Below are 57,671 nucleotides of genomic sequence, written 5' to 3'. Positions count from 1 at the left end.
CTCATCGATAACTTCCATCGCGCGGATTTTCGGTGCCCCAGTTATTGACCCCCCAGGAAATGCTGATGCCAGAAGCGATAAAGGCGAAGAAGACTCATTCAATTCACCAGTTACCGTACTTACTAAATGGTGCACAGCCTGATAACTTTCAAGAGCAAAGAGTGCGGGTACGTTCACCGAGTGAGGTTTGCAGTGCTTTGAAATATCGTTGCGCAGCAGATCTACAATCATAAGATTTTCTGCACGGTCTTTTTCTGCTGAGAGCAAGCTCTGAGCACTGGCGGCATCTTCTGCTTTGTCTTCAAATCGCGGGCGTGTACCCTTTATCGGTTTTGTCTCTACAACCCCATCTTTAACGCGTAGAAAGCGTTCTGGTGAAATGGAAGCAATACAGCCTTGGGGCAGGTTATAAAAAGCTGAAAATGGCGCTTGATTTTGATTGCGTAGCTCACAATATGCTTGCCACATATTTCCTTCAAACGCTGCGCTAAAACGTTGCGCCATATTTACTTGGTAGCAGTCACCGGCACGCAAATAGGCGTGTATTTTATCCAAACAAGCTTCATATTCCGTTTTAGACAAATTTGATTCGAACCGCGACGTTAACTTGAATTTTGGCTCAGGTGTTTCGTCGTTGAACGAAGAAAAAAACTGAGTCAGTGGTTGACTGTCAACGGAGCAATAATAGATGTAACCTGTTTTTGTATCTTCAATAAGTGAACGAAGATAAAGGCCAACCGCGAAATCAGGGGTTTCGTAGTCATTTTTGGCGATGCTTGGCATCGTTTCGTAAAAGCGCCCAGTGTCATAGCCTGCCATACCAGCCACACCGATAATAAAAGGGAGGTGCGCTGTATTTACACTGGCATGTATGTTCACATTTGAAACGCGCGCATGTAAGTGTGCTTGCACCGCTTCAAAGGGGGTCAATGTCAATTGCTGACGCTTTGAAGTGTTTAGTTCGATGAGTTGAACCTTATCACCTTTTGCTTCGATAACTGCGGAAGGTGAAAATGCCATAATATTGAAGCGTCCTTCACTTTTCGACGAACCAGAAGTATCGAGTAAAAGAGAATATGGGCGTGTAGAGACTCGCTTAAAAAGTGCATTGAAAACGGCTGTGTTCTCGTCACAATTTAGCGCTAATTTATCGGCTAATTCCTCTGCAGTGAAACGGGAAACATGAACGTGAATAGTATCTGCGTGTGACATAGGTGTTTTCTGTACTTCTTTTTATCGTGGGCGTTTGGTGCTTGAATTAAGCACAAACTTCCTTCTATTTTTAACTGGCGTTAACAAATAAGGGCTAATAACCGATCACATTAGGCTGCTTTTTCAGATATCCCTTCAGCATAGTTTTTAAAAATGACTGGAATTAGCCACAAGCACATGGTTTTACATGGTGCGTTGTCTTTAGATGCGCTAGTATACGCTTTTTTAGCTAGCTAAGACCACGAAAGCCAAATAAAAAGAGGATGTCATGACCGTTATCCGTCAACAAGACTTCATTGACAGCATTGAAGATGCCCTGCAATTTATTTCTTATTATCACCCGCTCGATTACGTTAAAGCCGTAGAAGAAGCCTATAAAAAGGAAAAGAGCCAAGCCGCGAAAGACGCGATGGCGCAAATTCTTATCAACTCACGCATGTCTGCAGAGGGTAAACGCCCTTTGTGTCAAGACACGGGGATCGTAACCTGTTTTGTTAAAGTTGGTATGGGTGTGACATGGGATAAAACTGACATGACCGTTCAAGAAATGGTTGATGAAGGTACACGTCGTGCATACCTTAATCCAGACAATCCACTTCGCGCCTCTATCGTTGCTGACCCTGCCGGTGCGCGCAAAAACACCAAAGACAATACGCCATCTGTTGTGCATATCGACATGGTAGCGGGTGAAAAGATCGAAGTGATGATCGCGGCTAAAGGCGGCGGTTCTGAAAACAAGTCTAAAATGGTAATGCTTAACCCAAGCGATGATATTGCTGACTGGGTAGTAAAAACTTTGCCGACGATGGGGGCAGGCTGGTGCCCTCCAGGTATGCTGGGAATAGGCATTGGCGGTACGGCTGAAAAAGCAGCGGTACTTGCAAAAGAAAGCCTTATGGACCCAGTAGACATCCAAGAGCTTATAGAGCGCGGCCCGCAAACTACCGACGAAAAACTTCGCTTAGAAATTTTTGACCGCGTAAACAAGTTGGGTATCGGTGCGCAAGGCCTAGGTGGTTTAACGACCGTTGTTGACGTTAAGATTAAGTCGCTACCTACTCACGCTGCGTCAAAACCTGTAGCAATGATCCCTAACTGTGCGGCGACTCGTCACGCACACTTTTATCTAGATGGTTCGGGTCCAGCGGAGCTTACGCCACCTAAATTAGAAGATTGGCCAGAAGTAACTTGGGAAGTGAGCGAAAACACTCGCCGCGTTAACCTTGATGAAGTAACAAAAGAAGATATCCAAGAGTGGAAAGTAGGCGAAACGGTACTGCTGTCTGGTAAGATGCTTACCGGTCGTGATGCTGCTCACAAGCGCATTCAAACCATGATGGAAAATGGTGAAGGTTTACCAGAGGGCGTTGATCTAACAAACCGCTTTATCTATTACGTTGGTCCTGTTGACGCTGTAGGTGACGAAGTGGTTGGTCCGGCTGGCCCAACAACGGCTACGCGTATGGATAAGTTCACTGACATGATGCTAGAGAAAACAGGCCTTATTGGCATGATTGGAAAAGCAGAGCGTGGTCCAGCAACCGTTGATTCAATTGCTAAACACAAAGCGGTTTATCTAATGGCAGTTGGAGGTGCAGCGTACCTTGTATCTAAAGCCATTAAGAAATCTCGTGTCGTAGCATTCGAGGACTTAGGTATGGAAGCAATTTACGAGTTCGACGTAGAAGACATGCCAGTAACCGTTGCAGTAGACAGCACGGGTGCCAATGCTCACAAAAATGGTCCGGCCATTTGGAAAGCAAAAATTGAAGAGCTTGATGCCTCGCTATCTAAATAGTGAGGAAGGCAAAACTTAAGATGAGCCGTTCTGCTTAAGAAAACTAATTTGGTTTTTCATCACAGTATAAAAAACGGGTGCAATAGCACCCGTTTTCATTTGTGTAGTTTCATTTTTTCAAAGGTTTACGTGCTAGACGTTTTTGCCCCAATTTCATTTTAAATTTATACCAGTTGGTATATTTATCTGATTTTGTTTATAGTGCTGTACAAAATAACAGTATGAACGTGCACTATGTTAATTAACCTTATTTCTAGCGAACCCATTTCCTTTCTAATAGCCTTCGTAAGTGTGTGTGCTTTTTCACTTTATTCATTTATTCGAGGCCAGGCGAATGCCACCAAGATAGCGCAGCTTTCGCAAATCAATGAGCAGCTACAAAATGATTTGAATAGCGAGCGTATTGCTATTGCCAAGCTTCAAGCACAAAACGAAGCGCACCAAGCAAGAATTCAGGCGCTTCATGCTGCGCATGAAGATAAGCTTGCGTCTATGAATGCATCTGAACAACGTCTGCATACGCAATTCGAAAATCTAGCAAATCGGATATTTGAAGAAAAGCAACAGCGTTACACGCAACAAACAAAACACAATATAGAAGCTGTTTTGGCGCCATTCAAAAACGAGTTAGATGGTTTTAAACGTCAAATCTCAGAACAACATATACGTGAGGGGCAGGAGCGAGCCTCACTTAAAACAGAGATTCTAAGTTTAAAGGCTCTCAACCAGAAAATTACGGAAGAAGCTGCAGCGCTGACCAATGCACTAAAAGGTGACAATAAAAAGCAAGGAAACTGGGGCGAAGTAGTGCTTGAGCGGATACTCAAAGAATCTGGTTTACGCGAGGGTCATGAATTTGAAACACAAATGTCAGCAACATCAGAGCACGGCAAGCGATTTCAACCAGATGTCGTGGTGCATTTGCCAAATGATAAAGATGTGATCATAGATTCAAAAGTAAGTTTGGCGGCCTATGAAAGGTATTACAACTGTGATGATGAAGCTGAGAAAGCGCAATTTTTAAGTCAACATGTGGCGTCTATAAAAGGGCACATCAAAGGCTTAGGCGCGAAGGACTACCAAACGCTTAAAGGCATAAAGACACTGGATTATGTGTTACTTTTCATTCCCATTGAGCCTGCATTTCTGATTGCTGTCGAAGAAGAACCAGATTTAGTCACAATGGCACTTAATCACAATATCATGTTGGTTAGCCCAACTAATTTACTGGTTGCACTGCGTACTATTAATAACATTTGGCAGTATGAGTACCAAAATCAAAACGCACAGCTTATTGCGGAACAAGCAGCAAAGCTTTATGACAAGTTCGTTGGGTTTGTGACGGATATGGAAAAAGTAGGTAAGTCGATGGATATCGCTCACGCAAACTACGAACAAGCAATGAATAAGTTAACCAGTGGAAGAGGGAACTTGGTAAGGCAAATAGAAAAGTTTAGAGAACTTGGCGTACAACCCAGTAAGCGAATGTCTCAGCACTTACAGCAACTTTCTCAAGACGATTAAAAAAGGCCGCAATTGCGGCCTTTTTTCTCTTATCAAAAAACGTTATGAACGTTTCATGCGTCTACGTAGGTAAACTGCTGGAGCAAGAAGCAATGCAATCCAGCCCATTGAACCACCAGACTTATCGTTAACGCGAATAGTCACGCTTTCTGTAGTAGTTTCAATACCATCTGAAGCCGTTACTTGAACCGTTACACGGTTAGACTGTTCGTTACTAGGCGCTGTATCAGTGAACGAAGTGCGCTCTACACCGTTAATGGTGATAGTCACATCGTCTCCGTCTGCGTCAGTTGCAGAAGCAGTTACAGTGTAAGACTGACCTTCATCAACGCTAGTTGGAGCAGATATTGAAATAACTGGAGCATCTTGCACACCTGCAACCGCTACTGAAACAGTACCTTCACCGATAGCTTCACCAAGTACTTCTTCACCTTCTTCCGTGGTAGTACCCATTACACGCACAGTGTAAGTAAACGAATCTTCACCGAAGAAGTCTGCATTAGGTGTATAAGTTATCGTACCGTCATCATTAATTGCTACAGTACCGTTTTGCGCTTCAGCAACCACTTCTAGCGTTGATGGGTCTAGCTCTTCTCTATCAACTTCAATAGGCGTATAAGTTCTGAAGTCACCTGACAGTGATTCCATCTCAAACGTATTGAAAATGGTATCTTCCATCTCGTTAGCCAAGATGTTCGCTGTGATAGAGGCGTCTTCATCAACAGAAAGCACATCATCCATTAGTTCGCCTGATGGCTTAACTGAACCGCTGTAGCTAACGGTAACCTGATCGCCAGGGATGGTAACGATACCGAACTCATCACCCTCAACTGGAAGAGAACCTACAATACCAGTAGATAACTGTGCAGCGTGGGTATAACCAACTGTACCTGACGCATTTTCGAAGCCTACAACAGTAGGTGTGCCATTAGGGCTCATTGGGCCATAAGCAAATGAAAATGAGGCAGCGTTGCGGTCGTACCATATCTGGAAGTTTACACTAGAACCAGTGTCGCCCCACAGCATCGCGTTTTCCCACTCAACAACAAAGAACTGGTTAGTACTGGTGTTAAGCGTCGCCGCATACATTGTACCTGTGCCAGTATCGTCATCAGCAGTACCATCTAGATCGAGATCTGTCCAGTAAGGTGCTATAACATTGTTTGGCTCAGATGCACCTGGAAGTGATTGTGGACGATACTCAGTCACTTGACCAGATGATGTACCTAGCGAGATAAAACCGTTAGAAGATACTTGGACGTTTGTGTAGGTCTGTCCCATGTACTCTATGTCAATGAATGACTCTACCGTTATTGCTGCATCGTCACAGGTTTCACTACATACGATAGGGTCTACCACAAAAGGTAGATTTCTCATTGGCAAGTACCCAAATGGCGCAGCCGTTTCAACTAGCTCAAGCGTCGCTGTGTTAAGAGCACCTTCCCAGCGCACTTCACGTTTTTCTGCATCGTAGGTCACAGGCTCTTGGTTGCCATTCTTGACCGCTGAAATACTAGAAACGTCGATATCGTACTTTTCATCAACTGTCGAAGTTACACCAATTAGGCCTGTTACACCTGAGTTTGTAACCGATGCCGACGTAACTACTGTTTCATTTTCAGCTGCAAACGTGTTGCTTACTGAGCTGTTAAATAATTCAGGTTCATCGGTATTGATCGGGTAAACAGCAACAGGTATGAAATAATCAGTGGTTTCATCGTTAGTGTCCGCCCAGTTGATACCACCGAATAACCATTCGCCAGAACCTGCCAATGATACATCTACCGAAACCATGATTTGTGCAGATGCACCAGCAGCTAGGCTTGCCATTGCAGGCGTAACCGTAGCAACAATATTATCATCATCAAACATTGTGGTCGCGTCTACTGTCACATCAGCGTCGCTTGTATTAGTCACAGTGATAGACATTTCGCACGTGATATAACACTCAGATGAAACAAGGCTTAGGTCGCTGTATGTTAGTTCAACAGATGTTGCACGAGGAAGATCTAAACGACCTGCACCCATGTCAAAGTTGTCTGCTGCGGTAGACGCATCTTCTTTCAAAATATCGCGAATTGAAGAAGTAACAAGCGCACTCTTTATCTGCTGTGCAGTCCAATCAGGATGCATTTGCTTAAGAAGTGCAGCTGCACCAGCTACGTGTGGCGATGCCATTGAAGTACCGTTCTTGAACGAGAAGTTCTGGTCTTCGTGTCCTAGTGCATCCGGTGATTCGCCAGAGAAGATGCGAGTACCAGGAGCAGCAATATTAGGCTTAAGGAACGTCGGGTCGCCGTTAGGACCGCGAGAGCTGCTTTCATTCATGATGTCAGCAAGGCTGTCTGAAACAACGCGAACAATATCGCTACCGATAGTTACATTTAGCGACTCTTCAGTAGTTTCAGCTAGGTTAGCAAGCGCTAAACCTGGTGTAGCAGGAAGCATAAGTGATGGAATTGTTTGAGCTTCACTTAAGCCGCCCATTAATATTGGCGCTTCACCGCGTCCATCAACGTTATGAATAAGAACAGCTGTTGCTCCCGCAGCCTCTGCGTTTTCAATTTTAGTCACGAAACCACACGTACCACGGCTGATAAGCGCAATTGCACCATCGAACGCGCCCGCAGCAAATGCATCACAACCTTCTACGTTTGCCGCATCTACTTCGCCTGCATAAACAACAGGTGCAGTAATTGGGCTATCAAATACAATGGCAGGGTTGCCGACTGAGTAAAGGGCCGGAATAGAACCTAAAGTGGTATCGCCTTCAACGGTCACCTCGTTTGCGAACAAACGACCCGTTGTTGTATTTGCGACCGTTATTACGTCTTCTGAACAACCAGGACAGCCAATAGTGCCAGCACCCGGACCATCGTTACCCGCTGCAAAAACGGTAACAACGCCCGCATCGTGCATGGCTTCAAGTACGTCTTCATATACTGAGCCGTTAGGGTTTCCACCTGCACCGCCACCCCACGAGTTATTTACAATGTCAGCACCATCTGTAAGCGCAGCTTCAAGCATAGAAAGCAGCATTGAAGAAGCACCGCTAGAAGAAGCAGGGTTAGCTGGTGTGGCATACAAACCTTTGTAAACCATTAGATAAGCAGCTGGCGCAACACCAGAGATTTCAGCTTCTGCGCCATCGCGCTCTGCCATTACCCCGTAATTACCTACTGCTGTACCTGCTACGTGCGTACCGTGTCCATTGAATCCTAGCGGGCTCTCGTATTCTTCTTCAACAACAGAGAAGCCTTCTACGATGTCTGCTGCGCGAGCAACAATCAGTTTATTGTTACAAAAATCAGGAACTTCTGAACAGTAGTCGTCAGTAGGAAGTGTCGCAGCATCAGGTGCTGTAAAATTTTCACCACTGAATAAAGGGTTTTCTGGACGAATACCACTATCGATGATCGCTACTTTCACGCCTGCACCGGCGCTTTCCTTGCCGCCGAACTGTTCCCACGTTTGAACTGCACCGATCAGATCCAAACTAGCGTCCATTTGGGCATGGTGTACTAAGTCTGGGTATACCGCTTTTACCGTTGAAAGGCTGGAAAGCTTATCAAGTGCACTCTTTGAAACGATACCCGCAAAACCATTAAATGCTGCTGTGTAAGACATGTCAGCTTTGAATGACTTATCGAATGACTTGATAGACTGGATAACCGATTGCTGTTGAGCTTCAAGGAAAGATTGATATTCCTTCGCTGCATTTGACTTGAAATTTACCTTTTGACCTTTGTGGGCAGCCATGCTGCTTACACTCGGATTTACTGCGCTGAATTGCGCCATAGGCACGTCAGTAAGTTGTACGATAACACGTACGCTATCACTATCCGCTTGGATTGCATTTGCAAGAATATTCTTTTTGTCGAAGGATGCTTCGATGGCGTTGCGTTGTTCAACGCTGTGGCCAGATAATTGATTTGATATTGCTAGTGCACCAAAGGCTGAGCCTGCTAATGCGGTAGCAATAACCGTACTAAGGATTGTTTTTTTCATAATTATTCTCGTGTGAATAGTTCCCTGGAGCCCAACGATTTTTTTGTTTGCTTAAAAGGTCATTCGCCTTTTTTAAAACGCAACTTATCGCTGTGACTATCTATTACTAGCACACTTTTTTTCTTTTTGTAACGTGTGTTTCTGCAATACACAATTTACACATTTTGTTACATTTAACGACGATTAGTCGTTGCATAGATAACTTCCTTTTTTCATTGAAGTTCAAAGCAGTAGATTATTGGATATATAAGCGTTTGAAACGTTAGGAACTCTATTACTGGATGTGAATGAGAAATGATTGTCCTACTCGGTTTTCATATTTTTTACATGGGGTTTACGTTTTTAGGACGAATATCCTTTTCATTTAGACTAATTGAGTATGTCTATTTCACCCATTTGAAAAAATGCCAATGAATAAGTAGGACGCTCCTGCAATTTCTCAACTAGCATAGTGTTATCACTATAAGTCGCTATTAACCCTCATATTTAAGGGGAACAAACGTGAAAGACAGAAATCATTTGGCCGAAGTAAAAACAACAAATAAGGTCGAAATTATTACTAAAGGGGTTGTTGATATCCCAATGCTGCAAATCCTTTCTGCCGAAGGTGAACTCATTGAAAAAGCAGTTGAACCTGACCTCAGCAAAGAAGAAGCATTAAAAATATTTAATACCATGCATTACATTCGAGTATTGGATGAACGTATGGTGGGTGCACAGCGCCAAGGTCGTATTAGTTTTTACTTGGCAAGCACGGGTGAAGAAGCGGCGTCAGTTGCAAGTGCAGCAGCACTCTCAGACGACGACATGATCATGTCTCAGTACCGTGAGCAAGGCGCTTTAGCATATCGCGGGTACACCACAGAACAATTCATGAACCAAATGTTTAGCAATAAAGACGATCCTAACAAAGGACGTCAAATGCCTATCCATTATGGTGACAAGCCACTTAACTTCATGACGATATCTTCACCACTAGGCACACAGATCCCTCAAGCATCTGGTTACGCCTATGGTCAAAAAATGTCGGGTAAAGATGTGGTTACTATCTGTTACTTCGGTGAAGGTGCAGCGTCGGAAGGAGACTTCCACGCAGGGTTAAATATGGCCGCTGTTTTAAACTGCCCAGTTATCTTCTTTTGCCGAAATAATGGCTACGCCATTTCAACACCAGCAGAAGAGCAATTCGCGGGTGACGGCATTGCTTCTCGTGGCTTAGGTTACGGTATTAAAACTATCCGTGTTGATGGTAACGATGTGTTAGCCATTTATGCAGCTACTAAAGAAGCCCGTCGTATCGCCATTGAAGAAAAGTGTCCTGTACTTATTGAAGCCATGACTTATCGCTTAGCGGCGCACTCCACGTCAGACGACCCAACAGGCTATCGCTCTCGTGAAGAAGAAGATAAGTGGCGTGCAAAAGATCCTATCGCTCGTATGGCGAAATGGTTAGACAGCAAGGGCTGGTTTGACGAAGCGGAGAACCAAAAGCGCGTCGATAAAGCAAGACAAGACGTTTTAGCAGCAATGAAGAGTTGTGAAAAGACTGACGTATGTGCCATTGAAGACATTGTCGAAGATGTATACGACACAGCACCTTGGCACTTAAAAGAACAACTCAGTGAATTGAAAGCGCATATTAAGAAGTACCCGAAGATGTACCCTAAAACAGCAGGGAGAGTAAAATAATGGCTAAGATGAATCTACTTCAAGCAATTAATAATGCACTCATCACAGCCATGACCGAAGATGAAAAAGTAATGGTCTTTGGTGAAGACGTAGGCCATTTTGGTGGCGTGTTCCGTGCAACCAGTCACCTTCAAGAAAAATTTGGTAAGGCGCGTTGCTTTAACACGCCGCTTACTGAACAAGGCATTATTGGCTTCGCGAACGGCTTGGCCTCACAAGGCTCAGTACCTATTGCTGAAATTCAATTTGGTGATTACATTTTCCCTGCATTCGATCAAATTGTGAATGAGACGGCTAAATGGCGCTACCGTTCAGGCGGTCAGTTCGATGTTGGTACGCTAACAATTCGTACACCTTATGGTGGCGGTATCGCAGGCGGCCACTACCACAGTCAATCACCAGAGGCATTCTTCGCTCACTGCCCAGGGTTAAAGATTGTTATCCCTCGTGACCCATATCAGGCGAAAGGTTTGTTGCTTGCGTCAATTCGCGATAAAAACCCCGTATTGTTTATGGAGCCTAAACGTCTTTACCGCGCTTCTGTATCGGAAGTGCCTGAAGAAGATTACGAACTACCGTTAGGTAAGGCAGATATTGTTCAAGAAGGTAGCGATATCACGTTACTAGGGTGGGGCGCACAAATAGAAATTCTGCAAAAAGCCGCAGAAATGGCTCTTGAAGATGGTGTGTCATGTGAAATCATCGATTTGCGCAGCATATTACCGTGGGACGTTGAAACGGTTATGCAATCTGTAATGAAAACAGGTCGCTTATTGATAAACCACGAAGCACCGCTAACGGGTGGCTTTGCGAGTGAAATCGCAGCGAGCATTCAGGAACGTTGTTTCTTATATCTTGAAGCGCCTATTGCAAGAGTGTGTGGTTTAGACACGCCGTATCCTTTGGCGCACGAAAAAGAATATATGCCAGATGAAACGAAGACGTACGAAGCCATAAAACGTACGCTTCACTACTAAGCCGGGGGACGATGAAATGACAATTGAATTTATCTTACCGGACATTGGTGAAGGTATAGTTGAATGCGAACTTCTGGAATGGTTAGTTTCTGAAGGTGAGCATATAGAAGAAGATCAACCTGTCGCGGAAGTAATGACCGACAAGGCTACCGTGCAAATTCCTGCAATGCATGCGGGTGTGGTTAATAAACTGCATTACGCGGTAGGCGATATTGCTAAAGTGCACGCACCATTATTCTCTATGACGCCAGATGATGCCGACGCTAACTCAGATACACATGAAGACGCGCAAGCGGAAGTAAAAGACAATGCGTCTGAAACAGCGACAGCGAATGATAGTGCTTCTTCAGGCGCTTCAAACGGCAAGCACATCGAAGACTTTATTTTGCCAGATATTGGTGAAGGTATTGTCGAGTGCGAAATTGTGAAATGGAACGTGGCTGAAGGCGATGAAATTGAAGAAGATCAAGCCGTTGTAGAAGTGATGACCGACAAGGCAGTGGTAGAGATCCCCGCTAAAAACGCAGGTACCGTGCATCGTCTTTATTACGCGCAAGGCGATATAGCGAAAGTGCATAGTGCATTGTTTGCGTTAGAAGTTGCCGGTGAAGTCACAACTACTAGCGGTACTGATGACGAATCACCATCGGCAAACAACAGCGCTTCAAGCGTTGCATCTCAAAGTTCAGTGAACACGCAAACAAACGGCTCAAGTCAGCAATCAGCGCAAATTGCTCCTTCAAAATTCAGCGACGGCGAATACGAGCCACCTATCGCTATAGAAGGTAAAGTGTTGGCTAGCCCCGCGGTAAGACGTGTTGCAAGAGAAAAGAATATCGACCTTTCTACTGTGGAAGGCTCGGGTAAAAAGGGGCGGATCCTTAAGTCTGACGTGTTGAATCTACAACATTCGAATGTTGACACGTCGTCTCAAAATACGTCATCTTCTGCGCCAAGTTCATCTACCGCAGAAAAAGGTGATTTGAATAGCACAAGCACTGTGCTTAAAGGCAGCGTTAGAACAGAAAAAGTACGCGGTATTCAGGCAGCGATGGCGAAGCAAATGTCGGCTTCGGTCTATACTATCCCGCACTTCACAGTTAGTGATGAGTTGGTAATGGACAACCTGATGTCGCTACGCAAGCTGCTTAAACCTGAATTTGAAGCGAAGAACGTAAAACTCAGCTTTATGCCGTTTTTCGTTAAAGCAATGTCATTGGCACTTAATGAGTTCCCTGTCATTAACAGTCAGCTTAACGAAGACGCCACTGAGATAAGCTACTTCGCAGATCACAATATTGGTTTTGCAGTAGACTCTAAAATTGGTTTGCTTGTACCCAATATTAAGCGTGTTCAAGACCTATCTCTGTTAGAGATTGCTGTTCAAATGCAGGATATTATCGAACAAGCAAGAGCGGGCCGCGTGGCTGGCGAGCACCTTAAAGGCGGTACGATTAGTATCTCTAATATCGGTGCAATAGGCGGTATTACCGCGACGCCAGTAATTAATAAGCCAGAAGCTGCTATAGTTGCTCTCGGTAAAACGCAGAAACTTCCGCGTTTTGATGATGAAGGGAATGTTAGCGCGCAAAATATCATGGCGGTTAATTGGTCTGGCGACCACCGTATTATTGATGGTGCGACTATGGTGCGATTCAATAATCTATGGATGAGTTACCTAACTCAGCCGGAAAAAATGTTGATGCACCTTAAGTGATATCATTCAAAGCAATTTGATTTGCAGTAGCAATATTTTTAAAGGGCCAATAGTAAAACTATTGGCCCTTTTTTGTTTTGTATACCTCAAAGCGCGTTGACGTTATTATAGAGCACTATAAACAAACGAAAATTTTACTGAGGTTTTGTGCTTAGTTATCAACATGCCTTTCATGCGGGCAACCACGCTGATGTCATCAAACATCTTTGTTGGATTGGCGTTATCAACGCATTAAAGAAAAAAGATAAACCTTTTACGCTTTTCGACACCCACGCAGGCGCGGGCGCGTACGATCTAACCGATGCCATGTCATCAAAAAATAAAGAGTATGAGACGGGTATATCTCGTTTGCTTATAGATGATAAAGGCGTTCAGGGCTTGCCAAATTTGTTGGTCGACTATTTATCGTTGTGTGAACCGTTCTTAGCACAACAACAATATCCGGGCTCACCGGCAATAAGCGCAAAAGCGAAAAGGGATGGTGACAATTTACACCTAATGGAACTTCATCCTGCGGAATTCGATAAACTAGACAAAAACGTATCCCGTTTACGTACCCTTAATAGCCACGTACATAAACGAGACGGATATGAAGGGCTGCGCGCACTCACGCCCCCCAAACCCAATCGCGGTGCTATTTTAATCGACCCTCCTTATGAGCGCGTGAATGAATATAGCGACCTTGTTAAGGGTGTGGAACAGGTATTTAAACGCTGGCAGCAGGCACAAATCGTAGTGTGGTACCCACTACTTTCAGAGAGAGCGGGCGCCAAAAGTGGTGCAAGTGAAGCTATGTGTGAAAAGCTTGCAGCAATGGGTAAACCCTGTTTTAAAGCAGAAATATGCGTGGAAGAAAATACCGCTGATGCCGGAATGTATGGTTCGGGCGTATTCGTTTTGAACCCGCCTTGGCAGCTAGATACTAATTTAAAAAGCGCGTTAGAAAGCGTTGTTGGTATGCTAGGTGAAAATGAAGCAGGTTATCACGCTACAGCGCATGTTACCTGGATAAACGAAGATAATTGATTGCTGTGCAGTTTAACAATGGTAAGCGTATTGTTGCTGATTAATCTGTTTCAAAAAGTCACTAAAAGCGTGAAGTAAAAAACATGTCGCAACTCAAAGGCCTAAAACATTTCTATATACCCGATGAGCAGTCGATATATCTGCTATCTCATGCGGATGCGAAAAAACTAAAAGACTGGGTAAACCTTTGTATCTCGCAGTTAGAAGGGTTGGGGTACAGTGACATCGAACTTTTAGGGAAAGGAGCCTTTGGGTTTGCGTTTGCAGGGAACGCGCCAAGCGGTGAATCACGGGTATTTAAGTTTTCGCGAATAACGTTGCCGCAGCATGTGCAAGATAGACTAGAAGAGGAAGCTTTTATGCTTTCTCACGTTAATCATGAGTTTGTGCCGCGGTTTATTGAATATCAACAAATACGCAAACAATCCATCTTGGTTATGGGGCGCGCACCTGGCGAAGACCTAGAAAAAGTCAGCTTGAAAACAGGCCCACTTTCGCCCCGTATTATCGTCAAAATTGCAGTGCAGGTCGGCGAACTTTTATCCAGTTTTCGCCAATACAGTGAAAATGGAGAAATTAAACCCATTGTGCACGGAGACATAAAGCCCTCGAATCTGGTTTGGGATGCCGAAAATGAATCGGTTGGATTGATTGATTGGGGCTCTTCAGTGTTCGCACAGACTGACATCACTGGGCAATATGTAGGTAACAATGTAATGGATTTAATGTCGGGTGAACTGCATCAAACTAATGCTCGACTTGGCGATGTTTATTTTATTGGCGAGGAGCAGCTTAATGGCGCACTCTCCAGCCCCCGCTTCGATGAACAAGGCTTGGCCAGTACATTATATGCATTGGCATCAGGGCAATCGTGTCGTTACGGAAGCAAGGTTATTACACCTTCATCCCTTGGTCTTCCTAAAATGCTTGCTAATATCCTTGAGCACATGCTCAGTGAAGATCCAGAAAAGAGAAGGCAGGGCGGAGATTACCTGTTTAATCATCTCCACGTTTTGAAGAATATGGTTTTCACTCAAGACAAGCCAACGCAATATACACCGTTAATCCCTACATGGCTGGCCCACACTCAGAACCGTGCTGATATTGAAACCGTTGTTTACAGCTCTCGAAAATCTTACCTACGCCAACAGGCAAGACTCTCTGACTCGTTAGATGAAAAAGACGTAGAGGAACTTCGTTATATAGACGATGCGCAATTTGACCGCTACTACAAAAACTATCTACAAGGCATGGGGGATACCGAAAAAGCATTTGTTTCTGCAATAAGTAGACTAGGCCGTTACCCTGTAGTTGGCGGTATGGCTGTGCGCTGGGAGCCAGAAGGTATATATGTCGATTCAAGCTTGAACTTATATGATGAATCAATGAAAGCAGCGTTTGATTTAGCAGTGAATAACGTCATTAATTTAGCAAGGGCTATTCACAAGCCCGCTGTGTTCAAATGTTGTATGTTCAACGCCAAAAACACACTGCACATTGAACGCGAAAGTGAAGATGAAGACTTTAAACCAGCAGGCGGTATGTTTATTCCCTACGAGCTATCACGGGTTTCTGCACAAAAGGATGAAAGCCGGACTCACTCATATTTCGAAGATGGCGATGATCCGGACGAACTATTAAAGCTGCCTCAGGAGACTATCGATACCATCGTTCAACTTAATACAATACATCACACTGGTTGTATTATATTTGAAGCATTACCGCGGCATTTGAAAATTCACAACTATTACACGTTGCTTGATCACAGCCAAGAAGAGCGCTTCCACTCATTATTAGCGCAACTCGTTCAGCAAATTCCCAAAATAAAAGGGCTAGGCATTTCAGGGTTTATGAAGTTACCCTATAAAGATACGCGCTTTTTCGAGCATAAAGCAAAATTGCCTGAAAAGTACTACCCGCGAAACCCAAAAGCAGTAATTGAAGAGAAAGTACAACATGTCTGAGATTAAACTATCGTCACTTTTTGAACTCGAAACAGTGGAAGCTGGCATCTATCGAGGTCAAAGCTGGGATTTAGGCTTCCGCGCCTTGTTTGGTGGACAAGTTTTGGGGCAAGCGTTAGCAGCTGCATACGAAACAGTGGAGGCTGGTAGAGTCGCACACTCATTCCACACTTATTTTTTATTACCAGGCGACGCTAAAAAGCCTGTAGTTTACGATGTTGAAGTAGTGCGAGACGGCAGAAGTTTCTCTGCTAGACGGGTTAAAGCCATTCAGGATGGTAGAAATATCTTCTACATGACAGCGTCTTTTCAGGTTCCTCAAGATGGCATGGAGCATCAAAACCCAACAATGCCAGATGTGCCTGCGCCGGAAGATGTGCAGTCTGACATTGAATTCTATGAAGCTAACTTCAATAAAATTGCACGGCCTATGCAAGAAGCGTTGAGCTATCATAAACCTGTAGATATTCGCACGGTAGATGCAGCTAACTCTTACCAGTCAGCGAAACGCGAACCGACGCGTTATATTTGGTTAAAAGCAAGAGACACAATGAATGCATCATTGACTGTTCATCAAGCTGCGCTTGCTTACGCATCAGATTATCATTTTCTCAGTACGTCGCTTCAACCACACGGTGTTGCGGTAACCGATAAATCACTTCGAATCGCAACGATAGACCATGCTATGTGGTTCCACCGCCCAATCAATATGAACGAATGGTTATTGTATGCAATGGAGAGTCCTTTTAGCGGAGGCTCTAGAGGTTTGGTACGCGGACAAATATTTAACCAAAATGGTGAACTTGTTGCGTCAACCATGCAAGAAGGATTAATGAGAAAAGTAGACGAATAGGGAGAGGGTAATGCGCTACAAATTAGGTTCTACATCACCGCTGGTTGATGAAAGTACGTTTATAGCGCCAGGCGCACATGTTATTGGTAATGTTGAACTCAAAGTGGGTTCAAGCGTTTGGTTCAATGCGGTTATACGCGGCGATATGGACAAGATAACCGTTGGTAAAAATACGAATATCCAAGATGGCAGCGTATTACACACCGATGCAGGTATTCCTTTAGTGCTAGGTGAAGGGGTAACAGTAGGACATAAAGTCATGCTTCACGGCTGCGAGATTGGTGACTATTCCTTGATAGGAATTAACGCTGTGGTATTAAACGGTGCAAAAATTGGAAAGTACTGCATCATTGGCGCTAACGCTTTGATAACGGAAAACATGGAAATTCCAGATTACAGTTTAGTAGTTGGAGCGCCTGGTAAAGTCATTAGAACATTTGATGAGAAGATCGAACCCAAACTAAAAGCGTCCGCTGAACATTACGTAGATAACGCCAAAACATATAAGTCATCATTACAGCCAGTTGATAGCTGAAATTTAAGACTAGGCTGTTCGCGATATTTTGAATCCCCATAAAAAATGCCCAGAACAAACGTTCCGGGCCTAGGGGAATGGCTCATTGCTGAGCCGTGCGCTAACTTTTACACAGGAGAGTTTAAATAAAATCTTTTAAACGGACAATGAGTATAGAATACATTTGTTTAAATTATAAACAATTTTTGTGTGAATTTTATCTTACACTCTCAAAGTCAATTTAATTGTAGAACTTATACGTTAGTAATCAATGGACTAAAAACTGGTCGGATGTGATGTTTTTTGAGCAAAAAGGTGTACAGTTTATATCCACATGTTGCACACATTTTATCCACGTGATGGAGCGTTGTTAATGTATACCCTTGTTAAATATATAGACATACTTTCATTCATGTAAGTTATGTTGAAAACAGACGGTTGTACCATGCCATTATCCTTGTAGTATGACGTCAACGTTCATGCTAAATATGCGTGATACTGACTCTAAAAACAGGCTCTTACATTAATACGAGGATGGATTATGCAATCATTTTCTACTTTTATTCCCCCTGAACGGACTTTGATGGGTCCAGGACCATCCGATGTTAACCCCAGAATTTTAAACGCCATGGCGAGACCCACCCTGGGCCATCTCGATCCATTATTCATTGAGTTAATGGACCAAACCAAGCAGCTTTTACAGTATGCGTTTAAAACTGAGAATGCACTTACTATGCCTATTTCTGCTCCAGGCTCAGCAGGAATGGAGGCATGTTTTGTTAATCTTGTAGAACCAGGCGACAAGGTACTCGTTTGTATTAACGGCGTATTTGGCAATCGAATGGTCGAAAACGTAGAGCGTTGTGGTGGAGAGGCTATTACCATCAACAATACATGGGGCGAGCAAACTGACCTTAATGTGGTAGAAGACACCCTTAAAGCCAATCCGGATATTAAGATCCTTGCCTTTGTTCACGCAGAAACATCTACGGGCGTACGCAATGAAGCCAAAGCGCTTTGTGAGCTGGCTAAAAAGTATGATTGTCTTAGCATTGTTGATGCAGTTACCTCTCTTGGAGGTATCGAGTTAGATGTTGACGGTTGGAGCATTGACGCTATTTATTCAGGTTCACAGAAGTGTTTGAGTTGCGTGCCGGGTATCTCTCCTGTTTCATTTAGTGAAAGAGCGGTTAACGTTATTCAAAACCGAAAAACGAAAGTGCAAAGCTGGTTTCTAGACATGAACTTGATTGTTGGTTATTGGGGGCAGGGCGCCAAGCGTGCCTACCACCATACCGCACCTGTCAACAGTATGTACGCTATGTACGAAGCACTTCTGATTTTAAAAGAAGAAGGCTTAGAAAATGCGTGGCAGCGTCATGCATTGGGTCATGAAAAACTTGCGCAGGGTCTAAGTGAACTTGGGTTAGAACTAACGGTAGACAGTGCTTATCGTTTGCCTCAATTAAATGTAGTTAAAATTCCAGACGGCGTAGACGATGCTGCCGTTCGCAAGCAATTGCTTGAAGATTTTAATTTAGAAATCGGCGCCGGTTTAGGCGATCATGCCGGTAAAGTATGGCGAATTGGTCTTATGGGATACGCATGTAAACCCCGTAATATCGATCACTGCCTTGCTGCGTTGCGCACTGTGCTTAAGTAAAACGCCTAGCGCCTTTTACTCTTTTCGGTCAACACGTTCAGCGAGATGCTTTGCTGAACGGTTGGCTTTTAACCATTTAGCATATAAAACCCATTTAACATTGCGCTTTGATATCAGTCCGCATAGATCATTACCCACTCAGTGAGATTTAAAATCTTCGTAATCACGCCGTGTTACCGCAGTTATAGTGGTTCTACATCAAGTTGACTGGTATTACTTATCCATTTTTGGGTCTTGCCTCATAAAAAGCACATCTCGGCGAAGTTATATCTCTTCTCGTCTTAGTTCAGTGCTAAGATTTCGTTTATTGCGTATATTCATAAACTATTCAGTTTTAAACATTTATCCTTTAGGTAACGTAATTAAAAGGCACCATAAAAAAGGAATCTCTATGAAAATGATCACGCGTACCAATACTTATTCGACAGCTAAAAGTGTAGTTAAAAAAGCATTGTTAGCATCATCATTTATTGCCTTATCTGCACCTATGGTTGCTGCACAGGCCGCACAAGAAGCGGTTATAAATGTGCAAGGCGTAGGAGCGGTAGAAGTGACACCAAACGCTTATTCAGTCACACTCGTTGTTGAAGAAGAAGGTAATACAGTAGGTAAACTGAACACTCAGCTTGATTCGGACCTCCGCTCTATTGTTAAGTTCTTGCTTAATCAAGGTATAGATGAAAAGCACATTCAGAGTATGCAAGTACGCTTACAACCTCGCTATATCAATACGCCTCAAGGCCGTCAGCAAGAAGGTTTCACGTTGTCACGAGATATCACCGTCACATCTACTGACCTTGAAACTTATGACAAAGTACTAGATGGCGTGCTTAAACGAGGTGTTGATCGCATACAACAATTTAATTTTATTTCAGTTGGTGAAGGCGATGCCTATCAAAAAGCACTTATCTCTGCGGTAAAAGACGCAAAGCAACGTGCACAGTTATTAGCAAAAGAATTAGAGATTGAAGTAGGTGAAGTTGTTGCAATCTCAGAATCTGGTGGCAATATGCCGATTCCAGTAATGCGCGCAGAAGCTTTTGCCAAAGACATGTCTATGTCTTTACCTGGCCAAGAGCGCATAGAAGCGCGTGTTAATGTGTCTTTTAACATTGTTCAATAGCAGGAAATTCGTTTGAAAGAACAACAGTACGGTCAGTTAATAAACCAAGCAAAGAGCTTGGTTTCTGGCGAGCACGATCTTATCGCTAACATGGCAAATATAAGTGCGCTGCTTTTCAATAGCCTCGAAGAGGTGAATTGGGCAGGTTTTTACCTTTATAAAGAAGAGCAGTTGGTACTCGGTCCATTTCAGGGGCAACCAGCATGTATTCGCATTCCACTTGGAAAAGGCGTTTGCGGAACGAGTGCAAGTACCAGAACTGTTCAGCGTATAGCAGACGTTCATCAGTTCGAAGGACACATTGCCTGTGATGCAGCGTCAAACTCTGAGATTGTTGTTCCACTAGTGCTAAACGATGTGCTGGTTGGCGTACTTGATATCGACAGCCCTGTTTTTGAACGCTTTACCGAAGAAGACGAAAAAGGGCTCGTTGAAATTGCTCAAATTCTTATGGATTCGCAGAAATAATTATGAAATCCAGTGTTGATATTCACGTTGTTTTATCCACGTATGAGGATATGGAAGACTTTCATGATGACCCAGATGAGGCATCTGAACGTTTAAATTTTATCTTACATGCGGTGTACGACAATGCAGAAGAAGATATTGAAACACAGCGTTTAGAGCAAATTTTGCACTACGCATGGGAATCTTGGCAACAAGATAAGCATTTATTAGAAATAGATGACGACGAATTGCTTGATTGGGTTGACCACACGCTGGCAACTTGGGATGATGCAAGTAACGATGAAATCTCCTGAATAATTTAGAAAGTTAATGGAATCACCAGAGAAGTTTACCAACAGTAAGGAAGTGATAGCTTTCCTTGCAGAGACCTTTCCGAAATGTTTTAGCATTGAAGGCGAGGCCCGCCCACTTAAGATCGGTATTTTTCAAGATCTTGCCACACGTTTAGAAGAAGAGGAACGCGTTAGCAAAACCTTACTTCGTTCTACACTACGACATTACACCAACAGCTGGCGCTATCTTCATAGCATCAAAGAAGGTGCAAACCGTGTAGATTTAGACGGCGTTGAAGGCGATGCAATTGAAAAAGAACACGCTGATCATGCGCAGCAGCAGTTAGAAGAAAGCAAAGCAAAAGCAGCTGAAAAGCGCAAAGCTAAGCTAGCTCAGCAGCCTAAGCGAAAAGATAAACGTCAATTTAATCGTCCAAAAGGTGAAAAATCTGCAAATTCGGACCATGCTGATACTAAGCGCGGAACTAAACCGAAAAATAACAGACCAAACAATACACCACCTGCGAAATTGACAGATAGCGATTTACAGCAAGGTACGCAAGTTACCGTTAAATTAGGTAAAGCACCTATGCCTGCAGTAATTACCGAAGTAGCTAAAGATGGCATTCACGTTCAATTAGACTCAGGCATGGTAGTTAAAGTAAACGCAGACGCTTTACGTTTGGCACGCTCCAAGAGGTCGTAAAATATGAGAGACATCCTTCGAATTTCCATCGCCAGTGCTTTTCTTACCGTTGGGGTAGGAGCGGGCGCAGTTACGTCAACACCAGAGGTAGACGAGCTTCCCATTTTACAACAGGAATCTCAACACAGTGTTGCAGCTAAGCGAGTAAGCGCACTCTTTACCAGGGCGCACTACAAGGAAATTTCGTTGGATGATGCACTCTCAGCTAGAGTTTACCAGCGCTTCATCGATTCATTAGATCACAATAAACAAGTGCTATTGCTGTCTGATGTTGTGGGTTTTGAGAAATACCGCACATTGTTTGATGATGCGCTGAGTAAAGGCAACCTCTCTGTCGCCTATGATATGTATAACGTAAGCGCAAAACGACGCATTGAGCGTTATGAATTTGCACTTGCACTGTTAGAGAAAGGCCCGTTCGACTTTGAAAAAGAAGGCGATAAGTTCTTTTACGACAGAGAAGACGCTGAATGGCCAGCCAATAAAGCTGAGCTGGATGAAATTTGGCGTCAACGCGTTAAATACGACGCGTTAAATCTAATACTTGCAGACAAAACATGGGAAGAGGCGAAAGAACTTCTTACCAAACGCTATACGAGAGCGATCAAGCGCACTAAGCAAGCAAAGAGCGAAGACGTTTTTCAAACTGCAATGAATGCATTCGCACGTACAATTGAAGCTCACACCAGTTACTTATCTCCGCGTAACGCTGAACGTTTTCAAATGGACATGAACTTGTCGTTTGAAGGTATTGGTGCAGTATTGCAAAGCGAAGATGATTACACGGTAATCAAAAGCGTTGTACCTGGCGGTCCTGCAGACGAGTCTGGCGCAATAAAACCAGAAGATAAAATTGTTGGCGTAGCACAAGACGACGAAGAGTTTGTTGATGTGATTGGTTGGCGATTGGACGAAGTGGTTGAGTTAATTAAAGGCCCGAAAGGAAGTACTGTTCGTCTACAGGTTGAAAAAGGAGCCACGGACGCAAAAACCACGTCGGTAGTTAGCCTTACTCGCGATAAAATTAAGTTAGAAGATCGCGCAGCCAAATCGGAAGTGTATGTGCCAGAGACTGGCCCTCACGCGGGTGAACCTCTAGGTGTAATCACCATTCCAAGTTTTTACAACAACCTTAGTATGGATGTTGCTAAAGAAATAGAAAGCTTGAAAGCGCAAAACGTTAAAGGCGTTATCGTAGACTTGCGCGGTAATGGCGGTGGTTCTTTAACCGAAGCAACGTTACTTACTGGCCTATTTATTGAAAAAGGCCCGGTGGTTCAAATTCGATACGGTCAAAGCAAAGTTAGCGTTAACCGTGATACAGATGGCGAAGTGGCTTATGATGGCCCGTTAACCGTATTAGTTGACAGATATAGCGCGTCTGCTTCAGAGATTTTTGCGGCAGCGATGCAAGACTACAACCGTGCTCTCATCGTAGGTGAACAAACCTTCGGGAAAGGGACAGTGCAGCAGCATCGCGGTTTAGGTAAAATTTATGACCTTTACGACAACCCATTAGGTAGTGTTCAGTTTACTATCGCCAAGTTCTATCGCATTGACGGCGGCAGCACCCAGCATAAAGGCGTTATTCCTGACATTCTTTATCCATCGGCGGTTGAACCAGCTGAATGGGGAGAAAGCCAAGCGGAAAATGCGTTGCCATGGGACAGTATCAATCGCGCTAACTATACGACGTTTGCAGACGGTACTGCTGCGCTTGACGTTTTAACAGCGAAACACAACAAACGTATTTTACAAGATCCTGAGTTTTCTTATATCCAAGACGACATAAAGGAATATAAGGAAAATAAAGACAAGAACTTCATCTCATTAGTTAAATCTGTACGTGAAGGCGAGAAGAAAGAGGCGGAAGAGAAGTCGCTTGCTCGTGCTAACGAACGTTTACAGCGATTGGGAATGGAAACTGTCACAACATTGGACGACCTACCTGAAGATATGGAAGAATTAGATCCATTCTTGGACGAGGCAGCCAATATTACATTCGATATGATCGAAACAGGCCGTTACGCTATCACAAGAAATTAAGTGATAAGAAAAAAGGGCTGGTCTAGGGCCAGCCCTTTTTTTGTGTCTATAAATTATTAAAACAATAATAAAGGGAAATAACATGGCTATCAGAGGCGAATTTTCCTCTCGAATAGGGTTCGTGCTAGCAGCGGCAGGCTCGGCAGTAGGACTAGGTAATATTTGGGGCTTTCCTACAAAGGTAGCAAGTAACGGCGGCGCAGCATTTGTTCTCGTATACTTACTGCTGGCTTTTGTACTCGCTTATCCCGTACTTATGGCAGAACTTATAATCGGACGTAGTTCACGTTCAAATATGGTTGACGCTTTAGGTAAAATATCAGGCAATTTCGCCGGAAGGCTAACGGGCATTTGGGGCTGTGTTACTGTGTCACTTATCCTTGCATTCTACGCTATTGTAGGCGGATGGATGCTGGTTTATTTCGCTGATGCAGCCGTTAGCATGGTCGGATTTACGAGTGCTAGCGACTGGCTACTCACTTCATCAGTTACGCGTAACATTATTTTCTGCTTCTTATTCATGGGCTTAACTGCATTTATCGTTGTCGGTGGTGTAAAGTCCGGCATTGAGAAGTGGTCAGTGCGCTTGATGCCTACATTGGTTATTCTCATTCTTGCATTGATTGTTTATGTGAGCCTACAGCCTGGTGCCGTAGAAGGTTGGTCAGCATATTTAGTACCTGACTTCTCTCGCGTTCTAGACCCAGACTTATTAATTAACGCCATGGGGCAAGCCTTTTTCTCAATGTCGCTAGGTGTAGGTACCATGCTGGTTTATGGTTCATACCTAAGTAAAAATGAAAATCTACCTAGCATTGGCGCGTCGGTAGCGCTTGTCGATATCGGTGTTGCGGTTATCGCGGGTATGCTTATTATCCCGGCCATGTACGTTGCATTAAACAATGGCGTTGAAATCTTCACTCCGGAAGGCGCGTTAATCCAAGGTGACACGCTGATTTTCAAAGTACTACCAGCACTGTTTGATACCATTGGTAGCGTAGGTCTTTTCATTGCCTTTACCTTTTTCGCGCTTATGGCGATTGCTGCCGTCACGTCTTCAATTTCAATGTTGGAAGTTCCCGTTGCGTTTATGGTTGAAAGTAAAGGTCTTCAACGTAAAAAGGCCGTGTTATTGATGGCATCGGTCATCTTTGTATTAAGCTGCATCATCATTTTAAATTTTGAAACCTTGTTCGGCTTTGTTATCGCATTAACTACCGAGTATAGCCAACCGTTACTAGGACTCGCCTTGTGTATTTTCGCAGGTTGGGTGTGGCGCAGAGATGCAATACTCGATGAACTTAAACAAGGTGATCAGTTTGCTGAACACAGCATTTTCTGGAAAATTTGGCCTTGGTACGTACGCTTCGTGTGTCCCGTTATCATTGCGCTTATGTTCTACCGCTCAGTTTTCTAAAGCATTCTGGTAAAAAGCGGACAGCACGCTTAACGCGTTACAAATACAATAATAAGGTTTTAAAAAACGACAATGACGAATAAAGAAATAAAAACGCCGTCACTTCTCGATGCAATGCTTCCTATTCTTGCGTTAGTCATAATGATGGGAAGCGCAGTTTATTTGTTTGCCGATAGCTCTTCTTACGGTCCAAACCAGATTGCACTTCTTTTAGCGATGGGCTTAGCTGCTATCATTGGAATGAAAAATGGCTACAGCTGGAAAACTATCGAAAAGGGCATTGTAGACGGTATCTCAATGTCTTTAGGTGCCTGCTTAATTCTGTTAGCGGTAGGTTCTCTTATTGGCACATGGATGCTAGCTGGAACCGTGCCTACGCTTATCTATTTCGGTTTAGAGTTGCTTAACCCCTCGTTTTTCTATGCTGCCGCTTGTCTGATTTGTGCGGTTGTTGCAATGAGTATAGGTAGTTCTTGGACTACAGCGGCGACTGTGGGTGTTGCACTCATGGGGGTTTCTGCAGGCATGGAAATGTCGGCAGCGATAACAGCCGGCGCAGTCGTTTCAGGTGCGTACTTTGGCGATAAAATTTCGCCCTTATCTGAAACAACAAACTTAGCGCCTGCCGTTGCAGGCACGGATTTATTTGAGCACATTCGTTACATGCTTTGGACGACGATTCCGAGCTTTGTTATTGCGCTTATTCTATTTACGGTACTGGGCTTTAGTGAAGTGGGTGAGGCCAAAGCAGAACGCATTGAGCAGATGCAACTTTTGTTAAATGAGTCTTTTGACTTAGGTTGGCATTTGTTAATTCCCCTTGTCGTTTTGCTCACCTTAGCGATTAAAAAGATGCCTGCGTTTCCAGCTGTTTTTATCGGCGCTTTGTTAGGTGGCGTCTGGGCAGTTGTATTTCAGTGGGATGTGGTTACTTCTATGGCAAGTGGTGACGACTCGGTGAATGTAGGCGCGTTGAAGGTAGTTTGGACTGCGCTTTTCGATGGCGTAAGCTTCTCAACACCTGACGAGAACTTAAACAGCTTGCTTTCTCGTGGAGGCATGTCTTCTATGTTAAATACCATTTGGTTGATCATCTGTGCAATGTCGTTTGGTGCCGTATTAGAGCGTGTTGGCCTATTAAAGCGTGCAGTTTCTGCCATATTAATTGGTGCAAAGTCTGCAGGGGATATGGTGAGCAGAACCATTCTTACTTGTTTTGGTACCAACCTTGTTACTGCAGATCAGTATATTTCAATCGTGATGCCAGGCCGTATGTACAAAGAAGAATTCAAAAAGCGCGGTTTAGACCAATTGAATCTTTCTCGCAGCCTTGAAGACGGTGGCACACTTACGTCTCCACTTATTCCTTGGAACACCTGTGGTGCTTACATGCACAGTGTTTTATTAGTCAATCCATTTGATTACGTGTTCTATGCATTCTTCAACGTAATCAACCCGATCCTTGCTGTTATTTATGCGTATTTAGGTATTAAGATTTTACGTATTACGCCACCACATGTTGAAGTAAACAGCAAAGATACGGTTTAACACAGAGTTCCAATTAAACCCACGTAGGCTTTCTTCCAGGAGGATCTATGTCAGTTCAAGCTAAACGCCGGGCGGATTACCAGCCGCCCGCTTTTTCAATAGCGACAGTTGACCTACATATAACGCTGCACCCAACGCAAACTAAAGTTATCAGCACGTTGTCCGTCACTCGTAATGGCGCGCACGATAGTCCATTAGTACTTGATGGCGATAATTTATCGCTAGATTCTATTTCTATTAACGGTACGCACCTATCTGATAATGAATACACGGTAACAGATAGCGCTTTAAGCGTGGTTACTGAACTTGATGAGTTCGTCTTAGAAATTACCAATACCATTGCCCCTGAGCACAACAAAGCGCTGGAAGGCTTGTATTTATCAGGTGGTGCCTATTGTACGCAATGTGAAGCGGAAGGGTTTCGTCGCATTACGTACTTCATGGACCGCCCGGATGTTTTGTCGGTCTACACAGTGACGGTAGTTGCCGACAAATCAGTACCGATGCTTTTGGCCAATGGCAACCCAGTGGACAAGGGCGAAGTTGACGAAAATACGCATTTTGTTAAATGGCACGATCCACATCCAAAACCTTGCTACCTTTTTGCTCTAGTTGCCGGTGACTTCGATTTACTCACCGATAGCTACACCACCACTAGCGGTAAAGAGGTTGCGCTAGAACTTTATGTTGATAAAGGCAAAAAGTCTCAAGGTATTTTCGCATTAGAATCTCTCAAACGGGCGATGAAGTGGGACGAAGATGTGTTCGGGTTAGAGTACGACTTAGATATCTACATGATTGTTGCCGTCGATTTCTTCAATATGGGAGCGATGGAAAACAAGGGCTTAAATGTATTTAACAGTAAGTTTGTATTAGCCGATCAAAAAAGTGCCACCGACGATGACTTTTTCAATGTTGAGTCGGTTATCGCGCACGAGTACTTCCACAACTGGACTGGCAACCGGGTTACTTGTCGCGATTGGTTCCAGCTAAGCCTTAAAGAGGGGCTTACTGTATTTAGAGACCAACAATTCAGCGCAGATATGACTTCGGCGTTAAGTAATCGTATAAAGCACGTTCGTGTTATGCGAGAACACCAGTTTGCAGAAGATGCGAGTGCAATGAGTCATCCAATTCGTCCGGAAGAAGTCATTGAAATGAACAACTTCTACACGGTGACGGTTTATGACAAAGGCGCTGAAGTTATTCGCATGTTCCACACATTATTGGGGCCTGACGGCTTCAGACGTGGTATGGACGAGTACTTTAGAAGACACGACGGTCAGGCTGTCACCTGTGATGACTTCATTTCAGCAATGCAGTCTGCTACTGATTTAGATTTAACCCAGTTTACCCGCTGGTATAGTCAATCCGGTACGCCAGTGATTTCTGTCGCACACAGCACTGAGGTCGATGATGAAGGCATTGTTAAGCATAGCTTTACATTGTCACAGCACACACCTGCAACCTCCGATCAGAAAGAAAAGCTTCCTCTATATATTCCTGTAAATATCGAGATTATTGATGATGAGGGGAAAAGCTATACAGACAACGAGTCGTTAATTCAAAACGGCATGGTCATTTTAAAAGATGATTCTATGCGTTTTACTGTAGAAGCCAAAACTACTAATTTAACACCTGTAGTATTGGGTAACTTCTCAGCGCCAGCGAAAGTAGAAAACCCATTGGGGACAGAGTCTTTACTTACTATATTTAAGCATGCGAAGGATCCATTTAATCGTTGGGATGCAATGCAAACGTTGTATGACCGCTGTGTGAAGCAATTAGAGGAATCGCCGGGGTGTGGTATCAGCAATGAAATCTGGAACGGTATCAAGCAAGCGATTGCCCAAGAGCAGAACAACCTTGAATTGCTGAGTGAATGTTTAGTCATACCTTCGTTTGAGACACTGTGCCAAAGCCGAAGTAACATAAACGTTTCCGCACTTTCGAAAGCGAGAAAAGCGTTCTGCGACCAGTTTGCTCGCGCACTCGAAAAAGAGCTAAAACACGTCTTCGAAAATATCGAGAAAAGCGCGTATTGCTACACGCAAGAAGCGGTGAATCAACGTCGCTGCAAAAATGTCGTGCTTGCACACTTAGCGCGGTTACCCCAACACGAGCATATTGTGGTTTCTCAGTTTGAAACCGCTGATAATATGACAGATACGCTAGGCGCGTTGAGAAGCGCACAACACTGTAGCGCCACCACTTTCGACAGTTTGATGGCTCAGTTTGAGCAATCGTGGAATCATGACCCGCTTGTTTTGGACAAATGGTTCGCACTCCACGCTACGCAAAATCGAGACGATATCTTTGCGACTATCACAATGTTATGTGAGCACCCTCAGTTCGCAATGAGTAACCCGAACCGTGTTCGTTCTGTTATTGGTAGCTTCGCTTTCTATAACAGTGAAAGGTTTCATGCACTCGATGGCAGTGGATATAAATTTGTAACCGACTACTTACTCAAGCTCGATGCGGTCAACCCACAGGTTGCCGCCCGTATTGTAACGCCACTGACGCAATGGCAGGGCTTTGCAAGCGAGCATCAGGTTCATATGAAGCAACAGCTTGGCCGTTTGCTTAATCACAAAGGTTTAAGTAAAGATTTGTTTGAGAAAGTAAGTAAAAGCCTTGCTTATGACAAGCATTAACCAAACTGACTCGGTTTTTTACTTTTCAATAAATGCACCTTACAAGCAATGTGAGGTGCTTTATGTTCCATCTATGCCAGATGTGGTCATGGTCAGTGAATCAGGCCTAAGCGTCCAGGTACCGACCAACCGGCTCAGGCAATTTGTTACGTCTAATGGTATTAAAGGTCGTTTTAGGATGATTATTGATGCCAACAAAAAAATAAAATCTTTTGAAAGGCTCGCATAGAGCCTTTTTTGTACGCGACGAATTACTCTTTGGTATACGAGCTTTCACCACTCCCATACGTGACACTTATGCGTTTTCTTTTGTCATTGAGCGTTCCAAAATACTTAACGCAACCGTTCTGCAATATTTCTGTACATTTTTCCTGCAAGTTTATAAATGCCTTTTATATTCACAATAAAGCAATAACTATTTGATACGACTAATGTTGTAAATTTTGTTAACTGGTAGGATTAGTTCTTGCGGTTGTAGCAAAATGATGTAATGATTTTGTTAATCGTTATGGTTGGTCATGATGTCACGTATTAAGTCACATCGACTTGGGAGTATAAAAATATGAAAAACGGGCCTAGCGCTTTTAAGATATCACCGGTAGCAGCGGGAGTTCTCTCACTGCTAGGTGCTGCTGCAGTACCAGCACACGCTGCGAATTGGCAAGTGGGTGATGTAAATATTTCTTTAGATTCAACATTTACATTAGCTACAAGTATTCGAACAGAGGCAAGAGATTACGACCTTATAGGTAACAGTAACCATCCTCAATTCGACTGGAGCGGTTATCACGCAGCTTTCAATCCTTTATACCCAAGTGGCGACGTGTGGGGTTTAGCAGATGGCGGTTATTCCACCAATGGTGACCTTGGTAACCTTGCACACGATCCAGGTGACGCGTTTGCAACGCAAATTTCAGGTACTCATGAATTAGATATCAATTTTGGCGACTATGGTTTCTTCGCCCGTGGTTTCTGGTTCTACGACTTTGAGCAAATGGACGGCGACCGTCCATACTCTAACCCAATAACGGGTAACCAATACGACTTATGTCAAGACCCTGAAGCAGAAGACCTACTGTGTACCGATGTACGTCTTTACGACGCATTCTTCTATGGCGATTGGTGGATTGGCGACAAACCATTTACGCTTCGTGTAGGCCGTCAGGTAATCAGTTGGGGTGAAAGTACATTCATCCAGCACGGTATTAATACAACGAACCCTGTTGATGTAACACGAGCTCGTGCTCCAGGTGCAGAACTTAAAGAAGTATTCCTTCCAGTAGGGATGGTGTACGCGTCTTTAGGTTTGACAGACACAGTAAGTATTTCTGGTTATTACCAGTACGAATGGCAGCGCAGCTGGCTTCCTGTTTCTGGCAGTTACTTCGCGGGCAACGATTTTGCAGGTGAGGGCGGTCAACGCCAAAACGTCCAGCTTGGTTTCAGTGGTAACCCAGACATCGACTTAGATCACCTTCTCACTGCGTTAAACGGATACGGTGATTTACTTCGCTCTGGCGCTAATCCAGAGGACATTTCGCAAGCCTACCTTGCTTATCCAACCAAAGTGGCTATTCGCGGTTTTTCTGACGCAGCGCACAACGACGCCGACGATCAGGGTCAATACGGTTTACGCTTGACGTGGTTTGCCGAGAATTTGAATGAAACAGAGTTTAGTTTCTATCACATCAATTACCACAGCCAACGCCCGCTTATTTCAGGTAAGACATCAGACTTTACTGCTGAAGGTATTGGCGCAGATCTCGCGTTCCTAGCATCTAATACCGTTACTCGCGACAACATCACTGAACTGGGTGCATTTACGAAGTCTGAGTTCTTCTACCCAGAAGATATCAAACTTTACGGTATGAGCTTTAACACCAACATTGGTACTACGGCTCTTGCTGGTGAATTTGCCTATCGCGTAGATGAACCACTTCAAATAGATGATGTAGAGTTACTTTACATGGGTATGCCTGAACAGTTAGCTAACGCAGGTCTACGTCCAGATCTTGAGGGAATCTCTCAGCTAAATAACATTGGTAGAGCGGTTGGCCCAGGTGAAACTGCAGAGGGTTTCCTTTTCTCTGATACATGGCAAATGCAGTTCACCGCGTCACATGTATTTGGTCCTAAATTTGGCTCTGACAATTTCGTGCTTCTAGGTGAAGTAGGTTATGTAAACGTTGTTGATATGCCAGACCCAGACGTAATTCGTTTGAACGCACCGGGTACTGCTCGCACACCGTCACTTGAACCAATTAACGGAAACTCACGTGAAGGCTTACATCAAGGTCTTTCAGACGGCCCTGAAACTAACCCATTTGCGACAGACGACGCGTGGGGCTATCGCTTATTGGCGGTTGCTGATTACAACTCAATATTTGCTGGTATGAACCTTCGCGTTCGCGGTACTTTCTCTCATGACGTTGAGGGTACTACGCCAGATCCATTATTCCTTTTCACAGAAGATGTTAAGTCTGCTGCACTTTCTTTCACGTTCGACTATTTAAGTAAATGGTCTGCAACGGCGTCTTACAGTGCGTTCTGGGGCGGCATTGGTACAACTAATGCGCTATCTGACAGAGACTTCATTTCATTTAACATCAAATACGCAATCTAAGAGTGGTTTTTATGATTAGAAAAGTAGGAATTATTGCAGCTGCCTTGTCACTGGCTTTATCTGGTGCAAGCGCTATGGCTAAAGTGTCTGAAGCAGACGCAAACAAATTAGGTAACGAACTTACGCCGCTTGGCGCAGAAAAAGCGGGTAATGCTGACGGCAGTATCCCAGCGTGGACTGGCGGTATTACTTCAGCACCAGCGGGCTACACAGTGGGTGATCACCATCCAGACCCGTACCCTGAAGATAAAGTGCTATTTGAAATCACGGCACAAAACTACAAAGAATACGCGGACTTTCTATCTGAAGGTCAGAAAAAGCTTTTCGAAGCTTACCCTGAAACCTTTCGAATGCCGGTTTACCCAACGCGTCGTTCTGCGTCTAATCCACAGTTTATCTACGATGCAACTAAGGTAAATGCAACTAGCGCTGAGCTATTAGACGGCGGTAACGGAATTAAAGGGGCTGTTCTCGGTATTCCGTTCCCAATTCCACAAAATGGTCTTGAAGCAATTTGGAACCATATACTTCGCTATCGTGGTGAAGCGGTTCAGCGTAATGGAGGTCAAGCTGCAGTAACAACTGGCGGTGATTACAACGTAATCGGTTTTGACGAGCAGTTATTAATTAAGTACGCAGAAGAAGGTGCTACACCAGAAAAGCTTACTGACGAAAACGTCCTTTTCATGTTTAAACAAAAAGTAACAAAGCCAGCTCGTTTGGCGGGTACAGCACTGCTTGTACATGAAACAGTTGACCAAGTAAAAGAGCCGCGTAAAGCATGGACCTACAACACGGGTCAACGCCGTGTACGTCTAGCGCCAAACATTGCTTATGATACACCTGGAACTGCAGCTGATGGCCTTCGTACTACCGATGACTTTGATATGTTTAACGGCTCACCAAACCGTTACAACTGGAAGTTAGTGGGTAAGAAAGAAATGTTCGTTGCATACAACAACTATGCACTTCATTCAGATAATGCGAAGTACGATGACATCTTAAAGCCAAACCACGTTAATCCAGACCTAACACGTTGGGAAAAACACCGCGTTTGGGAAGTAGAAGCCACATTGAAAGACGGTTTCCGTCATATTTATCAAAAGCGCGTATTCTTCATTGATGAAGATAGCTGGCAAGTTCAAGTTGCTGATATGTATGATAATCGTGGCGAACTTTATCGTGTTGGTGTAGCGTATGGGGTGAACTATTATGAAGTACCTACCCAGTGGTCTACGCTGGATGTGTACCATGACTTGAACTCACGTCGTTACCTGGCCATTGGCCTCGATAACGAAGAAGAGATGTACGACTTCACCGTACGCCCACGAGATGTGGAATTTACGCCTCAGGCGTTACGACGAGAAGGTATGCGCTAATCGCCTTACACAACAAACGGTTGGCAATTGCCAGCCGTTTTTGTATGCAGACAATTATAAATAGGGGGAATGGTTAATTATGAAAAAAACCATTGCAGCGTGCATTGCCGCCACTTTCGCAGTTAATTACTCTACAACTGCAATCGCCGAAGAAGCATTCATGGCACCATTGGTTGAGCAATCGGTTCTTTTGGACATAGACGCTGATACATTTGTCGTTATTGTCGGTGAACGCGGTCACGTGTTAGTTTCAGAGGATGGTGAGGCATTTACTCAAAAAGCCGTACCAACACAATCAACGCTTACAGCGACAACTGTTGTAGGCGACAATATTTGGGCAGTGGGCCACGACGCTGTCATTCTTCATTCTTCAGATAAAGGCGAGACGTGGGAAATACAAAATTTCCAACCTGACCTTCAGCGCCCATTTCTAGACGTTTTATTCTTCAACGAAAAGCAGGGGATTGCTACAGGTGCCTATGGCTTGTTCTATCGAACCTTAGACGGTGGAAAAACGTGGACGGCAGAACGTCATGCCAGTCTGCTTGACCCAATGGATCAAGAATACCTTGAAGATATTCGAAAAGAAGATGAAGACTTCTATCAGCAAGAACTTGAATCTATTTTACCCCACTTAAACAGAATTACCCTTGATGGTGATACGCTTTACCTAGCAGGCGAAGCCGGTCTGCTAGCCAAAAGTACCAATATGGGAGAATCGTGGGAACGGTATTACGTCGACTATACAGGATCGTTTTTCGATATTAAGCCGCTTGATGAAAATACCGTTCTAGCGGTTGGCCTTCGCGGAAATATATTTGTTAACAGAAACGAAGGTGGGTGGGAATACGTACAAACTTGCTCAACCAGCACACTAAATTCAATTCTAATTGGTTCTGAATCGAAGGTTTATGCTTTGGGTAACAACGGGATGATGGTAAGCGCACAGCGACCTTTACCCACCAGTATGCGAGACCCCTATGCAAACCTTTCAGATTGCGAAGCTGATGAAGGCATTGTCGTTTCACAAATTAAAGACAAAGCCGCGCTTCTTAATGCAACACAGTTCAATGGTAAGAATATTGCCGTTACTGCGAATGGCATTAAAACGTTGAATTTAAAATAGGGCAGTATAAAAACAATGACCCATTTTCTTGAAAAATTAGTATTCGGAAACCGTAAAATTGTCGTAGCCTTGTTTGCTATAGCCACAGTTTTCCTTGGTTACCAAGCTTCACAAATGCGCTTAGACGCAGGTTTTGAAAAGAACATACCGCTAAATCACGAATACATGAAAACGTACATTGAGCACCGCCAAGATTTTGGTGGCGCTAACAATATATTAGTTTCTGTGTGTGATAAAAACGATAACATCTACAATCAAAACTTCTTCGATACCTTAAAGAATGTTCACGACCAACTCTTCTTTATTAATGGGGTGAACCGTTCGTTAGTTATTTCGCTTTTCTCTCCTTCAACCCGCTTTACTGAAATTGTGGAAGGCGGCTTTGCAGGCGGGCCAGTCATTCCTGCCGACTTTAATTCTGCGAGCCCAGAAGCATTAGAGTTGGTGGCAGCTAACGTAGAAAAGGCAAACATCGTCGGAAGACAAGTATCCAGTGATTACAGCTGCGCAATGGTAACAGCACAATTGCTCGATATTGACCCGCAAACTGGCGAGCCTCTCAATACATTGGCGCTAGCAGCAGAGCTTGAAGAGCAGCTTCGCGGTCAATATGAAAACGAAAATACGTCTATTCATATAATTGGCTTTGCGAAAATGATTGGCGATGTGGCCGACGGTGCAAAAGACGTGTTGATCTTTTTCGCCATTGCTATCGCGATTACGGCCGTAATGGTGTATTTCTTCTCGCGCAGCATCATGCTTACGTTATTGCCATTAGTATGCTCAATCATTGCCGTTATCTGGCAGCTAGGCCTGCTTACTTCTATTGGCTTTGGTATGGACCCTATGTCAATACTGGTACCATTTTTAGTATTTGCCATTGGTGTGAGCCACGGCGTACAAATGATAAACGCGGTAGAAAAACAAGCAGTAACCGGTATTGGTGCTAAACGGGCATCTATGGCGGCATTCAGAAACTTGTTGGTTCCAGGCGGAATTGCACTGTTATCTGATACGGTTGGCTTTATGACGTTATTGGTAATCGATATCGGCATTATTCGCGAGTTGGCGATTACGGCAAGTATGGGTGTAGCGGTAATCATTCTTACCAACTTGTTGCTGCTGCCTGTGCTGATGAGCTTCTTAAAACTTGACCAGAAATATGTCGAAAAATTCGCGGGTAAAGAAAACGCTAATTCGAAATTCTGGGAAGTCATCGCAGCTTGTTCACGTAAAAAGCCTGCGGCAATAATTCTTATCGTTACGGCTATCCTATTCGTGTTTGGTCATTTCCAAGCTCAGAATATGAAGATAGGGGACTTGCACGCGGGTGCACCTGCACTTCATGAGACGTCGCGATACAACCAAGACACTTTCCTTATTACCGACAAGTACGAAGTTACGGTCGATTACATTTCCATTTTGGTAGAAACTACGCCAGAGGCATGTACATCGCATAGCGTGATGAAGGCCATGGATGACTTCCAGTGGAAAATGGAAAACGTACAAGGTGTTCAATCGGCAGTATCGTTGGCCTCGGTAGCGAAAATTGTAAATGCAGGTTACAACGAAGGTAACGTCAAGTGGCAAGTCATTCCGCGCAACCAGCAAACCTTAGTTCAAGCTATTTCTCGTGTTCCAACATCATCAGGTTTACTCAATGGCGACTGCTCGGTCATGCCGATTATTCTGTTTATGGAAGACCACAAAGCAGAAACGATCTCTCGTGTCGTTGAAGCGGTAAAAGCGTATCGCGATGAATATCAAACCGATGATATGAAGTTCAGTCTTGCTTCTGGACCTGTTGGCGTGATGGCCGCAACTAATGAAGCGGTTAGTGCAGCGCAAGACCCTATGATGCTTTATGTATTTGGTGCCGTTATAGCGCTTTGTCTAATTAGCTTCCGCTCGCTGCGTGCTACGTTAGTTGTTGTTATTCCGCTGTATGTGGTGTCTGTACTGGCGCAAGCCCTAATGACATACCTTCAAATTGGCCTCACCGTTTCTACTTTACCAGTTATCGCACTTGGCGTGGGTATAGGTGTGGACTATGGTATTTATATACTCTCTACCAAGAGCTTAATGCTGAAGAAAGGCGCTACCGTTCAAGAAGCATATTTCGCTGCCTTGAAAGAACGTGGAAGTGCTGTGCTATTTACCGGTATTACGCTGGCAATAGGCGTGAGCACATGGGTGTTCTCTTCGCTTAAGTTCCAAATGGATATGGGCATTTTGCTTACATTTATGTTCGTCGTAAATATGCTTGGAGCAATAATTGTACTGCCTGCACTAGCGAGATTCCTATGGTGGAACAAGAATGACCCTAATGCATAAAATATTTTTGCATAGCTAAGCATTAAAAAGGGCCTTTAGGCCCTTTTTTTTGGGTGTTCTCTGCATATTTATCTATGCTGTTAATATAAGGTTAAAAATGGGCTTTCATTAGCGTCATTTATTAGAGAAAATAGTTAGGTACTCGGCACTTATACCAAGTTGGATTGGTATTACGACATTCAAAAAAGGTTAACAAATGACAGTCACCTCACAGCGACACTCAGTACTGCTAGACAATGTATTTGCACTTATCGACAAAAAAGTAGATACCAAGCAGAAGTCTCTTGTGCAGCAATTCGGACGTCTGTTGTATAAAAATATTTCAAGCGATGACCTAGAAAATCGCAACGACAGCGACCTTTATGGTGCAACACTTAGTTTATGGAATGGATTGGCGAAGTTTGAGCATACGTCGCCATACATACGCGTATTTAACCCGGAAATTGCCAAACACGGCTGGCACTCAAGCCACACAATTGTTGAGATTATTGTGTCGGATATGCCATTCTTGGTTGACTCGGTGCGCATGTTGCTAAATCGTTTGAACATCACCGCACATTTATTCCTTCACAGCCCAATTGGCATTAAGCGCGACAAAGCGAACAAAGTTGAAGCGTTTGCTGAGCCAGGTCAATCGCTTGAAGGTGCGAAAAAAGAAACGGTCATCTTTATCGAAATCGATAGACAAACATCGAAAAAAGACATCGATGCTCTAACACAAGAACTGCACTCTGTCGTTGATGAAGTTTCTTTGGCAGTTCAAGACTGGCAAGGCATGACAAATACCTTGCAAGACGTAATTAAAAACAATGCCAAATTTAACTGGCCTGTATCTGCAGAAGCCAAAAAGCAAACTAAAGCTTACTTAGAATGGTTAGGCGATCACAACTTCACAATGATGGGTTACCGTTATTATGACGTTAAAGCCATTGAAGGGGACCATAGATGGATCCCTCAAAACGACACCAGTTTGGGTTTGCTTAAGAACTCAGTAAACGACCGGGAGCGTTTGTTGTCTCGCTTGCCTGCATCAGCCCGTGCGGAAGCGCTTAGCAAAAACCCATTGATTCTGACTAAAACAAATTCACGCGCGCGGGTACACCGTCCTGCATATATGGACTATGTAGGCGTGAAGGTGTTTAACAAAGAAGGTCAGGTTGTTGGTGAGCACCGCTTCTTAGGTCTGTACTCTGCCTCTTTCTATAACAACAGCGTAACTCAGCTTCCGATTTTACGTGAAAAAATCAAACGTATTTGTGAGCTATCTGGTTTCGAGCCTGGAACTCACGCATACAAAGCGTTTGCAAATATTATAGAAACCTACCCACGAGATGAGTTGCTACAAACGCCAGCAGAAGAACTAGCGCAAATCGTAATGGGTATTTTTCAAATGCAAGAGCGTGGAATTTCACGTTTATTCATTCGAAAAGACATTTTTGGCCGATTTTTCTCGTGCATGGTGTTTGTGCCAAGAGAGCGCTATAACACCCAGTTACGCAAAGAAACCCAAGCGCTACTTAAAGCGTCATTGGGCGCAACCGAAGAAGTGGAATTTACTACGTTCTTCTCAGAGTCTGTATATGCTCGTACGCATTACATTGCTAGAGTCAACGACAACAACGCGGAATTCGATGTGAAGGAAATAGAGCAAAACATTATTGAGTTGACCAAAACCTGGAATGACAGACTCGCGTCAGCAATTTCAGCGGCACACGGTGAGGCTTCGGGTAAAGCGTTGGAACGCAAATACAACAATGCTTTCTCTCGCAGCTATATGGAGCATAACCTACCGTCAGCAGCGCTTGTAGATATTGGCAAACTAGAGATGTTAGACGACAGCCACACACTGGATATGTTGTTCTATCGTCCACAAGAAGAAGACGCTGACAGCCAGATAGTTAAGCTTAAGCTTTTCCACCGTGCCGAGCCTATCCATTTGTCTGACGTGTTACCAATGCTTGAGAATTTTGGGTTACGCGTAATCGATGAAAGCCCTTATAAAGTCACGTGTTCAGAAGGTGAACGTAACTGGGTCATGGACTTCACCATGTTACATAAAAGTGGTCAGCACTTTGACATGGAAAACGCCCAGGTTCTCTTTCAAGATGCCTTCGCCAAAGTGTGGTACAAGACACTAGAAGACGACGCGTTTAACCGTCTTATCCTTGGCGCGAATATGACTGGCCGTAAAGTTACGGTACTCCGTGCTTATGCTAAATACATGCGCCAGACCGGCAGTTCTTTCAGCCGTGACTACATCGCAAACACGCTAGCTAACTATCCAGACATTGCTCGTTTACTCGTAGACTTTTTCGACCAGCGTTTTAATCCTAAGAAAAAGCGCAATGAGAAAAAAGAGGAAGGTATTCTTGAGACTATTAAGGAACAGTTAGATAACGTTAGCAACTTGGATGATGACCGAATTATTCGTCGTTATCTGGATATGATGTCTGCAACGTTACGTACAAACTTCTATCAGGCAGACGATGCCGGCAATGAAAAATCATATGTATCATTTAAGATGATGCCTGAACTCATTCCTGACATGCCATTACCACTTCCTAAGTTTGAAATTTTTGTTTACAGTCCTCGCGTTGAAGGTGTGCACCTGCGTGGCGGCAAAGTTGCCCGCGGCGGTCTTCGTTGGTCTGATAGACAAGAAGACTTCAGAACAGAAGTACTCGGCTTAGTAAAAGCGCAACAAGTTAAAAACACGGTGATCGTGCCGGTTGGTGCAAAAGGTGGTTTCGTTTGTAAGAACCTACCTGTAGGCGAAGGTCGCGCAGCTATTCAGGCTGAAGGCCAAGCATGCTATCGCACTTTCATCACCAGCTTGTTAGATATTACTGACAACATTGTAAATGGTGAAATTGTTCCTCCTAAGGATGTTGTTCGCCTTGATGATGACGACCCTTATTTGGTTGTTGCTGCAGATAAAGGCACCGCCACATTCTCTGATATCGCAAACGGTATTGCGGAAGAGTTTGGGTTTTGGCTGGGCGATGCATTTGCATCTGGCGGTAGTATTGGATATGACCATAAGAAAATGGGTATTACTGCGCGCGGCGGATGGGAGTCGGTTAAACGTCATTTCAGAGAAATTGGTATCGACTGTCAGACCACTGACTTTACCGCTGTTGGTGTGGGTGACATGGCAGGTGACGTATTCGGTAACGGTATGTTGCTATCAGAGCATACGCGACTAATCGCTGCGTTTAACCATTTACATATTTTCTTCGATCCAAGCCCAGATGCAGCAGCAAGTTATAAAGAGCGTCAACGCCTGTTTGAGAATCCAAGCCTAAGCTGGGAAGACTATGACAGTAAGCTGATTTCAAAAGGCGGTGGCGTATTTAGCCGCGCGTCTAAATCTATCAAGCTTACACCTGAAATGAAAAAGTGGTTAGGTACGCGTCAGCTAACGATGACGCCTAATGAGCTAATTCACAATATATTGAAAATGCCAGTCGACCTACTGTGGAACGGTGGAATCGGTACGTATATTAAGAGCAAGAAAGAATCTCACTCAGACGTAGGTGACCGTGCTAATGATGACTTACGCGTCAATGGTCGTGACGTACAAGCTAAAATTGTGGGCGAGGGCGGTAACTTAGGTCTAACGCAGTTAGGTCGTATTGAATATGCGTCTAACGGTGGCCGAGTTAACACTGACTTCATCGATAACGTAGGTGGGGTTGATTGCTCGGATAACGAAGTAAACATCAAAATCTTGCTTAACAGCCTAGTTAACGACGGCGAACTTACGCTTAAACAGCGTAATAAGTTGCTCTACGATATGACCGACGATGTAAGTCGAATTGTACTGAAAGACTGCTACCGTCAAACTCAATCTATCTCTATTACTGAGTTAGCTGGCGTTAAGCAACTTAAAGAACAGCTTCGCTTTATCCACGGTCTTGAGCGTGAAGGTCAGCTAAACCGTGAATTGGAATTTATTCCAAGTGACGATGAGATTTCTGATCGCGTAGCCACGGATCAAGGTTTAACTCGCCCAGAGTTAAGCGTTTTGATTGCGTATGGCAAAATGGTACTTAAAGATGCGCTTAATATTCCGGAAATTACTGACAACCCTTACCACGGTAAGTTGTTAGTAGAAGCCTTCCCTAAAGTGCTCCGCGAAAAATTCGCAACACACATGCAACAGCATCCGCTTAGAAGCGAAATTATTGCGACTAAGTTAACCAACAACATGGTCAACGACATGGGCCTTAACTTCGTGTTTAGAATGCAGGAAGAAACTGGCGCAAGTGTGAGCGAAATTGCTGACGCATACGCAATTGTTCACGGTATCTTTAACATGAAGACGCTGTGGGAGCGCATCGAACAACTGGATAACGTTATTCCAGCTCAGCTACAGCTTAAAATGTTAGATGAAGCACGTAGAATTATGCGTCGCGCTTCGCGCTGGTATATTCGCCACGGTAATAAGACGCAATCCATTGAAGAAGCCATCGCGAGCTACCGTGGTACCTTCGATATCTTATCGAAGAACCTGCAAAACTATCTTGTTAAAAGTGAATATGCTCAGCTTGAAGCTGTAACGCAGAAATATATCGACAAGGGCGTTCCTGAAGATATCGCTTACCAGGTAGCAAGCTTCTCTAATATGTTCTCAAGCTTCGACCTTGCGCAAATTGTAGAGTCTGATAAACATGATACTGATGTTGTTGCTAAGCTTTACTATCAGCTAGGTTCTCGTTTAGAGCTTCACTGGTTCTTAGATCAGATAAACAACCAGGCGGTAAGCAACCACTGGCAAGCGTTAGCTCGCGCCTCGTATCGTGAAGAGTTAGATTGGCAGCAGCGTTCAATTGCGGCAAATCTTTTAGCTTCTCGTGAAGACATTAATAATGCAGATCAAATTCTGGATGAGTGGATTGAAAGCAATCAAGTACTGCTTAAGCGTTGGTATCACATGATGTCAGAGTTTAAGACCAGCACAACACACGAATTTGCGAAATTTTCTGTCGCTTTACGTGAATTGATGCTTTTAAGCGTGAAGTCTAACCATTAGAATACACGCACCTTAATGATTTAAGCCCTGTTTATCAGGGCTTTTTATTGGCTGGGTGATTAATGCTGATGATTATTTCAGCAACGTTTGTGCAAGACTGCGACGGCAACAATCACCCAAGCCCTTAATTAGCGAGTGGTAAAAATAACCATGCAATCTCTAGTGCAAAAATTCTTGCTTCAGTGTGAACCTGAAAAAAGTCACGATTTCACCATTAACTGGTTAAACAAGACCCAACATACACCGCTGAAATGGATGTACAGCACACCGACGATAAAAAAGCCCGTTACCGTTGCAGGCATGACCTTCGATAATCCGGTAGGACTTGCCGCCGGGCTTGATAAGAACGGCGATTGTATTGATGCGTTTGCCAGCATGGGATTTGGTTTTGTTGAGATAGGCACGGTAACGCCTCGTCCGCAGCCAGGAAACCCAAAACCTCGTTTATTCAGAATTCCGGAAAAGCACGCCATTATTAATCGCATGGGATTTAATAATAAAGGTGTTGATCATCTTGTCGAACAAGTGAAAAAGGCTCAGTTTAAAGGGCCTATTGGTATTAATATTGGTAAAAATAAAGATACCGAAGAAGCGAATGCGCTCGACGATTACCTGATTTGTTTAAACAAAGTTTATCCTTACGCAAGCTACGTCACTATTAACATTTCGTCACCGAACACACCTGGCCTAAGAAACCTTCAATACGGTGAAGCGCTCGATAAGCTGTTAGTTGGCCTAAAAGCAGCACAGGAAACGCTAACGCAAACCCACGGTAAATATGTGCCGCTGTTCATTAAAATAGCGCCAGATTTGAGCGATGTGGAAATTGACAGTATTGCTGCTTCGCTAATTAATAGCAAAATGGATGGTGTAATTGCTACTAACACGACACTTTCACGTGATGCCGTTGCCGGATTACAGCACGCTGAGGAAATGGGCGGTTTAAGTGGCTCAGTTATGAAAGATATGAGCTTAGAAGTAACACGCAAGCTAAACAAAGCACTTGACCGCGCTATTCCTATTATTGGCGTTGGTGGTATTGACTCACCCGAAGCGGCACAAGCACGCTTGGACGCTGGCGCATCACTGGTGCAGGTCTACTCGGCTTTTATTTATCAAGGCCCATCGCTCGTTAAACGCATCGTAAACGCGTTATAATATACCCAAACCAATCTCTCGTGTACGTGCTTTTTCTTAAGCACGTACATCAAAAACAGGTACATGAATGAATACTATTCTGGTTACGACCAGTCGCGGTCTTGACGAACTATTAAAACAAGAAGTGCTACGCCTTTGCCCTGATGCGCAAGTTAAGCAAGGGCCTGGCACTATTCAGTTTGAAGGCTCAAAGGAAGATGCGTATAAACTTTGCTTATGGTCACGCTTAGCCAACCGCGTAATTTGGGTGTTGGCATCAGGCAAAGCAGGCGATGCAGATGCACTGTATAACACGGCTATGGGTATTGACTGGCAAATGCAGATGGATTCACGTCATACCTTATCTGTACAGTTTATCGGCACAAACTTTGCCATAAAAAACACTCAATTTGGTGCGGTTCGTGTTAAAGATGCCATAGTAGATTCATTTGTAGAGCAAGGCTTACCGCGCCCATCAGTAGAACGGAAAAGCCCTGATATTTCTGTGTATGCAAGACTACATCGCGATAATGTAATTTTAGGCATAGATTTAGCGGGGGCAAGTCTGCACCAACGCGCATACCGACAAGAAACCGGTGACGCGCCGCTTAAAGAGCATATCGCAAGCGCAATGCTAATGCGTAGTGGATGGACAGAGAATACCGATGCGCCATTGGTCGATTTGATGTGTGGCTCGGGCACCATCGCGATTGAGGCAGCCTACATCGCTCGCAATATTGCGCCAGGTATAAAGCGTATGTATTGGGGCTTTACTAAGTGGCTCGGCCACGAAGCGAAAGTGTGGGATGAGCTAGTCGAACATGCTATTTCCGCGCAAAAGCCAAGCTGCAGCGGTATTTACGCGGGTGATTTCAGCCGTAAAATGGTAGCAATTGCAAAAGCAAACGCTGATTTTGCTGGCGTGTTTAACGATATTTCGTTCTCACAGCAAGACGCAACAAAATCTTCTCCTCCCGTTGCGACACCAGGCTACGTCGTTTCAAACCCTCCTTACGGAGAACGTTTGGGCGAGCTAACATCGTTAATACCGCTATTTAGTGATTGGGGTAAGCGTTTTAAAGAAGCCTGGAAGGGATGGCATGTGTCACTGCTTAGCAGTAATCGTGATTTGCTGCGCGTGCTCAAGCTACGTGCCACTAAAGACTATGCCATGAATAACGGTAAGCTGGAATGTCGTTTAGCGAATTATGTGTTGGATGAAGAAAACACGGTGCAGTTTAGTGAAGACGCCAGCAACCATGAGTTTGCGAATCGCCTCAAGAAAAACCTTAAACGCATGAAAGGTTGGATAAAGAGCGCTAACACTAACTGTTACCGCATATACGATGCTGACCTGCCAGATTATAACGTTGCCGTAGATAGATATGGTGACTGGCTGGTCGTTCAAGAATACGCGCCGCCAAAAACGGTTTCTGAAGACAAGGCACGAAAACGTTTGCAAGAAGTCTTGCTTCATTTGCCAGCAGTAACAGGTGTTTCACCAAAACAGATAGCGCTTAAAGTGCGTAGCCAACAAAAAGGTACAAAACAGTACGAGAAAATTAATCAGACTGGCGACATGATGGAAGTGTTTGAAAATGGCGCTCGTTTCCTGGTTAACCTTACTGACTACTTGGACACAGGCCTTTTCTTAGATCACCGTAATACCCGCCAAAAAGTGCAGGCGTTGTCCCAAGGTAAAGACGTTCTTAACTTGTTTTCATATACGGGTAGTGTGTCGGTATTCGCCGCTAAAGGTGGCGCAAAGTCTGTAACGACAGTGGATATGTCTAATACTTATTTAGAGTGGGCAAAGAAGAACGTAGCGCTGAACAAACTCACTGCGCCTCATGCTTTTATTCAAGCTGACTGCACCACTTGGTTAGGCACGCATAAAGGCAAATACGACTTAATTTTTATCGACCCACCGTCATTTTCGAATTCAAAGCGTATGCAAAATACGTGGGATGTGCAGCGCGACCACGTAAAAATGCTTACCGATGCTAAAGCGTGCTTAAAAGAGCAGGGGATCATCATCTTCTCTAACAACAAGCGTGGCTTTAAGCTAGATGAGACAGCCATGAGTGAACTGGGCTTGTCAGTAGACAATATTACCAAAGACACAATTCCAGAAGATTTTGCACGTAAAGGCAATATCCATCAGTGCTGGGTACTAGCTTCATGAAAATTTATTTTTACACCGGGCCGCAATGTAGCCTGTGCGACTTAGCCGATGTTGAGCTTCAACAAACGTCTATGTTTTCATCGCTTAATATAGAGAAGGTTAACATTCGCACTAGCACTGAGCTTTATCATTTGTACGGTGCAAGGATCCCCGTTTTGAAACGGGCAGATAACGAAAAAGAAATTGGCTGGCCTTTTAATACCGCCGATTTAGAGGAGTTTCTTCAGTGAGCATTTTGCAGTTAAAAAACATCACTGTTATTTATGGAAATCCGCCGCTGTTAGACGGTGTCGAACTGGTTGTACAGCCTAAAGAGCGCGTTTGCCTAGTAGGTCGCAACGGTAGTGGTAAATCAACGCTAATGAAAGTTATTGCTGGCGATATTATTGCCGACGATGGGCAGCGTATAATTGAAAATAATACGGTCATTGCGCGCCTAGAGCAGGACCCGCCCCAAACTACCGATGTGACGCTTTTTGACTATGTTGCCGAAGGCTTATCTGACGTAGGTGAAACACTGAAAGCCTACTTTCATCAAACCCGTATCGTTGGTGAAGATCCAAGCGAATCGAATTTAAATAAATTACAGCGACTACAAGAACAGTTAGAAGCCAGAGACGCGTGGCAGTTTGAACAGCAAATTGAACAGACGCTAACCATGCTAAAGCTAGACCCTGAGATATCGCTATCTACTCTTTCTGGGGGATGGCGCAGAAAAGCAGCGCTAGCTCGTGCGCTTGTTCGACAGCCGGATTTGCTCCTGTTAGACGAACCAACTAACCACCTTGATATTGAAATGATCCGCTGGCTTGAATCCAGCTTGAGTAATTACCAAGGCGCAATTGTGTTTGTAAGCCACGACCGTGCATTTATACGTGCCATGGCTACGCGAATCATTGACCTTGACCGCGGCTCGGTTACGAGCTATCCGGGTAACTACGAAACTTATTTAGAAAAGAAGCAGCACGATTTAGAGGTTGAAGCTTCACAAAACGCTGAGTTTGATAAAAAACTAGCGCAAGAAGAGGTATGGATTCGTCAGGGCATCAAAGCCCGCCGTACCCGCAACGAAGGCCGAGTAAGAGCGCTGAAAAAACTACGCGAGGAGCGTAAAGCGAGAAGAGCGGTTCAGGGCAATGCGGTAGTCAATCAACACCAGGGCGCGCGCTCTGGAAAGATGGTGTTTGAAGTAAAAGACTTAAGCTATAGCATTGAAGGCAAGCCTATTGTTGAAGGGTTAAACCTGAATGTTTTGCGTGGTGACAAGCTTGCTCTCATTGGTCCTAATGGTAGCGGTAAAAGTACGCTTATCAAGCTTCTACTCGGCGAACTCCAGCCCGATAGCGGCAACTGCAAACAAGGCACTAACCTTGAAGTTGCTTACTTTGACCAGCACCGCCACGGGCTGGATTTAGAAAAGTCTGTGATAGACGCGGTAGGCGACGGTAAACGCGATCTGATGGTAAATGGCCACCCACGCCATGTGATCAGCTATTTACAAGATTACTTGTTTACGCCTGAACGCGTTAATGCACCGGTTAAGTCGCTATCAGGTGGAGAAAAAAACCGCCTGATGCTAGCAAAACTGATGCTTAAACCGAGCAACGTTTTGGTGCTGGATGAGCCTACCAATGACTTAGACGTTGAAACCTTGGAAATGCTCGAAACCTTACTCAACGAATATACCGGCACCGTGCTTTTAGTCAGTCACGATAGGGAATTTGTTGATAACGTAGCAAATAGTAGCGTGGTATTCGAGGGTAATGGAATGCTTCGCGAATTTATTGGGGGTTTCACTGACGTAGAAAACTGGTATAAAGAGCAACAGGAAAAACGTCAGCAAATCGAAAAGGAAGAAAAAGCCAAGGTAAAGAATGAAACTAATTCAGCTTCAGACAGTCCTAGTGCTAAGTCTTCTCCCCGTAAGACGAAAAAGCTATCATACAAAGACCAGCGTGAACTTGAGTCCTTACCGAAAGAACTAGAAACACTTGAGGAAGAGCTTGAGGCTATGCAAGAAAAAGTGAACGACCCGGACTTTTTCAAACAAGACAGTGACATTACTGCCAAGGCGTTAGCCGAGTTGGCAGATAAAGAAGAATTACTTTCCCAGAAATATGCGCGCTGGGATGAACTAGAAAGTATGCTGGAAGATAATCAGCAGTAAATAGGATTTTAAATGAAACGAACTCAGCTTGCCGCCGCCGTTCTGTTGGCAACAGGAAGTGTTTCGGCATTCGCCGCGACCTATTCAGTGACGCCTCTTCCTTTACAGGATACCGCTAGAAACAATTTTGCTCGTTCGATTGATAACTCAGGCAAAATGTTGTCTGTCGTTCAACTGGAGTTCAATCCACCAATCGACGCAGAGCAGCTTGAAGAAGACACGACTTTTTTTGACCAGTTCGGTGAGAGTCTAGAAAACGAAGATGACGCACGCCAGGGTGTTTTTACAGACATAGACTACACCACGGTAGTAAACTATCTTCTATCGAACCCAAATCTTACAACGGGACAGAAGCTAGCGTCGTATAGAACCTATGCAACCGACACTCAAGATATATCATTAGTACCAGGTCTTGATGAAGTTACAGACAAATTTGATGACTATACGCGATCTGTTGAATCGACTGGTCGTGACAGCTTGAACGGTAACTTTATTGTCGGTGATTCTTCGGGACTGGTTGTTCTAGACCCATATGAGAACGAAGATGGCGATACATTAAACTACACGTATCCAGAGTCAGCACAACAAGCCTTTGTTCAAGCATCTGGAGAGACTAAAGTACTTCCAGCTGTTGATGACACTGTAGGAGGGTTCTCTTCAGCTCGAGCAATAAACGCAAACTTACAGGTTGCAGGTTTCAGTACTGTTAGTTTCCGCGATGATGTTGCCGATGCTGTTGAAACGTGTACAGACGATGAGTCTCGTGGTGACACATCTGAAGGTCGCTGCCTGTTTACTATTTATAATGGCGATTTTGCTGTTCCACGTATTTCTAGCTACTTCATTAATTCATCTACAAATTACTTACCGAGCTTCGTATTGCTGTCTGAGGTTAACGCTACCATTTGGCAGATCGATGTCAACGGCGATGTAATCAGCACCGATACCTACCCGTTATTATTTGAACCTGATGAAGACGATACACGCCACTATTTCACGTATGCCTATGACATAAATAACCAAGGTATCGCAGTCGGTGAAGGCCTTACTGGAGATCGCATTACGATAACGCGCCCAAATACATCAGGCAGGACTGAAAGTGAACGAGTTGCAACGGTTTTCAGAGACGGTGAAACCATTGAACTTCTTCCACGCGAAGAAAATATCATTAGCCAGGCTATCGCAATTAATGATGAAAATTGGGTGACGGGTGCAGTGCTTCGTTCACAAAGCGATATCGCACGCTCTCGTTTGTTTGTATACAACCTTGATACCCAAGAACAGCATTACCCTGATGGCTTCTTCGTGAGTGCTGGTGTGACTGCGAATGCCATCAACAATAATAATATCGTGGTGGGTAAGGCAGACGTGGATGCAACGAGTGATACTCTTCGCGATACAGCGGCATTTATGTACAACATTGATACTGAAGAGTTTACTAACTTAAATGATTTAGTTTCTTGTGATAACCCTTATGAGCTAATTGAAGCAGTAGATATCAACGATGATAATGAGATCATTGCGAATGCGAGAATTAAAGCTACGAACAAGTATGTAACGGGTAACGATATAATTAATTCAGACGGTGAAACAGAAGAAATCGACTCCGTAGTGGCGGTTAAACTGTCTCCGTTATCGAATGGTTCCATAGATGAATGTGAAATTCCTGAGGACGAACAGCCCTATGAGCGAAAAGGAGCTGCAACAGGTTTACTCGCATTTTTTGGTCTATTTGCTGCAGTATTTATGCGTAGACGTTTAGAGAAATAGCTGACCATTTGGACAATATGTAATCAATATTAAAAGAGCCACCTATGCGTTAATGCCAGTCAGTTAAGCTGACTGGCTTTTTTCTTTGTGGGGTATTTAGTCGGCCTTTTCCTCACAACTCGTGGATAATACCTGTCAGGTCGTTTGTCAGGTAACTTCATCATCCTCAACGATTCCATCAGGTATTCATAGTGGACGGGCAGTTTGGTCACTGTGTCTGGGATGGTGGTCAGGAAGAAAACGATGATATGCCTCATGCATAGACCGAAGCTAAGCCGTGAGGGAGATAGCTCCGGCATATCTTTTACGGCATCAAGCATCATCATTCTAATCAGATTGTAGGCGAGTAATAGTCCCCACAGTTCCTGACGCACCATCTCAGATTTCTTGCTGCGAAGCGTCAGCTTTGCCTGATGTAACGTCTGTTTCATTTCCCTGAAGCCCAGTTCTATTTCCCAGCGTTGAACGTACACATCGACAATCTCTTCGTAGGGGAACTGCATAGCATCGACCATTGAACTAAGCACGCGGTAGGTCTTTCCGTTTACTTCGTAGCTGGTCAGTCTAGCTTCGATGGTTTCAGGTAAACCATCAAACTTCTTCCGCGCCTGAGGCGAGGTCTTGAGGGTGACTACAGCATCATGTTCTCTTAGTTGATGTTTCACTATGTACTGTAAATCTTTACGGGCGGGCAGCATCCAGTGCGTATTAACACCTTTGGTCATCCACAGGTGCAGTAATCCCAGCGAGTAATATCCTCTGTCGAAGAGGGTTAGAGAGTTATCAGGGACTGAAGGAATAAGCCGCTCTGCAAGAGACATCTCTCCGACATCACGGCCGTCAAATTCACTGGCCAAAAGAAGGTGGCTAGACGTTTCCATCAGACTACACATGCGTACCTGCGGGTACGGGTTATCGCCCATCACATTCCGGTCACATCCGAATGCGGCAAGGTTCTCAGTGGTATCCTGGGCACGGAACATCACACCATCAACCGCCAGTACATTTAAACCACACCACTGTTCAAAGGCATACTCACCAAATGCCCGCTGTGCCATCAGCTTAAAGACATGACCGACAGCTTCTTCGCCCAGTCGCTGCCGGGCCTGCACCACTGCGCTGGGAGCAACAAACCTGTTTTTACCAGGTAACGAGATATCCAGTTTATTCGCGATATCCCAGACCGGATCACTACGAAACAGACTCATACCAACAATAGTAAATACGACCGAATCCAAAGGTAAGCGGCGACGTCTGACGGTCGCTACCCCCGATAAAGCATAAGCTTGCTGAAGAAGCTCAGGGTCAATTAAAGACATCAGTTTATTAATAGCATTCAAATCTTCTGCATGAGCAAATGTATCATCGAGGTTTGTAAGCAAAGACATAAAAAAATCCGATACCAGAGACTGATATCGGATTTTGAAGCCTTAAAACGATCGGTCAACCGATCAGGAAAATATTCTTAACTGATCGGCATTACACCTATGCGTGGCTTTTTTTATGCCTAAAAAACGTAAAAAAAGACATATTTATGCATAAAAAATGTAACATAAATTTCATAGAAACTTCATTTATTTAAATTTTGTCAAGCCCTTTTATTTTTTATTTTTCTTGAACCATTTAGTTAATTGCACTATCACAGTATTGTACGCAATCACTTTTCCGGCACTATCAACCGAAATGATGTAGAGCGCTCGAGAAAATGATTTGTTGTACTTTCAACAAACAAAAGAGGCTAATCAATGAAAAGACAAAAAAGAGATAAACTGACACGCGCCCATTCGAAAGGCTATCAAGCTGGCATTAGCGGTCGTTCAAAGGAAAATTGTCCATTTCAGCAAAACGATGCACGTTCACAGTGGTTAGGTGGATGGCGCGAGGCAGTAGAAGACAGACACTTAGGTTTAAGTGTTAAATAACACTTCTCTTTTATGAACTGATTATGCAAAAAGGAAAGCCCCTGAAAAGGGGCTTTTTTGTTGGTCAACGTTAATTGACCTTATAGCTCTATAAAGGCAGTTTAGAAGTTTGAGGTATCTTGGAACAAGCCAACTTTCAAATCTTTCGCTACGTAAATCTCACGGCCATCAACTTCTACTGAACCATCTGCCATACCCATGAAAAGTTTACGCTTTATCACGCGCTTCATCGTGATCTTATACGTTACCTTCTTAGCGGTTGGAAGGATTTGACCGGTAAATTTAACTTCACCTACACCTAAAGCTCGGCCTTTACCAGGGCCGCCGCTCCAACCTAAGAAGAAACCAACTAACTGCCACATCGCGTCTAGGCCTAGGCATCCCGGCATTACCGGATCACCTGGGAAGTGACAATCAAAAAACCATAAATCGGGGGTAATATCTAATTCAGCGATAATTTCGCCTTTCCCATGCTCACCGCCATCTTCTGTAATTGAAACTACGCGGTCCATCATTAACATGTTAGGTGCGGGAAGTTGACTGTTACCTGGGCCAAACATTTCACCACGGCTACACGCCAATAAATCTTCTTTGTTAAAACTATTTTTCTTCTCTGACATTCCCAACTCGTTGCTGTTATTAAAGTGACGCTGCTAATTTAGCGAACAGTTGTACGCCAAACAACTCTGAACAGTCATTTTTCTGAAGAAAAACGCATGCTAATATAGGTTTAGCAACTTTGGCTTGTACAAACATCGTTCTACACGTGTGATTTTTGTACGACTTCTAAATACAAGCTCTACAGTAACGTAATATTGTGTGAAAACTATGACAGAACAAACAACGAAAAAAAGCATTAAAAAGAGTGCCGCAGATAGAGCTAAAGCCAACGCTGATAAACAACGAAGGTTCAGAGAAAGGCAAAAAGACGCAGGTAAGAAACTTGTAAGAGGCTATGTTAGCCCCGAAGCAAAGGCATGTTATGACGAAATACGCGACAAGACTGGCTGGACTGACAGTGAAGCCATGTCAAATGCCATGCGGCTTATGTACGCAGCTTACAAATGTGGACAAATTAAACTACTGAATGAATGGCTTCGAAAAAATAACCGTTAGCCGGTTTATTTAATTTTTGTTTTCAGCCATGCACGACTTGGACTATTTTGCATGGTGTGGCGTTTAACAATACGATGCGCCTCTTTAACCACATCATCTCGCTCGCGATAGTCCCATAAGCGCTTTGCCGTGATGCGATTATTCTCTGTTATATCAACGAGCGGTTCAACGTAGTCGCGTTCAACGTCAAAATCTAACATTTGCGCTTCTAGGGGCGGCAATAAGTGAGGGGCGTGAACAGCTTCACTGGGTAATTTAGCAAGTTCTGGCACCCACTTCTTAATGAATACACCTTCAGGATCTAATTTTGAAGATTGTGTTGCAGGGTTGTATAACCGCACGGTGTGAATGCCGGTTACGCTAGCCTGCATCTGTATTTGGGGGTAATGAATACCTGGCTCAAAATCTAAGAACTGTGTTGCCAAATAATGCGCTGCCTTTAGCCAATGTACATTTAGGTGATGACACAGAAAACTGGTTATCATGGCACGCATTCGAAAGTTTAAGTACCCGGTATACTTAAGTGCTCGCATGCAGGCATCTACCAACGGATAGCCGGTCAATCCCATTGTCCAAAGGTAAAAGCGACGCTCGGCTTCTGGGCCATCTATAAACGGAAAGTTTTCGTATCCACTATTCATTGGTCGCCATTCAATACTGTGTTCGCTCTCAAATTTTTGAATAAAATGGCAGTGCCAATGTAACCGAGACGTTAAAGCGGCTAGGGCGCGACTCCATTGTTTTCTATCAGAATTCGGCAGTAACTTTTTCGTCTGCTTTTGATGTTGAACGCTTTGGTAAACTTGCTTAATTGATAGATTGCCCCATGCCAAGTAGGGACTTAAACGAGAACATGCCAGTCTTGCATATTCCGGCTTAGAAATATGTTGATGGTAGTATTGTCCTCTAGCATCGAAAAAATCTTTTAATACTTGCCAAGCACGCCTTTCACCGCCTGGCTGCATCTTGTTTAATTTTTTTAACTTGTCTAAAACATCCTGCCGATAATAATTCGATTTCTCGCTAAAATGAGTGCCGGTTTGACTAGTAATATGACAATCAAACAGACCAAGCTCATCTAAATTTTTGCAAGCAGTGTTGATGTTGTTGTGCTGGGTCCAGTCGACCCAATTAACGCTGTTTATATCAATATCATAGGTTTTCGATGTAAAGTGACGATCCCAGTTTTGCTGCCATTGCTCACGGTGAGGCAAACCACGCATCACTGCGCCATACTGGGACTCAATATGGTTTATTTTCTTTTTCTTCAAATAGTTAGTTACTGAAATATCTCGATTATGCGTAACGCTCAATCCTATTTCTTGGTAACTCCTAACCGCTGAAATAGCGTAATGCTGGGCAATAAGTTCGAGCGCATCAATAACTTCACAGTGTAAGGTCAGTAAACGGGCGTCTGAAGGCAACTGGGCGTTAATGTCGTCGATACTTTGCTGGATAAATTGCCAATGACGCATGTCCATATGCGGGTCGGCTATAAGGGAAGGTTCCCAACAAAAAAGCGGAAGAATGTTTTCGTTTTTTTCAACTGCACGGTAGAGAGGCTCGTGGTCTCGAAGACGAAGGTCACGTTTAAACCATATGACAGTCACAGATTGTTTAGAATGTACTGGAACCATATGACGAACTAACTACAACCACTTTTTACGAAATTGGCCGTCCGAATCATAAATCTCAGTCTGCTTTTGAAGGTTGAACTGTCTGTGGCCGCGAGGGTCGCTTCCAACACCAGCTAAGTAAAGCCAGTTGCCCCAATTACTCCCCACATCGTAATCGATTAATTGATGCTCAAACCACGCTGCACCGTATCGCCAGTCCTGCCTTAGTTCGTGAACCAAACAGCTCGCAACCAGTTGCCTGCCTCGGTTTGACATATAGCCAGTTTCAGCGAGTTGTCGCATGCAAGCATCGACTATCGGATAACCGGTTTTTCCTTCGCACCATAACGCAAAGGTTTCCGGACAATGCTGTGTCGACGGCTTTTTACCCTGGATACCGCCAAAACGAAACCAATTGGCCCCGTATTTACACTGTAACCAATGAAAAAATTCGCGCCAAAGTAATTCAAAATATATCCAATAAGTGGAATCGTTTTTTTCAACGGTTGCTTCAAACTGTTGAACTTGCCGAATGACTTCCCGTGCAGACAGCGACCCGTTCGCTAACCAAGCCGAAAGCTTGGTACTGTCTTGCCAAGTATCTAAAGCGTTCCTTGTGTCTTTATACGTTGCTGCAGCTTTCCAATCGAAGAGATAAGCATTTAAATGCATCAGCGCTGCTGTTTCACCTCCAACAAACGATGATTCAGACGGGCTCGGTAAATCAGTATCAATAGCGAATAAAAAAGACTCATCTAATTGCGGTGTAAAAGGGCTTGGTAAGCTTTCAATGGGGGGATGGACAGATAATGGCTTACAGTGCTTTTCCACTTTTCTGCGAAACGGACTAAAAACTTCGGGCATCTCTTCGATGTTGAAAGGAAGGGTTTGTGCATCAAATAAGCCAAACGTCGGGGTTTCTATTACTGTTACCGAATCGAAAAAGCGCTTTACTGTATTTAATTGTGCTCTCTCATCAAAACCACAGTGCTCGCTTACCCCAAGGTGAGAATATTGTCCGGACTTCATCAATTGAACTAAACGCTCAGCAGGGTCGCCTTTGACAATGAGCAAATCATGTCCGAGCTTAGCTAATTGCCGTTTTAAATCCACAAGTGTTTGAAGCAGGAATGTGTGCCTATGTTTCCCCATAGGCGCAAAACCATATGTCGTAGGTGTAAACGCTTTATCATCAAGAATATAAAGAAAAGTAACCTGCTGAACTGCTTCACACAGCGCAGAAATAGCAGCATTATCGTGAAGTCTAAGGTCATGTCGAAACCAATATAAACCTCGTTGATTGTTGTTCGTACGTTTTGTTTGTTGGTGGTGATTTATCATACTAATTTTGAGTACTTTTTTACTATTTCTACGGATCCTGAATCCGAGTTTTATCGTAGTACATGCAATACGAATAATATTAAGATTTGGCGCAACGCCTGAGGAAAAAAGTGACCGTTCCCGTTAGTATAATGTGGTTTAGACAAGACCTTCGTGTAAAAGACAATCCGGCCTTAAACGCTGCCTGTGATATGGGAAAAATAGTACCCATCTACATATATGATGACACTGCACCTAATGGCAGAGAGCCTGGGGGGGCAAGTAAATGGTGGCTGCATCATTCACTCTCGTCGCTCAATAAACGCTTGAACGGACATTTACAAATATTTAAGGGTGACCCACAGACACTTATTCCAAATTTAATGAAGTCATTTAACGCTAAAGGTATCTTTTGGAATCGGTGCTATGAGCCATGGCAAATAAACCGCGATAAAACGATCAAGAAAACCTTAATCGAGCATGATTATGAAGCCCATAGCTGTAACGGCAGCTTACTATGGGAGCCAATGAAAGTATTGAAGAAAGACGGTACACCGTATCGCGTATTTACACCCTACTACAAGAAGGGCTGCCTGCAGGTTAAAGAGCCTCGTTATCCCAAAGCACCACCCGCACGTATTACTTATGCGGATGTCGACAACGACAGCGATGGATTAACATCGCTAGACTTACTCCCTTCCATCAACTGGGATGCAACCATTGAAAAAGAGTGGTCACCAGGCGAAGACGGCGCCGCTGATAACTTAGCTGACTTTATTGAAAATTCAGCACGTAAATACAAAGACGGCAGAGACATACCGTCAGCCAATGGGACATCGCGTTTGTCGCCGCATTTACACTTTGGTGAAGTGTCTCCAAATCAAGTTTGGTACGCGATAAAAGACAAGTTTGGAAATAGTGAAGACAAAAGCATTGAAACCTACTTGAGTGAGCTAGGTTGGCGCGAGTTCAGCTATTATTTGCTGTTCCATTTTCCTACTTTGCCTAATAAGAACTTCAACGAAAAGTTCGATAAGTTTCCTTGGCGCACAGATGCGAAAGCGCTCAAAGCGTGGCAAAAGGGAAATACAGGCATTCCTATCGTAGACGCTGGCATGCGCGAACTGTGGCAAACGGGGTACATGCATAATCGAGTTCGCATGATTGTGGGCTCGTTTTTAGTGAAAAATCTATTACTCAGTTGGCATGAAGGCGAGCGATGGTTTTGGGATACATTGTTGGATGCCGACCTTGCGAGTAACAGTGCTAGTTGGCAATGGGTTGCGGGTTCTGGCGCTGATGCTGCGCCTTACTTCAGAATATTTAATCCAATACTACAAGGCGAAAAATTTGATAAAAAGGGCAACTATGTGCGTAAGTATTGCCCTGAATTGAAAAAGCTGTCAGACAAGTATATCCATAAGCCATGGGAAGCCCCTTCGGCGATATTGAAAGATGCAGGTATAGAACTTGGTAAGGAATACCCAAAACCTATTGTTGATTTAAAAGCATCGCGTCAACGCGCGCTAGACGCATTCCAAACATTAAAAGAGTAGGGTATGGCAGCACTCATTTTAGTTTTAGGCGATCAGCTTACCGAGACGTTGCCAGCGATTGCTAACGCAGTAAAAAGCAAAGACACAATTTTGATGGCGGAAGTACGTGAAGAAGCCACCTACGTTAAGCACCATAAGAAGAAGATAGCGTTTTTGTTTAGCGCAATGCGTCATTTTGCCAAAGCGTTGCGAGAAGACAATTTTAACGTTAACTATGTTCATTATAGCGACAAAAACAATCAGGGCGATTTGCTCGCTCAGGTTAAGCATGAACTTAACGGAAATGATTTTGACGAAGTAAAGGTGACTATGCCCGGAGAGTACCGCTTACTCAAAAGCATGGAGCAATGGAAAAACGTGCTTGGCATACCCGTTAGTATATGTGATGACAATCGCTTTTTATCGTCCCCACAAGAATTTACGGACTGGGCTGAAGGCAAGAAACAACTTCGAATGGAGTTTTTTTACCGTGAGATGCGTCGCAAACACAACGTGCTCATGGAAGGAAAAAACCCCATTGGCGGTAAGTGGAATTACGATGCCCAGAATCGCGAAGCAATGCCTGAAACCCAGAGAGTACCGAAGCATTCTACATTTGAGATTGATGACATTACTTCGAAAGTTATCGAGCTCGTAAAAAGCGAGTTTAGCGATCATTTTGGCGATATCAATCACTTCCACTTTGCGGTAACTCGAAAAGACGCACTCAGCGTATTGAATACTTTTATAGAAGAAAGATTACCTAACTTTGGTCAGTATCAAGACGCCATGGTGGAAGGCAAGCCTTGGCTTTACCATTCACATATCGCGTTTTATTTGAACTGCGGTTTATTGACGCCAAAAGAAGCCATTCATGCAGCCGAGCAAGCTTACCATGCAGGGCAAGTTCCACTGAATTCTGCTGAAGGGTTCATTCGCCAGATTCTGGGCTGGCGGGAGTATGTTAGAGGGTTCTACTGGCACTTTATGCCAAATCTAAAAACTGATAACTACTTCAATAACAGCCGCGCATTGCCCTCGTTCTTTTGGGACGCCCAGACAAATATGAACTGCATGCGCCAGTGTATTAAAGAAACGCAACAGAACGCTTATGCCCACCATATAGGGGTTCTAGGGATTTTCCCCTCTAAAAAGACTTAATCCTCTGTAGACCACACCAATAAATGGCTGCGGAGGTGGGTTACTACTTATAAGTGTGGCAAA

The 57,671-nt window shown here is 44.0% G+C and carries 38 protein-coding genes and 1 pseudogene (1 of these 39 running past the window's edge); 33 read left to right on the top strand and 6 right to left on the bottom strand.

Translation table 11 applies throughout. The annotated features are described in order from the left end of the window. On the bottom strand, nt 1-1,212 hold the 5' portion of the coding sequence (gene pabB / locus MHN09_RS10385) for an aminodeoxychorismate synthase component I (protein WP_049586263.1). The gene continues 228 nt to the left of window position 1, outside the view; the window shows 1,212 of its 1,440 coding nt (coding positions 1-1,212); its start codon is at nt 1,210-1,212; its stop codon lies beyond the left edge, outside the window. A gap of 268 nt (nt 1,213-1,480) precedes the next feature. Between pabB and MHN09_RS10380 the strand changes: the two genes are divergently transcribed. Both MHN09_RS10380 and rmuC read left to right on the top strand, forming a co-directional pair. Further along, nucleotides 1,481-3,010, top strand: a complete 1,530-nt coding sequence (locus MHN09_RS10380) for a fumarate hydratase (RefSeq protein WP_014949528.1) — start codon at nt 1,481-1,483, stop codon at nt 3,008-3,010. Nucleotides 3,011-3,244: 234 nt separating this feature from the next. Then, nucleotides 3,245-4,534, top strand: coding sequence for a DNA recombination protein RmuC (rmuC, locus tag MHN09_RS10375; RefSeq protein WP_049586265.1), 1,290 nt, complete (start codon nt 3,245-3,247; stop codon nt 4,532-4,534). Between the two features lie 42 nt (nt 4,535-4,576). On the opposite strand, the gene MHN09_RS21430 is transcribed toward rmuC, so the two are convergent. Further along, nucleotides 4,577-8,542: a S8 family serine peptidase gene (locus tag MHN09_RS21430; RefSeq protein ID WP_275446493.1), complete on the bottom strand. Its 3,966-nt coding sequence runs from the start codon at nt 8,540-8,542 to the stop codon at nt 4,577-4,579. 501 nt (nt 8,543-9,043) lie between these two features. Here MHN09_RS21430 and MHN09_RS10355 point away from each other — a divergent pair. The 27 genes from MHN09_RS10355 to MHN09_RS10225 all read left to right on the top strand — a co-directional run bounded on the left by MHN09_RS10355 (nt 9,044) and on the right by MHN09_RS10225 (nt 48,938). Then, nucleotides 9,044-10,231: a thiamine pyrophosphate-dependent dehydrogenase E1 component subunit alpha gene (locus MHN09_RS10355; RefSeq protein WP_069944353.1), complete on the top strand. Its 1,188-nt coding sequence runs from the start codon at nt 9,044-9,046 to the stop codon at nt 10,229-10,231. Beyond that, nucleotides 10,231-11,208 carry an alpha-ketoacid dehydrogenase subunit beta gene (locus tag MHN09_RS10350; RefSeq protein WP_014949532.1) on the top strand — a complete coding sequence of 326 codons (978 nt, stop codon included), beginning with the start codon at nt 10,231-10,233 and terminating at the stop codon, nt 11,206-11,208. The genes MHN09_RS10355 and MHN09_RS10350 overlap by 1 nt, the downstream gene beginning before the upstream one ends. A gap of 16 nt (nt 11,209-11,224) precedes the next feature. Further along, on the top strand, nt 11,225-12,925 hold the full coding sequence (locus MHN09_RS10345; protein WP_239240584.1) for a dihydrolipoyllysine-residue acetyltransferase: 1,701 nt from the start codon (nt 11,225-11,227) through the stop codon (nt 12,923-12,925). 147 nt (nt 12,926-13,072) lie between these two features. Continuing rightward, on the top strand, nt 13,073-13,951 hold the full coding sequence (gene rlmJ / locus MHN09_RS10340) for a 23S rRNA (adenine(2030)-N(6))-methyltransferase RlmJ (RefSeq protein ID WP_239240581.1): 879 nt from the start codon (nt 13,073-13,075) through the stop codon (nt 13,949-13,951). Nucleotides 13,952-14,034: 83 nt separating this feature from the next. Further along, complete coding sequence (locus tag MHN09_RS10335) at nt 14,035-15,915, top strand: phosphotransferase (protein ID WP_239240578.1); 1,881 nt, start codon at nt 14,035-14,037, stop codon at nt 15,913-15,915. After that, nucleotides 15,908-16,768: an acyl-CoA thioesterase II gene (tesB, locus tag MHN09_RS10330; protein ID WP_014949536.1), complete on the top strand. Its 861-nt coding sequence runs from the start codon at nt 15,908-15,910 to the stop codon at nt 16,766-16,768. The genes MHN09_RS10335 and tesB overlap by 8 nt, the downstream gene beginning before the upstream one ends. Before the next feature lie 10 nt (nt 16,769-16,778). After that, nucleotides 16,779-17,303 carry a gamma carbonic anhydrase family protein gene (locus MHN09_RS10325; protein ID WP_110289107.1) on the top strand — a complete coding sequence of 175 codons (525 nt, stop codon included), beginning with the start codon at nt 16,779-16,781 and terminating at the stop codon, nt 17,301-17,303. A 520-nt stretch (nt 17,304-17,823) separates the two neighbouring features. Then, a complete protein-coding gene (locus MHN09_RS10320) occupies nt 17,824-18,945 on the top strand; it encodes an alanine--glyoxylate aminotransferase family protein (RefSeq protein ID WP_231513074.1) in 1,122 nt (373 codons plus the stop codon). A gap of 391 nt (nt 18,946-19,336) precedes the next feature. Further along, nucleotides 19,337-20,068, top strand: coding sequence for an SIMPL domain-containing protein (locus MHN09_RS10315; RefSeq protein ID WP_014976589.1), 732 nt, complete (start codon nt 19,337-19,339; stop codon nt 20,066-20,068). A 12-nt stretch (nt 20,069-20,080) separates the two neighbouring features. Then, complete coding sequence (locus tag MHN09_RS10310) at nt 20,081-20,536, top strand: GAF domain-containing protein (RefSeq protein WP_014949540.1); 456 nt, start codon at nt 20,081-20,083, stop codon at nt 20,534-20,536. 2 nt (nt 20,537-20,538) lie between these two features. Continuing rightward, a complete protein-coding gene (locus tag MHN09_RS10305) occupies nt 20,539-20,829 on the top strand; it encodes a hypothetical protein (protein ID WP_014949541.1) in 291 nt (96 codons plus the stop codon). Between the two features lie 16 nt (nt 20,830-20,845). Continuing rightward, nucleotides 20,846-21,514: an RNA chaperone ProQ gene (proQ, locus tag MHN09_RS10300; protein WP_014949542.1), complete on the top strand. Its 669-nt coding sequence runs from the start codon at nt 20,846-20,848 to the stop codon at nt 21,512-21,514. A gap of 3 nt (nt 21,515-21,517) precedes the next feature. Continuing rightward, a complete protein-coding gene (gene prc / locus MHN09_RS10295; RefSeq protein WP_014949543.1) occupies nt 21,518-23,560 on the top strand; it encodes a carboxy terminal-processing peptidase in 2,043 nt (680 codons plus the stop codon). Between the two features lie 82 nt (nt 23,561-23,642). Then, a complete protein-coding gene (locus MHN09_RS10290; RefSeq protein ID WP_202942870.1) occupies nt 23,643-24,977 on the top strand; it encodes a sodium-dependent transporter in 1,335 nt (444 codons plus the stop codon). Between the two features lie 72 nt (nt 24,978-25,049). Next, on the top strand, nt 25,050-26,525 hold the full coding sequence (gene nhaC, locus MHN09_RS10285; RefSeq protein WP_049586283.1) for a Na+/H+ antiporter NhaC: 1,476 nt from the start codon (nt 25,050-25,052) through the stop codon (nt 26,523-26,525). Nucleotides 26,526-26,572: 47 nt separating this feature from the next. Continuing rightward, complete coding sequence (gene pepN, locus MHN09_RS10280; protein ID WP_239240575.1) at nt 26,573-29,182, top strand: aminopeptidase N; 2,610 nt, start codon at nt 26,573-26,575, stop codon at nt 29,180-29,182. After that, nucleotides 29,169-29,411: a DUF2835 family protein gene (locus MHN09_RS21425; RefSeq protein ID WP_049586285.1), complete on the top strand. Its 243-nt coding sequence runs from the start codon at nt 29,169-29,171 to the stop codon at nt 29,409-29,411. Before pepN ends, MHN09_RS21425 begins: the two co-directional genes overlap by 14 nt. 333 nt (nt 29,412-29,744) lie before the next feature. After that, complete coding sequence (locus tag MHN09_RS10270; RefSeq protein WP_239240572.1) at nt 29,745-31,805, top strand: DUF1302 domain-containing protein; 2,061 nt, start codon at nt 29,745-29,747, stop codon at nt 31,803-31,805. Between the two features lie 11 nt (nt 31,806-31,816). After that, nucleotides 31,817-33,184, top strand: a complete 1,368-nt coding sequence (locus MHN09_RS10265; protein ID WP_061095043.1) for a DUF1329 domain-containing protein — start codon at nt 31,817-31,819, stop codon at nt 33,182-33,184. Between the two features lie 79 nt (nt 33,185-33,263). Next, the gene (locus tag MHN09_RS10260; RefSeq protein ID WP_061095044.1) at nt 33,264-34,310 is read left to right on the top strand and encodes a YCF48-related protein; all 1,047 of its coding nucleotides are present in this window, start codon (nt 33,264-33,266) and stop codon (nt 34,308-34,310) included. Between the two features lie 15 nt (nt 34,311-34,325). Beyond that, nucleotides 34,326-36,644, top strand: coding sequence for an MMPL family transporter (locus MHN09_RS10255; RefSeq protein WP_239240569.1), 2,319 nt, complete (start codon nt 34,326-34,328; stop codon nt 36,642-36,644). Between the two features lie 196 nt (nt 36,645-36,840). Further along, nucleotides 36,841-41,679 (top strand): NAD-glutamate dehydrogenase, encoded by a 4,839-nt coding sequence (locus MHN09_RS10250; protein WP_239240566.1) that lies wholly within the window; start codon nt 36,841-36,843, stop codon nt 41,677-41,679. Nucleotides 41,680-41,829: 150 nt separating this feature from the next. Then, a complete protein-coding gene (gene pyrD, locus MHN09_RS10245; RefSeq protein WP_239240563.1) occupies nt 41,830-42,837 on the top strand; it encodes a quinone-dependent dihydroorotate dehydrogenase in 1,008 nt (335 codons plus the stop codon). 67 nt (nt 42,838-42,904) lie between these two features. Then, nucleotides 42,905-45,001, top strand: a complete 2,097-nt coding sequence (gene rlmKL / locus MHN09_RS10240) for a bifunctional 23S rRNA (guanine(2069)-N(7))-methyltransferase RlmK/23S rRNA (guanine(2445)-N(2))-methyltransferase RlmL (protein WP_239240561.1) — start codon at nt 42,905-42,907, stop codon at nt 44,999-45,001. Continuing rightward, nucleotides 44,998-45,231, top strand: coding sequence for a glutaredoxin family protein (locus MHN09_RS10235; protein WP_014949555.1), 234 nt, complete (start codon nt 44,998-45,000; stop codon nt 45,229-45,231). Before rlmKL ends, MHN09_RS10235 begins: the two co-directional genes overlap by 4 nt. Next, entirely contained in the window at nt 45,228-47,168 is a 1,941-nt protein-coding gene (locus MHN09_RS10230; RefSeq protein WP_049586295.1) for an ABC transporter ATP-binding protein, read from the top strand. Before MHN09_RS10235 ends, MHN09_RS10230 begins: the two co-directional genes overlap by 4 nt. A 12-nt stretch (nt 47,169-47,180) precedes the next feature. Next, on the top strand, nt 47,181-48,938 hold the full coding sequence (locus MHN09_RS10225; RefSeq protein ID WP_239240558.1) for a DUF3466 family protein: 1,758 nt from the start codon (nt 47,181-47,183) through the stop codon (nt 48,936-48,938). A gap of 59 nt (nt 48,939-48,997) precedes the next feature. Here the strand turns inward: MHN09_RS10225 and MHN09_RS10220 are convergent, their stop codons facing one another. Then, the gene (locus MHN09_RS10220) at nt 48,998-50,326 is read right to left on the bottom strand and encodes an IS4 family transposase (RefSeq protein ID WP_239240555.1); all 1,329 of its coding nucleotides are present in this window, start codon (nt 50,324-50,326) and stop codon (nt 48,998-49,000) included. Between the two features lie 357 nt (nt 50,327-50,683). Between MHN09_RS10220 and rmf the strand changes: the two genes are divergently transcribed. Beyond that, the gene (gene rmf / locus MHN09_RS10215) at nt 50,684-50,860 is read left to right on the top strand and encodes a ribosome modulation factor (protein WP_014949558.1); all 177 of its coding nucleotides are present in this window, start codon (nt 50,684-50,686) and stop codon (nt 50,858-50,860) included. Nucleotides 50,861-50,961: 101 nt separating this feature from the next. Here the strand turns inward: rmf and fabA are convergent, their stop codons facing one another. Next, nucleotides 50,962-51,480 (bottom strand): bifunctional 3-hydroxydecanoyl-ACP dehydratase/trans-2-decenoyl-ACP isomerase, encoded by a 519-nt coding sequence (gene fabA, locus MHN09_RS10210; RefSeq protein ID WP_014949559.1) that lies wholly within the window; start codon nt 51,478-51,480, stop codon nt 50,962-50,964. Nucleotides 51,481-51,688: 208 nt separating this feature from the next. On the opposite strand from fabA, the gene MHN09_RS10205 reads away from it, so the two are divergent. Further along, the gene (locus MHN09_RS10205; RefSeq protein WP_014976601.1) at nt 51,689-51,976 is read left to right on the top strand and encodes a hypothetical protein; all 288 of its coding nucleotides are present in this window, start codon (nt 51,689-51,691) and stop codon (nt 51,974-51,976) included. A 5-nt stretch (nt 51,977-51,981) separates the two neighbouring features. Here MHN09_RS10205 and MHN09_RS10200 read toward each other — a convergent pair whose 3' ends face one another. After that, nucleotides 51,982-53,613, bottom strand: coding sequence for an FAD-binding domain-containing protein (locus MHN09_RS10200; RefSeq protein WP_239240552.1), 1,632 nt, complete (start codon nt 53,611-53,613; stop codon nt 51,982-51,984). 12 nt (nt 53,614-53,625) lie between these two features. After that, a complete protein-coding gene (locus MHN09_RS10195) occupies nt 53,626-54,933 on the bottom strand; it encodes a DASH family cryptochrome (RefSeq protein ID WP_239240549.1) in 1,308 nt (435 codons plus the stop codon). A gap of 110 nt (nt 54,934-55,043) precedes the next feature. Here MHN09_RS10195 and MHN09_RS10190 point away from each other — a divergent pair, with 110 nt between their 5' ends. After that, nucleotides 55,044-56,468, top strand: a complete 1,425-nt coding sequence (locus tag MHN09_RS10190; protein ID WP_239240547.1) for a deoxyribodipyrimidine photo-lyase — start codon at nt 55,044-55,046, stop codon at nt 56,466-56,468. A gap of 3 nt (nt 56,469-56,471) precedes the next feature. Then, nucleotides 56,472-57,572, top strand: a pseudogene (locus MHN09_RS10185) (cryptochrome/photolyase family protein); the annotation flags it as partial. Nucleotides 57,573-57,671: the final 99 nt, after the last annotated feature.

Source organism: Alteromonas sp. MmMcT2-5 (genome assembly GCF_022348315.1).
Lineage (GTDB): Bacteria > Pseudomonadota > Gammaproteobacteria > Enterobacterales > Alteromonadaceae > Alteromonas > Alteromonas macleodii.
This window is presented reverse-complemented; position numbering and strand designations above follow the sequence as displayed.

Excerpts from the sequence above, each read along its gene's own strand:
- nhaC (WP_049586283.1), top strand. The coding sequence starts at position 25,050 with ATGACGAATAAAGAAATAAAAACGCCGTCACTTCTCGATGCAATGCTT.
- rlmKL (WP_239240561.1), top strand. The coding sequence starts at position 42,905 with ATGAATACTATTCTGGTTACGACCAGTCGCGGTCTTGACGAACTATTA.
- prc (WP_014949543.1), top strand. The coding sequence starts at position 21,518 with ATGAGAGACATCCTTCGAATTTCCATCGCCAGTGCTTTTCTTACCGTT.
- proQ (WP_014949542.1), top strand. The coding sequence starts at position 20,846 with ATGGAATCACCAGAGAAGTTTACCAACAGTAAGGAAGTGATAGCTTTC.
- MHN09_RS10220 (WP_239240555.1), bottom strand. The coding sequence starts at position 50,326 with ATGTCTTTGCTTACAAACCTCGATGATACATTTGCTCATGCAGAAGAT.
- MHN09_RS10250 (WP_239240566.1), top strand. The coding sequence starts at position 36,841 with ATGACAGTCACCTCACAGCGACACTCAGTACTGCTAGACAATGTATTT.
- MHN09_RS21425 (WP_049586285.1), top strand. The coding sequence starts at position 29,169 with ATGACAAGCATTAACCAAACTGACTCGGTTTTTTACTTTTCAATAAAT.
- pepN (WP_239240575.1), top strand. The coding sequence starts at position 26,573 with ATGTCAGTTCAAGCTAAACGCCGGGCGGATTACCAGCCGCCCGCTTTT.
- MHN09_RS10235 (WP_014949555.1), top strand. The coding sequence starts at position 44,998 with ATGAAAATTTATTTTTACACCGGGCCGCAATGTAGCCTGTGCGACTTA.
- rmuC (WP_049586265.1), top strand. The coding sequence starts at position 3,245 with ATGTTAATTAACCTTATTTCTAGCGAACCCATTTCCTTTCTAATAGCC.
- MHN09_RS10335 (WP_239240578.1), top strand. The coding sequence starts at position 14,035 with ATGTCGCAACTCAAAGGCCTAAAACATTTCTATATACCCGATGAGCAG.
- pyrD (WP_239240563.1), top strand. The coding sequence starts at position 41,830 with ATGCAATCTCTAGTGCAAAAATTCTTGCTTCAGTGTGAACCTGAAAAA.
- MHN09_RS10350 (WP_014949532.1), top strand. The coding sequence starts at position 10,231 with ATGGCTAAGATGAATCTACTTCAAGCAATTAATAATGCACTCATCACA.
- MHN09_RS21430 (WP_275446493.1), bottom strand. The coding sequence starts at position 8,542 with ATGAAAAAAACAATCCTTAGTACGGTTATTGCTACCGCATTAGCAGGC.
- MHN09_RS10200 (WP_239240552.1), bottom strand. The coding sequence starts at position 53,613 with ATGGTTCCAGTACATTCTAAACAATCTGTGACTGTCATATGGTTTAAA.
- MHN09_RS10345 (WP_239240584.1), top strand. The coding sequence starts at position 11,225 with ATGACAATTGAATTTATCTTACCGGACATTGGTGAAGGTATAGTTGAA.
- rmf (WP_014949558.1), top strand. The coding sequence starts at position 50,684 with ATGAAAAGACAAAAAAGAGATAAACTGACACGCGCCCATTCGAAAGGC.
- MHN09_RS10305 (WP_014949541.1), top strand. The coding sequence starts at position 20,539 with ATGAAATCCAGTGTTGATATTCACGTTGTTTTATCCACGTATGAGGAT.
- MHN09_RS10255 (WP_239240569.1), top strand. The coding sequence starts at position 34,326 with ATGACCCATTTTCTTGAAAAATTAGTATTCGGAAACCGTAAAATTGTC.
- MHN09_RS10290 (WP_202942870.1), top strand. The coding sequence starts at position 23,643 with ATGGCTATCAGAGGCGAATTTTCCTCTCGAATAGGGTTCGTGCTAGCA.
- MHN09_RS10205 (WP_014976601.1), top strand. The coding sequence starts at position 51,689 with ATGACAGAACAAACAACGAAAAAAAGCATTAAAAAGAGTGCCGCAGAT.
- MHN09_RS10265 (WP_061095043.1), top strand. The coding sequence starts at position 31,817 with ATGATTAGAAAAGTAGGAATTATTGCAGCTGCCTTGTCACTGGCTTTA.
- MHN09_RS10195 (WP_239240549.1), bottom strand. The coding sequence starts at position 54,933 with ATGATAAATCACCACCAACAAACAAAACGTACGAACAACAATCAACGA.
- tesB (WP_014949536.1), top strand. The coding sequence starts at position 15,908 with ATGTCTGAGATTAAACTATCGTCACTTTTTGAACTCGAAACAGTGGAA.
- MHN09_RS10320 (WP_231513074.1), top strand. The coding sequence starts at position 17,824 with ATGCAATCATTTTCTACTTTTATTCCCCCTGAACGGACTTTGATGGGT.
- MHN09_RS10225 (WP_239240558.1), top strand. The coding sequence starts at position 47,181 with ATGAAACGAACTCAGCTTGCCGCCGCCGTTCTGTTGGCAACAGGAAGT.
- MHN09_RS10325 (WP_110289107.1), top strand. The coding sequence starts at position 16,779 with ATGCGCTACAAATTAGGTTCTACATCACCGCTGGTTGATGAAAGTACG.
- MHN09_RS10260 (WP_061095044.1), top strand. The coding sequence starts at position 33,264 with ATGAAAAAAACCATTGCAGCGTGCATTGCCGCCACTTTCGCAGTTAAT.
- MHN09_RS10270 (WP_239240572.1), top strand. The coding sequence starts at position 29,745 with ATGAAAAACGGGCCTAGCGCTTTTAAGATATCACCGGTAGCAGCGGGA.
- MHN09_RS10380 (WP_014949528.1), top strand. The coding sequence starts at position 1,481 with ATGACCGTTATCCGTCAACAAGACTTCATTGACAGCATTGAAGATGCC.
- fabA (WP_014949559.1), bottom strand. The coding sequence starts at position 51,480 with ATGTCAGAGAAGAAAAATAGTTTTAACAAAGAAGATTTATTGGCGTGT.
- MHN09_RS10315 (WP_014976589.1), top strand. The coding sequence starts at position 19,337 with ATGAAAATGATCACGCGTACCAATACTTATTCGACAGCTAAAAGTGTA.